This is a genomic window from Rahnella perminowiae (genome assembly GCF_019049755.1).
Taxonomy (GTDB): domain Bacteria; phylum Pseudomonadota; class Gammaproteobacteria; order Enterobacterales; family Enterobacteriaceae; genus Rahnella; species Rahnella perminowiae.
Map to the genome: position 1 here is coordinate 1 of NZ_JAFMOS010000643.1, position 57671 is coordinate 57671.

The following is a 57671-nucleotide window of genomic DNA, read 5'->3' on the forward strand; positions in this document are numbered from 1 at the left end:
ATTTATAAGTGATATTGAAGTCTATATCCCCCAGGAGGACGTTTAAATGTTAAATGCCGCAATAATGACAATTAAGAACACCGGGATTTCGATTCAGAATCAGTTTTTTTATTTGCAGAATTTTATTACTTCACCACGCACCATGGGAACCCTTATGCCCTCGTCACCGTGGTTGTGCCATGCGATGCTCAGTCAGATTGACTGGACGACATCGCTGGATATTGCCGAACTTGGCGCGGCGGACGGCGTTCTGACCCGCCGCATCCTGAGCCGTATGCGGGCAGACGCCCGGCTTGAGGCTTTTGAAATCCAGCCTGCGTTTATCCGTAAGCTTAATCAGATGAAAGATCGCCGTTTACAGGTGATGGCACATTCAGCCGAGCATATGAGCACGTCGTATGATGCTGTGTTTTCCTGCCTGCCATTGCTCTCGATGCCTCTGCGTACCCGTATCAGAATTTTGCAGACCACGCGGCAACAGCTGAAAGAAAAGGACGGCGTGCTGGTTTTATTCCAGTACAGCCCTCTGTCAGAGAAATTGTTATCACGCTACTTCACCTGGAAAAAAATCCGGGTAGTGAAGAATTTTCCGCCCGCCCTGGTCTATATCTGTAAACCCCGCTGATACAGCAACTTAGAGGATAGGGCTCGCAAAGCTTATTGCAGGCCGTTGCGCAGCAAGGATTTTTCAGTATGATGCCCTTAACGGCGTAAATAAAACGCTACAGAAGCTTCACCGGCAGGTGACAAAAATCTGCCAGTGAGGCTTTTTTGTTGTACTATCTGACGAGTACGCATGCAGGGCAGTACAATGACCATTTTTGACACATACTTCATATTGATGATGGATTTTCATCAGGCGGGCTAACGGCTCCCAGGGAATAAAGGATAGCGGTAATGACACAAACCATTTTCATGGTCGGCGCACGTGGTGCGGGTAAAACAACCGTTGGCAATGCCCTGGCTAAAGCGCTGGGCTACAAATTTGTCGATACCGATCTGGCGTTGCTGTGTACTTCTGGCCTCAGCGTGGCAGATATTGTTGAGCGTGAAGGCTGGGAGGGCTTCCGCCGTCGTGAAACTGAGACATTAAAAGCTATTTGCTCGCCCTTCACCGTGGTTGCCACAGGGGGAGGCGTGGTGCTGTCCCGGGAAAATCGCGACTTTATGGGCCAGAATGGTACTGTCATTTATCTGCGTTCCCCTGCATCTACCCTGGCAAATCGTCTGGAAGATGCACCGCTGGAAGATCAGCGTCCGACATTAACAGGCAAGCCGATCACGGAAGAAATGACGGAAGTATTAAATGAGCGGGAAGCGCTTTATCAGGAGGCGGCCCATCATGTCGTTGACGGAACTCAGGAGCCGCAGAGGGTGGTGAATCTGATTATGGATGCACTGGCGCTGTCGATGGCGCGCTGAATTTCCCTGATATCTGACAAAACGAGCCCGGTGGCTCGTTTTTTTATGTCTGCGCGTTCTGAGCCGTGGCTCCGGGAAAAGCCGGTGTAAACAAAACGGGCCATGTGACGTGACGGAGATCACGTACGCTTAAGTATTGTACTGATGTATAGGTGGGCGTAAAATAATAACCCATGTGATTACTTAACAGCGGAACTCATGATGAAATCCATAATGTCGTTCTTCAGCCAGCATGCCAAAGTGATGCCCGCCATCTGGTCGGTTACCATTATTCTCATTGAAGCTTCTATCGCTCTTTATATTTTGCGTAATATTTAATCACGATAATCTGCTGGTTTTTACATCAGTCACCTCATTAATACTCGGCATTTATTTCTCCTTCCTCTCAATCTAATGGCTTTAGGAATTTCTTTAAGCATATTCCTTTGTGTATTTCATCCTGCGTGAAAAATAAACGACTTGACGCTGACACGTATCAGCTTTAATTTTTATTTAACTAAACAGGAACCTTGTTCCATATAGCGGAACTCGCGCCTTTATGACTACATTGGAAAATGCGGCGGCAGTACTGAAGCTATTTTCAAAACAAGGGATCCGTCAGGGGCATCCCGGTTTGTCGTTCAGTGATGTCGTTGAAAATTTAAAATTACCGAAAAGTACGGTTTCCCGGTTACTGATGACGATGGAAACAGAAGGACTGCTGGAACGTGATCCTGACAGCCGCCTGTACCGGATCGGACGATTATTACTGGCTGTTTCCAGTCATTATTTATCGGCTCCGCTGGTCGATTTAGCGTCACCGTATATGGCGCAACTCAGCCAGCTGACGCAATGCACGGGTTATATTTCCATGCTAGAAGGGCGCGACATCATGGTTATGCGCATGTTTCCCGGCAGAACGTATCTGCAAGTGGTCACGCCAGCCGGAAGCCTCTTGCCTGCGCATGAAACGGCCATCGGGCGTGCGATTCTTGCGCGGTATACCGATGATGATGTTCTGGCACGTTATAGCGGTCACTATCAGGTGCATTCTGCTAATTCACCGGCCAGCAGGGAAGTTCTGTTATCCCGGTTGGCGGAAGTCCGGCTGAACGGTGTGTCATTTGCCAACAATGAAACGTTGCTGGGAATAAGTACCTTAGCCACCAGTATTTTTAATAAGCACCGTAATGAGACCGTTGGATTATGTTTGTCTTTCCCTTCACCTGCACAGGGGAAAGACATTCCGGAAGGAATAAAAGAAGGGCTGATTGCTGTAACCCGGCAAATCGCCGAAAAATTGGGTGATGAGTATTGGCATTTATCTAAAACGGCAACAGAGCCGCCAGGATAATGACTTGTAACGGACCCGGATTATTTGCTATGTGAAATACTTGCTCAACACCAGGGGCCTTATGTCAGATCAATCTGCAAAGAATAATAAGGAGAATCCGCTAAAGGATATTGGCACGCTCATCGTAATGATTCTGTTGTCTGTTTTAGGCGCAATCATCGGTGTTCAACTGATTACCACGTTGGGTGTGACGCCAAATACGTCGATTATCGGCGCACTGTTTGCCATGTTACTGGCGCGCATTCCGATGCAGGCTTTTCACCGTTACCGTTCGGTTCACACACAGAACCTGGCGCAAACCGTGATCTCCTCTGCAACCTTTGGTGCGGCAAACAGTTTGCTGATGCCGATCGCTATCCCTTATGTCATGGGGCAGCCGCAACTGATCATGCCGATGTTTACCGGTGTGGCCGCAGCGATGTTACTTGATGCCTACCTGCTTTATCGGCTGTTTGACACCAAAGTGTTCCCGGCCAGCAATGCCTGGCCACCCGGTGTTGCCGCAGCTGAAGCGATCAAAGCCGGTGATAACGGCGGACGTCAGGCCTGGCTGCTGGTTGCAGGCGTAATTGTCGGGCTGGGCGGCGCGATGCTGAAAATCCCGATGGCGGCTTTTGGTACGGCATTTATCGGCAACATCTGGGCGCTCAGCATGTTTGGTATCGGCCTGCTGATCCGCGCGTATGCGCAGCCGGTTGCCGCACTGGATCTCAACGCCTTGTATATTCCGCACGGTATGATGGTCGGCGCGGGGCTGGTGTCTCTGCTGCAGGTGATTCAGGTTGTGCGTGCTAAAAACGCTGATGCCAAAGCCACGTTTACTCAACCGGCGAAAGAGGTGCGTAAAGCGCTCGGCCTGGGCGCATTCGGTTATATCGCCATCGCCGCACTGCTGGCGCTGGCAGGCGGGTTGTACAGTGAAATGTCGGTCGGCATGCTGATTGCGTTCGTGATTTACGCTGCGTTTGCCGCCTTCTTCCATGAGCTGATCGTAGGTATTGCCGCGATGCACTCCGGCTGGTTCCCTGCCTTTGCTGTGGCGCTGATTACCTTAATTATCGGCATTCTGATTGGCTTCCCGCCGCTGGCGTTGTGCGTGCTGACCGGTTTTACCGCCGCAACGGGTCCGGCATTTGCGGATATGGGCTTTGACCTGAAAGCCGGATTCATTTTGCGCGGTTATGGCAAAGATTTGCAGGCTGAACTTTATGGCCGCCGGATCCAGTTATTCGCCGCACTGCTGGCATTTATCATCGCCATTCCGGTGGTGTGGTACGCCCATTACGGTTATTTCGCCCAGGATTTAGTGCCGCCGGTTGCGCGGGTTTATGCCAAAACTATTCAGGCCGGAGCCCAGCCGGGCATTGCGCACAGTCTGCTGATCTGGGCAATTCCGGGCGCATTGATTCAGCTGATTGGCGGCCCGAAACGTCAGCTTGGCGTGCTGCTGGCGACCGGTTTGTTGATCAACAGCGTCATGGCCGGATGGGCCGTGGTCTGCGGCATCGTATTGCGCATTATCATTATCCGCATCTGGGGTGAAAAAGGGCGTACGCCAATGGAAGTGCTGGCGGCGGGTTTTATTGCCGGTGACGCACTCTACAGCTTCTTCACCTCAATTTTCAGTGCCAAAAAGTAGTGAGTACCGCACCAACACCAGGGCTGATGTTCAGCCAGTATTAAACACCTGACTGTTCCCCGATGAACAGCGCCCGCGACCGTTTGGCTACTGCGTGATATACGCCGGTCGCGATGTTTTAAGAGGGCTTTGTGATGAGTTTGCAGCAGACACTAACGGTATTCGAACTGATTGACAGTGCGCATGTCAGTGGTCAGGACATTGTGGACTTATTTGCCCGCTATCCTGAGATCACCGCCAGCACACACCGCGCTGACGGCCCGAAAGGTGGCACTGATTTTGTGCGTATCACCATACCAGGCAGCCAGGGAAAAAGCCGTGGCGGTACAGCGCCAACGCTGGGGATTATCGGCCGCCTGGGCGGGATTGGTGCACGTCCGACGCGTATCGGTCTGGTTTCTGATGGTGATGGTGCGATTGCCGCTGTCACCAGCGCGCTCAAGCTTGCTGACATGCAGCGCAAGGGGGACGTACTCGAAGGCGATGTGATTGTTACCACCCATATTTGCCCGAATGCACCGACCCGCCCGCATGATCCGGTCGATTTCATGGATTCACCGATTGATGACGTGACCATGAATGATAATGAAGTGGTTGACGGCGTTGACGCCATCCTGTCCATCGACACCACCAAAGGCAACCGCATTATCAGTCACAAGGGATACGCGATTTCGCCGACGGTGAAAGAGGGGTACATCCTGCGTGTTTCCGAAGATTTGCTGCGCATCATGGAAATGACCAGTGGCAAACCGGCGGTCACTTTCCCGATTACCACGCAGGACATTACGCCTTACGGCAACGGTGTGCACCATCTGAACAGCATTCTGCAACCGTCAACGGCGACTACCGTACCGGTGGTCGGTGTGGCTATTACGGCGGAATCGGTTGTACCGGGTTGTGGCACCGGGGCAAGTCATGAAGTGGATATCGCGCTGGCGGCAAAGTTTGCCGTTGAAGTTGCGAAAGAGTTCGGCCGCGGCACCTGTCAGTTCTTTGATGCCGATGAATATCAACTCTTGTTGTCGCTGTACGGAAGCTTGCGTCACCTGCAAAACCGGAAGTAATACGATGATGACACCTTTTGCGACGTTAACAATCGGACAGGCGCCACGTAGCGACATTATGCCGCTGTTGATGGCACATCTGCCGGCCGGGTCAGTCACCCATGTGGGTTTACTCGACGGGTTAAGCACGGAGCAAATAGAACAGCGTTATGCCGCTGTTGAGGGTGAGGCGGTACTGGTCACCCGCCTGCTGGATGGTTCGCAGGTCACGTTGGCTGCACATCGTGTAGAGCGCGGATTACAGGAAAAGATCGACGTCATGGAAGCCCTGGGTTGCATGACCATTCTGCTGCTTTGTACCGGCCAGTTTCATCATCTGCAGGCTAACAATGCGCTGCTGCTGGAGCCTGACCGCATTATTCCCCCTCTGATCGGTTCAATGGTCGGGCAGCACCGTGCGGGCATTGTTGTGCCGGTTGAATCACAGGTGGTTGAACAGGCGGACAAATGGCGCAAATTAGCCAAATCCCCCTGTTTTGCGGTTGCCAGTCCGTATCTTTCTGACGACCAGGAACTGAAGGAAGCCGCGATGTGCCTGGCTGAACAGGGAGCGGAAGTCGTGGTGCTCGATTGCATCGGCTTTAATCGCCATCACGTTGATGTGCTGAAAAAGCATCTGAATATTCCGGTGTTGTTATCGAATGTACTGATGGCAAAACTGGCTGCGGAACTGGTGGTTTGAGGGGATGACTGACGGGCAAACAGCTACCCACAATGGCACTGTGCGACGGTAAAATCAAATCAGCGCTACCGCTTTGCGTGCGGTGTCGTTTCGTGCGGATAAAGCCGTAATAATCAGTGACAGAAGAGGCTTTCTGCCCCTAATATGAAGGCTCTGAAATTTATCGCAAAGGGCCAATCTATGTTGAAAAATAATGAGTATTTTGACGGGAAAGTGAAGTCGATTGGTTTTGACAGCGAAAGTACGGGTTCAGCCAGTGTTGGCGTGATGGCCGTCGGTGAATATACTTTCGGCACCGCAAAGCCGGAAGAAATGACCGTAATCAGCGGCTCTCTGAAAGTGCTGATCCCAGGTTCTCCGGACTGGCAGGTCTTTAAGCCAGGCGAAACCTTCTACATTCCGGGTAAAAGTGAATTCAACTTACAGGTCGGCGAAACCACATCGTATCTCTGTAAGTATTTAACGAAATAGTTATTCAGACACAGTCGAAACAAGAAAGGCGCCAATGAGCGCCTTTTCTTATTTTTGCGGACTGATTTTTGCAGACTGAGAAAATTATCGCTGAGCTTCGCCGCCTAACGCTTCGATCAGGTTCTGGATCAGCGCTGCCAGTTCACCGGTCATCAGCACGAAATCGGCATCGAAACGGCCGGCGAAATCTTCGCGGTCAATATCTTCGTTTTGATCACGAATGACATCGCTGAATTTCAGGCGTTTAATACTGCCGTCGTCCGCCAGCATCAGCGCAATGCGTTCCTGCCAGTCAACGGCCAGTTTGGTCACCAGTTTGCCATTCTCAATATGTGTGGCAATTTCATCGCTGACCAGCGCCTGCTTCTTACAGCGGATCACACCGCCGTCTTCCAGAATTGCTTTGAGTTCGGCTTCATCCTGCAATGCGAAACCGGCCGGGGTATCCCCTGAACGCACCCATTCGGTCAGCGTCAGTTCGATCGGACTCTCCATGGTCAGCGGTACCACCGGCAGCGAACCGAGGCTTTTACGCAGCAACGCCAGCATGTCTTCCGCTTTTTTGGCACTGGCGGCATCAACCATGATCAGGCCGTTAACGGTGTCGATCCACATGAATGTCTGGCTGAAACGGCTGAAGGCGCGCGGCATCAGACTGTGCAGTACTTCATCTTTCAGAGAATCTTTTTCAGTCTTCTTCAGCTTACGGTGTTGTTCACCTTCGAGCTGTTCAATCTTGGCCTGGAGTTCCTGTTTGATCACCGGAGAAGGCAGGATTTTCTCTTCTTTACGGGCGCAGATCAGGATCTGACCGCCGTTGACATGCGTCAGCGCATCGCCACCGTGAGAACCCATCGGTGAGACCCAGCCGGTTTTCGCCATGTCCTGGCTACCGCACGGAGTAAAGGTGAAAGCGCTGAGCTGTTTTTCCATTTCATCAGCAGATAACGAAACTTCACGGCTCAAACGGTAAACTAATAAATTCTTAAACCATAACATGGCGTTATCCCTGTCGCAGCGCACTCGTAGTACGCTGAATAAATGAATGCAGGGCGGCATGATAACCAATTGAGCGTCAGTCGTCGTTAAGAAATCGCCGCACCCTGTAACATTGCATAACAGCTTATTCTGGTGACAGTCGCGTCTGGCTTCTAAACTGAATAAACTCAAAAAAACTGACCCTGGCAAAGTGTAAAAGGAGAACACCACGTGCGAATTGGCATTGATTTAGGCGGCACAAAAATAGAAGTCATTGCGTTATCTGATGAAGGTAAAGAGCTGTTCCGTAAACGGGTCGATACCCCGAGAAATGACTACGAGCGCACGCTCAAAGCGATCGAAGGACTGGTGCTGGACGCTGAAAAAGCCACAGGCCAGCGCGGCAGCGTAGGGCTGGGGATCCCCGGCACTCTGTCGCCTTTTACCGGTAAGGTGAAAAATTCCAATTCGGTCTGGCTGAACGGACAACAGCTGGATGAGGATCTGGCCCTGCTGTTAAAACGCGAAGTGCATATTGCCAATGATGCGAATTGCCTTGCGGTGTCAGAAGCCACTGACGGCGCAGGTGCGGGCCGTCAGACCGTATTTGCGGTGATTATCGGCACCGGCTGTGGTTCCGGTGTGGCGCTTCACGGCGCGGCGCATGCGGGCGGTAATGGCAATGCCGGGGAATGGGGACATAACCCGCTGCCGTGGCAGGATGATGAAGAAATTCAGTTTGCCCGTGAGGTACCGTGCTATTGCGGGAAATCAGGCTGCGTCGAAACCTTTGTTTCCGGCACCGGTTTTGCAGAAGACTACTTCCGTTTGTCCGGTCAGCGGCTGAAAGGCGCAGAGATTATTGCGCGGGTGGAACAGGGGGATGAAACCGCAGAACTGGCGCTCGGACGCTATGAACGCCGTCTGGCTAAGGCGCTGGCGAACGTAGTAAATATCCTCGATCCGGACGTGATTGTCTTCGGGGGAGGCATGAGTAATGTGGATCGTTTGTATCAGACGGTGCCGCTGTTGATTAAACAATGGGTGTTTGGCGGAGAATGTGAAACGCCGATCCTCAAAGCCGTTCATGGTGATTCGAGCGGTGTGCGCGGTGCGGCCTGGCTATGGCCGCAATCGCGCTTTGCGTTGTAAGCATCAGAAATAATCATGAGTAAGTCACAGGAAAAAAAATCGCGCCCCTGTGACTTACCGCCGTTGCCCTTCAGAGCGCCATTTCGCGCTTAAAGACTTCCAGAGTATGTGCCTTGACGCGGATAAATTCCGGATGGCTCATGATTTCCGATCCACGCGGGCGCGGCAGGTCGAACGGTACGATTTCCGCAATCTGCGTCGGTCGCCGCGTCAGCAGTAAAATCTCATCCGCCAGGAACACCGCATCTTCCAGATCATGTGACACAATCAGCATCGTGACGCCAGTCGCCAGTTGCACTTCCTGCAATTTATCGCGGATAAACAGCGTCATCTCGAAATCCAGCGCCGAGAAAGGTTCGTCGAGGAACATCACTTCCGGACGCGTCGCCAGCGCCCGCATGATACATACCGTTTGCTGCTGGCCGCCGGAAAGCTCATACGGATAGCGTTTCAGGTCAAAGCGGATATCAAACATCTGCGTCAGCTCCTCAACCCGTGCATTCACATCGGCTTTGCTCATGCCATGGCGGACCAGTGGATAGGCGATGTTGGCGCGCGCGCTCATCCACGGAAACAGCGCATCGCGGTAGTTCTGAAATACGTAGCCGATGGTGGTTTGTGCCAGCGTTTTGCCGTCAAATAAAATATCGCCCTTATCGACCGGGATCAGCCCGGCGATCATATTCATTAAGGTCGATTTTCCACAGCCATTCGGGCCGAAGATCGACACAATTTTGCTGCGCGGCAGATCCAGATTGAGATCGGTGTAAAGCGGTTGCCCGGCAAAGGCTTTGTTCAGCCCGCGGATTGTCACATGCGTGTCGGGGCGCGTGGCGTATTGAGGCAGCTTCGGGCCTTGGTAGTCAGGGTTCAGCGAGAGAGGTTGCGTCATGCTTTGCTACTCCAGTGCACAGTTTTTTTCTCGATCAGTAAAAAAGCCAGATTCAGCAGATAGCCCAGCGCACCAGTGATCAGGATCGAGGCGTACATATCTTTGATATTGAAAACCTGCTGGGCATCAATGATCCGATGGCCGAGGCCGGTTTCTGAACCGATAAACATTTCGGCGACAATCACGATCACCAGCGCAATCGACACGCCGGTGCGCAGTCCGACAAAGGTTTGTGCCAGGCTTTCCATCAGCATGATGTCTTTGAAAATATGCCAGCGGGAAATACCCATCACTTTGGCGGCCATCAGGCGGGTTTTCTTGGCATTCATCACGCCGTATGCACTGTTGAACAGGATGACCAGCACGGCAGCAAAGGCGGCGATGGCGATTTTGTTGGCATCCGTAATGCCGAAAATCAACATAAACAGCGGGATAAGCGCTGAGGATGGCGTTGAACGGAAGAAGTCGATCAGAAATTCCAGGCTGCGGTAAACTTTTTCATTGCTGCCCAGCATGACCCCCAGCGGCACACCAATGACCGCGGCAAAGGCAAAGGAAACCAGCGTCCGGTAGAGTGTGGCGCCGATATCGGTGCGCATGGACGCATCGGAAAATGACCGGAACATATAGCCAAGTGTCTCGACGGGTGAGGGCAGAAGCACCGGATTGAGCCATTTCGCACTGACGGCCAGTTGCCAGAATAAAAACAGCAGTACCGGGCCGACCAGCGGCAGTAATCTTGAAGACCAGCGTGAAGTCATTCTGTTTCCCCTCATCCCTGATAAATCAGTGAAGCGACATCCACCGGCTTGCTGAAGATTTTCCTTTCTGTAAAGACGTCATAAAACTTCTGGAACCATTGCAGGTTGTCGCCTTTTAAACCGGAATACATCACAAAGCCCGGCAGCGGCACTTCCTTCACCAGCGCCGGTTCAATGCTGGTGTAACCGGCGACATTTTCGCGCGCTTTGTCAGGGTGAGCCGCAATGAATTCCACCGCTTTCTGATAAGCGGCAATAAACTTTTGGGTTTCTTCAGGCTTGCTGGCAATAAAGCTGGCGTTGAGTGCTGCGGCACCGCCAAACCACGGTGCGTCGGCGTTGCCGAGCACATATTTAGAAATCACGCCGGTTTCCAGGGTGCGGGAAAGATTTTTCATCCGCCCCACGGTGCCGGTCGGTTCGAGCGTGTATACACCGTCAATTTGCCCGGCGGCCAGGGCAGGTGCGTGTTGCCCCACCGGCAGTTCGATCACCGACGGGTTAGTGAAGCCATTTTTCTCCAGAATAATTTTCGCCATAGTGACGTTCTGGATCCCCGGGCCGCAGGCAATTTTCTTGCCTTTCAGATCACTGATAGCCTTGGCCGGGCTGTTCAGTGGTACCAGAAACTCATCTAACACCAGCGTGTGGTTTGACGGATTAGAACAGATAATTTTAAACAGACCCGGTGAGGTAATGGCCCCCAGTCCCAGCGCGCCGGTTGCGGTACCATTCGCGCAGCCGTGGATCCTGCCGGTGATCATCCCTTCAACAATTTGTTGTGCGCTGGCGAATTTCACCCCTTTCACATTCAGCCCGGCCTCTTTAAAAAAGCCCTGTTCAAGTGCCACGTACAAGGGTAAACCGCCGACAATCGGCCAGTAGCCAATACGGATTTCATCGTCGCCGGCTGCAAAAACCGACGTCGGGATCATGCCACCCAGGGTTGAAACGCCACCGGTAATGGCAAGCCATTGCATCAGCTGGCGGCGTTTTTTATCGACCGGACGGCATTCTGGTTTGATGTTTTTCATGGGCGGTTCCCTTAGCGGTTATGGATACATTGCAACTTGTACTGCAACTTGTATACATAACGTTAAGCACAGGGCATGCCAGTTTGTTAACGGGCGGGAAGCGGCGTAAATTCAGCAGGTTGACAAAGGCATACGCACTGCGCTGGTGCGATTTTTGGGCGCCTGCTCACAATCAGGATCCACGGCGGGGCATATCGCTAGCAATATTTTTAGCGACATGCCCCGCAAAAGATCGCGGTCAGACTTTAAATTCACTGCTTAAACGGCTGATACCCAGACCATTCACTTTGGTGACTTTGATTTGTACCGGAATGCGATCTTTCATTGCTTCGACATGGCTGATCACGCCGATGGTTTTACCCGAGGCGTTAAGGCTGTCGAGGGCATCCAGTGCCGTATCCAGCGTGTCGGCGTCAAGCGTGCCGAAACCTTCATCAAGGAACAGAGAGTCGATGCGGGTTTTGTCGCTGACCAGATCAGACAATGCCAGCGCCAGCGCCAGGCTGACCAGGAAGCTTTCGCCGCCGGATAATGTGCGGGTGTCACGTAGCGCATCGGCCTGCCAGGTATCGACCACCTGCAACTCCAGCGCATCGCTGGTTTTGCGCTGTAACAGATAGCGCCCGTGCAGTTTTTCCAGCTGGCGGTTCGCCAGATAAACCAGATGATCGAGGGTCAGTCCCTGTGCGAATTTACGGAATTTCGCCCCGTCACTGGACCCAATCATCTGATTGAGATAACCCCAGTCATCGCAGGTCAGCTGTGCCTGCGCTATCTGAGCAATCAGCGCCTGTTGTCCGCTGTGGCGCTGCTTGTCGCTTTCCAGTTGGTTCTTCACTTCGCCCAGACGTTGTTGTAACGCTTTCAGTTGTTGAGCCAGTTCCGTCTGCTGCACGGTCAGGGCATTAAGATCACCGTCAGATTCACTCAGATGAGCAGGGCGGACAAGACGATGCTTTTCCAGCATATCTCTGGCGTCAGTCAGTAATGCCTGTGCCTGTGCCAGTTGTTGTTGCAGATGTTCTTTGCGTTGCTGAAGCTGTTGGCGCAGCACGTCGTCAAGCAGCGCTCCTTTCACCGCGGCTTCATCGGCAAACCCGCTGGTGCTCAGCGCCTGTTGCCACACCTGTTCCGTTTGTGTCAGTTGTGCGCTGGTCTGTAATTGTTGCTTCTGCGCACTGGCCAGCTGACCGGCAAGCTGGTCGCGTTGTTCCTGCGCCTTATGCAGCGCGGTCTGGGCATCACTGAACGCTTTTTCTGCCGCCTGCTGTTGCTGATGTAAGTGTTCGCGAACCTGAGCCACCTGGCGCTCGCCGAACAGTTCGAGGCGCCGGGCATGAAGCTCAGAAAGCGCTTTTTCACCTTCGGCCTGTTGTTTTTGCAACCGGACAAGGTCTTGCTGAGATTTCGCCTCTATTTCTACCAGCCGCGTAATGCGTTCGGTCAGCAATGCACTTTGCTGTTGTACTTTCTGTTGGAGGTTCAGGGCGTCAGTCATGGCATCTTTCGCCTGTTGAAGTGCCCGTGCCAGCTGTTCGTGCTGGCCGGTCAGCGCCTGAGACTGCTGCTCTTCTTCGTCGCGGGCGGTCAGCCATTGCGAGATGTCAGTGGTGTCATGCAGGGTAAACGTCAGATTCAGCGGCATGCTGAGCTGTTGCCAGTTTGCCGTCTGCGCATTCAGTTGCTGCTGATCCTGCTCCATCTGGATCTGCAGACGTCTTTGCTGTTCTTTCAGGCTTTTGATCTTCGCCGCCAGTTCGATACCGCTGGCTTTTACCGCATCGAATTCAAGCTGCATTTTCTCGACGCGCTGTGCGGTTTCAGAAGGTTTGATCTCCTGATAGTGTTCAACCGCCGGATGCGAGGTCGAGCCGCACAACGGGCAGGCTTTACCGCTTTGCAAATTCGCGCGTTCAGCTTCGAGGCTGACGATCAGCATTTCCTGTTTATGCAGCGTTTTTACGTCGTTGAGATGTTCAAGTTGTGTCTGACATTGCAGGCGGATCTTATCCAGGCGCTGCTCTTCCTCAGCCAGTTGTACCTGATACTGCGCAAAATCTTGGTTTTGTTGCTGCACGCGCTGGTTAAGCTGCGGGAAAAGTTGCGCGAGCGAAAAAAGCTGTTGTCGCACCGGCCGGAGTTGCATCAGTTCTGTTTGCCGTTTCTGTAAGGCCGCCAGCGGATGCTGTTTTTCCAGAGCTGCCTGACGCTGCTGTGCGGCGTTAAGGGCTTCGGTCAGTGCGGTCTGCCGGGTTTGATGCTGGCGGTTTTCTTCATCCAGTTTTTGTCGTTCTGCCGTTATTTGCCGCAGTGTTGTGTTCTGGTCAGCGGCCTGTTTCTGCGATTCACTGACCGCCCGCTGTGTTTCTGCCAGTGATTTGTGCCACTGAGCGATTTCACCGTCCAGCGGCAGGATTTTTTCTTCGATCAGCGTTTGCATCCGGCGCTGTTCTTCGGCCTGCTTCTGACGTGCAGTTTGCGCCTGTTCTGCTGCCTGGTTCAGCGGCGCCATCTGCGCGATCTGCTGTTCCTGTTGCTGTATCAGTTGCGTCAGATGCTGCTGAAGGCGTTGTGACTCTTCCTGACAACGCTGACGGTCATTGAGTAACGGACGCAGTTTTTCCGCCGGTTCACTGCGTGCCAGCTGTTGTAACTGCGGCGCGGCGGCCAGATTTTCCTGCTCAGCGGCAGCCAGCTGCAACTGAGATTGCTGAAGTTTTTGCTGCACCTGTTGCCATTGTTGCAGCCAGTTCAGATCCCGCTGGCGTTGCTGCGCCTGTTGGCTGAGGCTGTTTTCCTGTGCGTTCAGTTCAGCATGCTGTGCCTCCAGCGTCTGGCGTTGTTCTTCGCTGAGCAGTTCGATGCCGGACATGCGCTGATGCAGACCGTCGAGTACGATGCGCGCTTCTTTATGTTGCTCAAAGACGCGCTGAGACAGCAGTCCGTAAATTTCGGTGCCGGTCAGTTCTTCCAGCAATTCGGCGCGGTCGTTGGCATCAGCATTCAGAAACGCGGCGAACTGCCCCTGAGACAGCATCATGGATTTGGTGAAACGGCCGAAATCCAGCCCGGTCAGTGTGGCGATGGCGTCGAGTTTGTCGCGCACTTTATCGGCCAGAATTTTGCCGCCGGCCAGTAACGCCAGCTCGACTTTCGGTGCCTGCAAGTTGCCATCCGGCGAATTTTTAGCTCGACGCTGGCTCCAGAATGCGCGGTAAGCTACGCCTTTAACTTCAAACTCCACCTCAGCCAGCGATTCGGCGGTGTGGCGGGTCATCAGTTCGTTCTGGCTTGGTGTGATGTTCAGACGTGGCGTCTGATGATAAAGCGCCAGACAAATGGCATCAAGCAGGGTGGTTTTCCCTGCCCCGGTCGGGCCGGTGATCGCGAATAATCCGTTGCTGGCGAACGGCTCGGCAGTGAAATCAATTTTCCATTCGCCTTCCAGTGAGTTCAGGTTTTTTAAACGCAGGCTGAGAATTTTCATTGTGCGCTGTCCTCTGCATTCTGACCGTGCGTGACCTGCTCAACAACCTGAGCAAAAAGAGTGCGCATCCGCGCCTGACGGGGGGCATCAGGGTCCGGCTCCAGCGCCAGCCGCCGTTCAAAGACGTCGCTGACGCTCAGTTCACTGAGGGTCTCTTTTTCCTGCTGCTCAATGCTGCTGATGCGCTGTTCTTTGCTGCGGCGCAACAGGACAACTTCCACCGGCAAATCCGCAGTCAGCGCCTGAATACGCCGCTGAATATCGCTGAGATAATCCTGCGTGGCGACTTCGATATCAAGCCAGACGGGTTTTTGTGCATCGCCGCCTTCGAACTGCGCCAGTTGCTTTTCAATTTCTGCCAGCGAGCCTTTGAGTATCTGCATGGGCTGGAAAACAGGAATTTCCAGCGTATCGATGGCACTGAGCGTTGCCCCGTCGAAATCGAGCAGATACACACTTTTGGCCTTGCTCAGTTCGTCAAAGCTCAGGGCAATTGGCGAACCGCTGTAACGGATGTGGTGAGTTTTTGCGACGCACTGTGCGCGGTGAATATGGCCAAGCGCCACATAATCAACCGGCGGGAACGCCTGCGCGGGGAAGGCGTCAAGTGTGCCTATATAGATGTCACGCACGGAATCAGAAGTACTGACGCCAACGGTGGTCAGATGGCCGGTTGCAATAACGGGCAGCGGTATGCCGAGTTCATCACGCCTGGCCTGCGCGGCCTGCCAGAGCGCGTCATAATGTGCGGCGATGGCTTCCTGCAATGCCAGTTGTTTGTCGCTGCCGGACTGACCGGCCTGACTGGCCAGCAGGTCACGCGGGCGTAAAAACGGGATGGCACACAGTACCGCGCCCGGTTTTCCGTCACGCTGACTGAGCACCAAAATCTGTTCAGACAGATTTTCGCCGACAGTGGCAATCACCCGCGTATTCAGGCAGGAAAGTAGCTCGCGTGATTCATTAAGTGTTGCGACGGAATCGTGGTTGCCAGCCAGTACCACCAGCTGACAGCCGGTTTGTTGTAATTCCACCACGAAGCGGTTATACAATTCGCGGGCATAACTGGGCGGTGATCCGGTATCGAAAATATCACCCGCGACAATCACGGCGTCGACCTGATGTTGCTGCACCTGACCGGTCAGCCAGCGCAGAAATGCCTGATGTTCGGCTGCACGGCTTTTGGTGAAAAAGTACTGGCCAAGATGCCAGTCTGACGTGTGGATCAGGCGCATGAGACTCCTGTATGAACCCTGGATGACGACAATGGGGCAAAGTATAAACGTCGGCGGGGGGAGATGTCCCCGATAAATCAGTCCAATTTCAGCGAGATGGCCGCTAATTATCTGTCATATTTGACTGTAATGAACCATTCTTTTCATTCATAAATCTGTCACAAAACTGACGCATAATGGCGCCCGCAATCAAATAAAAGATCGCTAACCTATTGGCAGGACCTACGATGGCTAGACGTATATTGGTGGTTGAAGACGAAGCTCCAATCCGTGAAATGGTGTGTTTTGTACTGGAACAAAATGGCTATCAGGCCGTAGAAGCTGAGGATTTTGATTCAGCGATTGGGCAGCTTGTTGAACCTTATCCTGAACTTATCCTGCTCGACTGGATGTTACCTGGCGGTTCCGGTATTCAGTTTATTAAGCATCTTAAACGTGAGGCGCTGACCCGCGAAATTCCGGTAATGATGTTGACCGCACGCGGTGAAGAAGAAGATCGGGTGCGTGGCCTCGAAGTCGGTGCCGATGATTACATCACCAAACCGTTTTCCCCGAAAGAGCTGGTTGCCCGCATTAAAGCGGTGATGCGTCGCATCTCACCAATGGCGGTGGAAGAAGTGATCGACATGCAGGGTTTAAGCCTGGATCCCTCGTCTCACCGGGTGATGGCCAACGAACAGGCGCTTGATATGGGGCCGACAGAATTTAAGTTATTACACTTCTTTATGACGCATTCTGAACGTGTTTATAGCCGGGAACAGTTGCTCAATAACGTCTGGGGCACTAACGTTTATGTGGAAGATCGCACCGTAGACGTGCATATTCGTCGTTTGCGTAAGGCGTTGGAAACCAGCGGACATGACAGAATGATCCAGACTGTTCGTGGTACCGGATACCGTTTTTCAACGCGTTATTGAGTCCTCACAGCGGAGAATCTGTGTGCTAGAACGTTTGTCATGGAAACGATTGGCCGGCGAATTTTTTCTCTTTTGTCTGCCAGCGTTAATTCTCGGTATTTTCGTCGGTCATTTCGGCTGGCTCCTGTTTGTGTCGCTGGTTGCGGCACTGGGCTGGAATTATTACAACCAGCTCAAACTCTCTCACTGGCTGTGGCTTGACCGCAGTATTACGCCGCCGAACGGCCGCTGGAGCTGGGAGCCGCTGTTCTACGGGCTTAACCAGATGCAGATGCGCAACCGGCGTCGGCGTCGCGAATTAGGTCAGTTGATCAAACGTTTTCGCAGCGGTGCTGAATCGCTGCCCGATGCCGTGGTGCTGACCACGGAAGAAGGCAATATTTTCTGGTGTAACGGGCTGGCGCAGGATCTGCTCGGTTTCCGCTGGCCGGAAGATAACGGGCAACATATCTTCAACCTGCTGCGTTATCCGGAATTCCGGCTGTGGATCCAGACCCGCGATTTCAGCCGGGCGCTGAATCTGCAACTCAATAATGAGCATTACGTCGAGTTTCGCGTTATGCCTTATTCAGAAGGGCAACTGCTGATGGTGGCACGCGATGTCACACAGATGCGCCAGCTCGAAGGTGCACGGCGTAACTTCTTTGCTAACGTCAGTCATGAGCTGAGAACCCCGCTGACCGTATTGCAGGGATATCTGGAAATGATGGAAGACGCCAAACTGGAAGAACCTTTCCGCACCAAAGCACTGGATACCATGCAGGAACAGACGCGGCGAATGGACGGGCTGGTGAAGCAGTTGCTGACGCTGTCGAAAATCGAAGCTTCAGCGAATATTGATTTGCATGAGAAAGTCGATATTCCGGTGATGCTCGGTATGCTCGAACGTGAGGTGCAAACGTTAAGCAACGGCCGGCATGAGGTGGTGTTTCGCATTAATGACAAACTGAACGTCTTTGGTAATGAAGATCAGTTGCGCAGTGCGGTATCGAATCTGGTGTATAACGCCGTCAACCACACGCCTGCCGGGACGCGGATTGAAGTCAGCTGGCAGCAAACGCCGCATGGTGCGCAATTCCAGATCAGTGATAACGGGCCGGGCATTGCGCCGCAGCACCTCCCGCGCCTGACCGAACGTTTTTACCGGGTCGATAAGGCCCGCTCGCGGCAGACCGGCGGCAGCGGACTCGGGCTGGCGATCGTCAAACATGCGCTCAGCCATCACCACACCAAACTTGAAGTCATGAGTGAAGTGGGGGTCGGTACGCGCTTTATGTTTACGCTGGCACCGAAGTTGATTGTTCCTCCGGAACAGGCCAGCCAAAGCGATGTAAAGGGATAAAAATCAAGCCACAGCAATAAGCTGTGGCTTCTTTTAGCAAATGATCTGTAACCCTTTTTCTTCGATTAATAGCAGTAAAAGCAGGGCGGCACCCGTTGGTTTCGTTTCGTTGCGTTCCCATTTTTGAATACTGTTAGCCGACATATTGATGAGTCTGGCCAGCACACCCTGACTGATTTTTTCTTTCTCACGCAACGCACGAATACGTTCAGCTGAACTTTCGGCAAAGGCTCTCAGCCGCTCTTCCTGAACGGCCTCATCGACAATTTTGTTAATATCGCGCATCGTGGTTTGTGAAACCACGCCAGATGAGTCATGGAAGCGTTGAGCCATCCGCTGCATTTTTAGCAAACGTTCATCAGCCATTAGACATCGCCTCTTTAATTAATCCAGTCCGAAGTTCTGTTTCGAGTTGCAGCTCTGTGAAGTTGAGCAAATCTTTAGCAATGGCCCGGCCAAACCCTGATTTCGATCTCCCTGTCGGCGCAATTCTCTTCTTGTAAACGTTGCCGGACAAATCCGCATCAAAAAGTCCGTTTGCCAGTTTATGTGCCGACGTGAGGATAACCTGTTCCGACAATTTGCTGGCGGTCATGAAGTCGTGAAAATCCTCTGTAACGAAAATACGTAAACAGTTCATGCTATCGTCCCTGGTAAAAACAACTGTAGTATTTATTACCATAGATCGTCATGGGGCAAATATTGTTCAGCATCATGAAACATCGCAAAGCGATCATGAATTTTATTCAAGCCTCATGAGGATTCCTCTGTTGCTCCGGAGCAATCTGCATGACAATATCGGTTTAAAGACGTTTAGACATCCAGATGTCTAAATATAACGCCGCGTAATTATTCACTATGTAAATCATTCGCATTCCGCCGCCAGAAGCGGGATGGCTAAAAGGAGTCATGCATGCAACGTACAACCCCTCCGTTCCGCGCTGATGTCGTCGGCAGTTTCCTGCGCCCTGCGGCAATTAAACAAGCCCGTAAGCAATTTCAGTCCGGGGAGATTGATGCCGCGCAACTGCGGGCAGTAGAAGACGCTGAAATCCGCCGCGTGGTGGATTTACAGCGCGAAGCCGGTCTGCAAGTGGTCACTGACGGTGAGTTCCGCCGGGCGTGGTGGCACTTTGATTTCTTCGAAGGTCTTGAAGGTGTGGAAGGTTACGACGCAGTGCAGGGGATCCAGTTCAACGGCGTCCAGACCAAAGCACGCAGTATTAAAGTGGTCAGCAAACTCGGTTTCGGCTCGCATCCGATGCTGGAAGATTTCCGTTTCCTGAAAAGCATCAGCGGAACGGCGGTGCCGAAAATGACCATTCCAAGCCCGAGCGTGATGCATTTCCGCGGCGGACGTAACGCCATTAGCAAAGAGGTTTATCCGGATCTGAAAGAGTATTTTGACGATCTTGCGCAGGTTTATCGTGATGCGATTAAAGCGTTTTACGATGCCGGTTGCCGTTATCTGCAACTTGACGACACGGTGTGGGCGTACCTGTGCTCTGAGGATCAAAAGAAGCAAATCCGCGAGCGGGGCGATTCTCCGGAAGCGTTAGCGCGTACTTACGCTGATGTGCTGAATAAAGCGATTGCCGGTAAACCGGATGATCTGGTGATTGGTCTGCATGTCTGTCGCGGCAACTTCCGTTCCACCTGGATTTCAGAAGGTGGCTATGAGCCGGTGGCGGAGATCCTGTTTGGTGGCGTGAACATCGATGCCTTCTTCCTGGAATATGACAACGAGCGTTCCGGTGGCTTCGAGCCGCTGCGTTTCATCAAAAAAGGCCATCAGCAGGCGGTCCTGGGGCTGATTACCACCAAATCCGGTGAACTGGAACTGGCAAAAACAGTAGAATCACGACTGGCAGAAGCCGCTGAATATCTGGATATTAACCAGATTTGCCTCAGCCCGCAGTGTGGTTTTGCGTCTACGGAAGAGGGTAACAGCCTGACCGAAGCGCAGCAGTGGGAAAAACTGAAGCTGGTGGTCGATATCGCTGCCCGCGTCTGGTAACCCCTGACGCGTTGGAAATTCAGCTTCAGGAATATGCTGAGTATTGTGCGTGAAATAACCTGCAGATGGTGATTTCACGCATTTTTTGTCTTATCTGGGCGTATCTTGTGCTTCGTTAGTTTAAAAATCATACATATCATATGGTGTGTTTTTGACGGTATTTAGTGAATATCCCTGCTTTGATATATTAATCTGGTCAAACACTCTGCTTTTTCGATCACGTCTTGCCTTTATACGCTATAAAAGTTTACCTTAGCCTTCGCTGTCGCTCGATACTCCCTGCATAACAACGTAATCATCTGCATATCATCAGGCGTTTTGCTCACTTCGATCCTTATATTGATGCTCTCTGACTTTTTCAGGACATTCATCCTTTTGACGACGTGGCGCGACGGCAGCATCGGACACTTTATTCATTTGAACAGGCAACACGACACCCATCATGAGTACTCGTTTAACAAATAAAGATATTCTGGCGCTGGGTTTCATGACCTTCGCCTTATTCGTCGGGGCCGGAAATATCATTTTCCCGCCAATGGTTGGCCTGCAGGCAGGCCATGACGTCTGGTGGGCTGCTGCCGGGTTTATGATTACCGCCGTCGGGCTACCCGTGATGACGGTCATTGCACTTGCGCGCGTTGGTGGCGGTGTGGATGCCCTGAGTACGCCAATTGGTCGTGGTGCCGGTATTCTTCTGGCGACCGTGTGTTATCTGGCCGTTGGTCCGCTGTTTGCTACGCCACGCACGGCAACCGTATCTTTTGAAGTGGGGATCGCACCGATGACCGGTGACGGCCCGCTGCCTTTACTGATTTACAGCGTGATCTATTTCGCTCTGGTCATTGGCATCTCTCTGTATCCGGGCCGTTTGCTCGATACCGTCGGACATTTCCTCGCGCCACTGAAAATGGTCGCGCTGGCGGCACTGGGTATCGCTGCTGTACTTTGGCCAGCGGGTTCTCCGATGCCAGCGGTGGATGCTTACCAGACGGTGCCGTTCTCCAGCGGTTTCGTTAACGGTTATCTGACCATGGATACACTGGGGGCGCTGGTGTTTGGTATCGTTATCGTCAATGCCGCGCGTTCCCGTGGTGTTACGGATGCCAAACTGCTGACCCGTTATACGGTTCTGGCGGGTCTGATTGCCGGTCTGGGTCTGATGCTGGTTTATCTCAGCCTGTTCAAACTCGGCGAAAACAGTGCTTCACTGGTGCCTGACGCGACTAACGGCGCGATTATTCTGCATGCGTATGTGGCGCACACCTTTGGTGGCATTGGCAGTTTCTTCCTCGGTGCGCTGATTTTTATTGCCTGCATGGTGACGGCGGTTGGCCTGACGTGTGCCTGTGCGGAGTTCTTTGCCCAGTATTTACCGCTGTCTTATAAGACACTGGTCTTCATTCTGGGTCTGTTCTCCATGCTGGTGTCCAACCTGGGGCTGAGCCATCTGATTCAGATTTCAGTGCCGGTACTGACGGCGATTTATCCGCCATGTATCGCGCTGGTTGTGCTGAGTTTCACCCTGCGCTGGTGGAACAGCACCACGCGTATCGTGGCTCCGGTCATGGTGGTAAGTCTGGTGTTCGGCATTGTTGATGGGATCAAAGCCTCTGCTTTTGCTGACCTGATGCCCGCCTGGACCGCTAACCTGCCACTGGCTGCGCAAGGTCTTGCCTGGTTACCGCCTTCATTATTAATGCTGGTGCTGGTGGGAATATATGACAAAATCAGCGGCCCGCGCAGCGTAACCGCGCATCAGTGATCATCGGGTGAATGTTCGAAGAGCTAAAAGCATGAATGTCTGACGAATGTTTCGCCAATCAGGCCACGGAGAACCCTTCCGTGGCTTTTTCATTGGCGGGCTAAAAGTCATTTTTTTAGAATACGATTTTTGATATCAAAAAAAACAACACGGGTTAACGCACATGCAGCAAGAAGCTGAACAACCAATCGCGCAACAAGAAGCGCCGGGCACGAAGTTAAAACGTGGCCTGACAACGCGCCATATCCGCTTTATGGCACTGGGCTCAGCCATCGGAACCGGTTTGTTTTATGGCTCGGCAGACGCCATTAAAATGGCCGGGCCGAGTGTATTGCTGGCGTATCTGGTCGGCGGAATTATCGCGTTTATCATCATGCGTGCCCTCGGCGAAATGTCGGTTAACAACCCGCAGAGTGGTTCATTTTCGCGTTATGCGCAGGATTACCTCGGGCCGATGGCAGGTTACATCACCGGCTGGACATACTGTTTCGAAATCCTGATCGTCGCTATCGCTGATGTCACGGCGTTCGGTATTTATATGGGCGTCTGGTTCCCGGATGTGCCGCAATGGACCTGGGTTCTCAGCGTGGTGCTGATTATCGGCGCGATTAATCTGGTCAGCGTAAAAGTGTTTGGCGAGCTGGAGTTCTGGTTCTCGTTCTTCAAGGTTCTGACCATCATTATCATGATCGTGGCAGGCTTTGGCATTATCTTCTGGGGCATCGGTAATGGCGGGCAGGCGACCGGCATCCACAATCTGTGGAGTCACGGCGGCTTCTTCAGTCAGGGGATCATGGGGACAATTTTGTCATTGCAACTGGTAATGTTTGCTTATGGTGGCATTGAAATCATCGGGATCACGGCCGGTGAAGCAGAAAATCCAAAACAATCTATCCCTAAAGCCATCAACTCCGTGCCGCTGCGTATTCTGGTATTTTACGTGGGTACACTGTTTGTGATCATGTCTATTTTCCCCTGGAATCAGGTGGGGACACAGGGCAGCCCGTTCGTGCTGACTTTCCAGCACATGGGTATTACCGCGGCGGCGGCAATCCTGAACTTCGTGGTGATCACCGCCTCGCTGTCGGCGATTAACAGTGATGTATTCGGCGTGGGCCGTATGCTGCATGGTATGGCAGAGCAGGGGCAGGCACCGAAAATGTTCAGCAAGGTATCGCGTCTGGGCACGCCGTGGGTCACCGTGCTGGTGATGATGGCGGCACTGCTGGTAGCGGTTTATCTGAACTACATCATGCCGTCGGCTGTGTTTCTGGTGATTGCGTCTCTGGCGACTTTCGCGACGGTCTGGGTGTGGATTATGATCCTGTTCTCCCAGATTGGTTTTCGTCGCAAACTGAGCAAACAACAGGTGAAAGAACTTGAATTCCCGCTGCGAGGAGGTGTTTACACCTCCGTGTTCGGGATCATTTTCCTGGTGTTCATCATTGGCCTGATTGGTTACTTCCCGGATACCCGTATTTCGCTGTATGTCGGGATGGTGTGGGTAGTGGCATTACTGGTGGGTTATGCCTTCAAACGCCGTAACGATCGCAAGAAAGAAGCGCTGGCGCTGAGCAACAAAGCGTAAGCAAGCACTTACCTTCCGGTAAATTTTAAAGCCCTTGATATCAGATGATTTCGGGGGCTTTTTACTGTTTATAAATTGTTATTAACCAAATCATTCGGGCTGTATCAAGGCAGTCAACGCAGAGACAGCCCGAAGGATGAAGGTTAATAGCCGATGGCGGCACCTGCAGGTCGCCGCACATCATTTGCACCGTAGAGATAACCTTCGCGAACCTTGCCTGACACCGCCGAGTCATTACCTGAGTTCGCCGATGTCACGCCAGCAGCCCCCGGTAACCCCACCATAATCAGCTCTGTCGCGCCCCATGGCGTCTGCTCCACCATCTTGTAACCCATCTTCTGCAGGATGTTCAGGCTGTCCTGAGAAACGCCACGCTGCTCATAATAGACCTCATCCGGCAGCCACTGATGATGAATACGGGGGGCATCCACCGCTTCCTGTGGTGCCATGCCGTAGTCGATAACATTCAGCGCCGACTGCAAAGTAATGGTGATAATACGTGATCCGCCCGGCGACCCCAGAACCATGAAGATTTTACCGTCTTTGGTCACCAGACTCGGGCTCATAGACGATAGTGGGCGCTTACCGGGGGCGATGGCATTTTTGGTTCCCTGTACCAGTCCGTACAAATTCTTCTCGCCGACTTTGGTCGTGAAGTCATCCATCTCATCATTCAGGAAAAAGCCCGTACCCGGTGCAATCACCACTGAACCAAAGCGGCCATTGACCGTATAGGTGGTTGAAACGGCATTCCCCATTTTATCGACAATAGAGTAATGAGTCGTTTCCGGCTTCTCGTGGGGTTCCATGCCAGGCTGAACCGCCGTCGAAGGCGTGGCTTTATCCGCTTCTATTTTCTTACGGATTTCTTCGGCATAGCTTTTGCTGACCAGACGGTCGACGGGATTTTTCACAAACTCCGGATCGCCGAGATAGGTATTTCTGTCCATATACGCATGGCGCATGGCCTCGGTAAGGGTGTGTATAGAGGCTGCAGAGTTGAACCCCATACTTTTCAGATCATAGCCTTCAACAATGTTGAGGATTTCACACATCGTGACGCCGCCGGAACTCGGCGGCGGAGCCGATACGAATTTATATCCGCGGTAACTGCAGGTGATAGGGGCGTCTTCAGTGACCTTATAGTTCGCGAAATCGGCCGCTGTCAGGATGCCGCCACCTTTTTTCGCAGCGGCCTCAACCGCCGCCGGGATTTTGCCTTTATAGAATGCATCCGGACCGTGCCGGGAGATGGACTCCAGCGTGTTGGCTAAATCGGTTTGCACCAGTTTGTCGCCGGGTTGCAGCGGGCTGCCGTCTTTGCGCAGGAAAATACGAGCCGCTTCAGGATCTTCTTTGAAGCGTTTCACGGTGGTGTCGAGAATATCGGTATCGGCGCGGGTCAGCACAAAGCCCTGGCGGGCCAGTTTAATTGCCGGTGCCATAACTTGCTGGCGCGTCAGTTTGCCATATTCTTTCTGCACCGTATCCATGCCCAATACTGTGCCGGGTACGCCTGCAGCGAGATACCCGTACAGGCTGGCACCTTTCTTCACGTTGCCGTCAGCATCCAGATACATATTGGCGCTGGCAGCAGCAGGCGCAGTTTCACGGAAGTTGATAAAGGTATCTTTACCGTTGGCAAGATGCACCGTCATGAAGCCTCCGCCGCCAATATTGCCACAGCATGGGTTAACGACAGCCTGCGCGTAGCCGACAGCCACGGCAGCATCGATAGCGTTGCCACCCATTTTCAGAATATCGACGCCGACCTGAGAGGCCAGATATTGCGAAGTGACGACCATCCCGTTTTTGGCTTCCACCGCAGGATTAGATGCGGCGCAGAGCGGGAAGCTGGTCAGCAAGGCCAGCGCGATGAGTGATTTCCGTAACATATAGGCTCCTGTTTATTACCCTGTCTTTTGAGTCATAACCTTCAGGTTATTGTGTGATAACGCTTTTTTGTTATTTTAGTCCGACCATTATTATGCAAACGTCGCGCCATGATGACGTAGCCTGACCGTTTTCAGCGTAGACCTAAATAACAGAGAGTGAGGAAGCGGGGAGGGAAAAATGTGATCGTGCAGGATAAGAGGCAAAAAAAAACGGCCAGCGAGGCTGACCGTTATGCATCATAAAACCGTGAAGGAATTACAGATTTGATGCGTTTTCAGACAAATATTTGGCCACGCCATCCGGGGATGCGCCCATGCCTTTTTTGCCTTTTTCCCACTGAGCCGGGCACACTTCGCCGTGCTCTTCGTGGAATTGCAGCGCGTCAACCATACGCAGCATTTCGTCGATGTTACGACCCAGTGGCAGATCATTCACTACCTGGTGACGGACAACACCTTCTTTGTCGATCAGGAAAGAGCCACGCAGTGCAACGCCGGCGTCCGGATGTTCAATACCGTAGGCTTTCTGGATTTCGCGTTTGATGTCAGCAACCATCGCGTACTTAACAGGACCGATGCCGCCTTTCTCAACTGGGGTGTTACGCCATGCGTTGTGAACGAACTCGGAGTCGAAGGACACGCCTACCACTTCTACGCCACGATTCTGGAATTCTTCATAACGGTGATCGAAAGCGATCAGTTCTGAAGGACAGACGAAAGTGAAGTCCATTGGCCAGAAGAAGATAACAGTTGGTTTGCCTGCAGTGTGTTTTTTGAAGTTGAAGTTTTCAACTACTTCGCCGCTGCCCAGTACGGCTGCTGCGGTGAAGTCAGGGGCTGGGCGAGTTACCAGAACCATAATATTACTCCTTATGAAACCCAAGAGGGCGTCGTAGGTGAAAGGAAAGGATGAACAAAACGACTGTCAGTATAGGGGCAAGCTGCGGGTGAATAAACCCCATCGCACCAATCAATCAGATAGTATCCGGCTATCAGTCTTTGACGTAAGTCTCAGAGTTCTTTAACAACAACCTCTTGTGTTGCAGGGAATTGCGGGACGGTTCACAGAACTGATGAGATTGATCAGAGTTGTCGGTCTTTCGCCTGTTGCATCATGACCGGATAAAACTGCCAAAAAAGCTGCTCAAGGGCATCGTAATTCAATTCGATATCGTGGAAAGAGCCGGTCAGCGCACTAAGTTTCGGCCTCCGGTTGGCCATACCGCGTAATACGTCCCCAATAAAAGGCAGTGCGGCATAACGTTCCATCCAGCGTTCAGGCCATAAATACGCATTCAGATTCCGGAAACGTTCAGGCATTTCAGGCAGCAGCGGTTCAATTTCCTGCTGACAGGCGTCGAGAAAATCTTCGAGCGATTGCTGTGGATGAAGTGTCGCCCAGTGGCGGGAGAGAAAGTGATCCCAGACGACATCCAGCGTGATGGGCGCGACGCGGCGAAAATCTTCACGAAAATAGCGGCGGGCAATTTTCACTTCCGGCAGCGAATCGGTCATGGTATCTACGCGGCGATGCATGCGGATCCCGCTGACAATTTCAGCTGAATATTGTCCGTCAGGATTGCCGCGAACGAAATCAGCCAGCAGGTTGCCGGTCAGGGAACTTTCGGCCAGAGAGGCTAAGTGGAGATGCGCTAAAAAATTCATCGGGCGAGTATAACGCAGGAAAGTTGATCTCTGACAGGGCTGTGATGCCTTTATTAGCGCAGAAGCTTGCAGGGGATGTCCCGTCCCTCTAGACTAAGCCGCCTGTTTTTGTCGTTAAGTGAAGTGAAAAGCCATGCGTGTTGCCGATTTTTCTTTTGAACTCCCTGAATCCCTGATTGCCCGCTATCCGCAGACCCAGCGCAGCGGCTGTCGTTTGTTGTCTCTGGACGGGCCGAGCGGTGAGTTAACGCACGGCGTGTTCACCGATATTCTGGATAAAATTCATCCCGGTGATTTGCTGGTTTTTAACAATACCCGCGTGATCCCGGCCCGCGTATTCGGCCGTAAGGTCAGCGGCGGTAAAATTGAAGTACTGGTTGAGCGTGTGCTCGATTCTCACCGCGTTCTGGCGCACGTACGTGCGTCTAAATCGCCAAAGCCGGGCGCTGAACTGCTGCTTGGTGACAACGAAGATATTAAAGCGACTATGGTGGCGCGCCACGATACCTTGTTTGAGCTGGAATTTAATGAAGATCGTGATGTCTTTACTCTGCTCAACGAAATCGGCCATATGCCGCTGCCGCCATATATCGATCGCCCCGATGAAGATGCTGATCGGGAATTGTATCAGACAGTCTACAGCGAACGTCCCGGCGCAGTGGCAGCCCCTACCGCCGGTTTACACTTCGACCAGCCGCTGATGGATGCGCTGAAAGAAAAAGGTGTGGAATTTGCTTTTGTGACGCTGCACGTGGGCGCCGGAACTTTCCAGCCGGTTCGCGTGGACACCATCGAAGACCACATCATGCATGCTGAGTATGCCGAAGTGCCTCAGGAAGTTGTGGATGCGGTGCTGGCCTGTAAAGCGCGGGGTAATAAAGTCGTGGCGGTGGGCACAACCTCGGTACGTTCGCTGGAAAGCGCGGCGAAGGCCAGCGAAGATGCGCTGATTGCGCCCTTCTTCGGTGATACCAAGATTTTCATCTACCCGGGTTATCACTATCAGGTTATTGACTCCCTGATCACCAATTTCCACCTGCCTGAATCGACACTGATCATGCTGGTGTCGGCGTTTGCCGGCTATAAAAATACCCTGAATGCCTATCATCAGGCCGTCGCAGAGCAATACCGTTTCTTCAGTTATGGTGATGCGATGTTTATCAACCGTAACCCGCTGGCGCCACAGGAAGTGGTGGGGCAGCAGTAAACCGCGCCGGACGCACTCGGTGCATCCGGGCTTTCTTTTCCGGGCGTGATGCCACGGACTTAACCTCATCAGACTGTTTCTCTGATGCTGGAGGCAATGTGAAGTACGAATTAAGCACTACCGATGGCCGCGCACGCCGCGGACGTCTGGTCTTTGAACGTGGCGTAGTCGAAACCCCGGCATTTATGCCTGTGGGCACTTACGGCACAGTAAAAGGTATGACCCCGGAAGAAGTGAAAGAAACCGGCGCACAAATTCTGTTGGGTAACACTTTCCACCTGTGGCTGCGTCCGGGGCAGGAAATCATGAAGCTGCACGGCGACTTACATGATTTCATGAACTGGCATGGCCCGATCCTCACCGATTCCGGCGGCTTCCAGGTATTTAGCCTGGGTGCGATGCGCAAAATCAAAGAAGAGGGCGTGCATTTTCGCAACCCGATCAACGGGGATCCGGTGTTCCTGAGTCCGGAAAAATCCATGGAGATCCAAAACGATCTGGGCTCCGACATCGTCATGATCTTCGACGAATGTACGCCATATCCTGCCGACTGGGATTATGCAAAACGCTCGATGGAAATGTCTTTACGCTGGGCAAAACGCAGCCGCGATCGCTTCAACGAGTTGAATAATAAGAATGCTTTGTTTGGGATTATTCAGGGGAGCGTTTACGAAGATTTACGAGATGTATCATTAAAAGGGCTGGTAGATATCGGCTTTGATGGTTACGCTGTGGGCGGACTGGCAGTCGGCGAGCCGAAGGAAGACATGCACCGTATTCTGGAGCACGTTTGTCCGCAAATTCCGGCAGACAAACCTCGCTATCTTATGGGTGTCGGTAAACCGGAAGATCTGGTTGAAGGCGTGCGTCGTGGTATCGATATGTTTGACTGCGTGATGCCAACGCGTAATGCACGAAACGGCCATCTTTTTGTGACCGACGGTATCGTTAAAATCCGTAATGCGAAGCATAAAGATGACACGTCAACGCTTGACGAACACTGTGATTGCTACACATGTCGCAATTATAGCCGCGCTTACTTGCATCATCTCGACCGTTGCAACGAAATTCTGGGTGCGCGCCTGAATACGATCCATAACCTGCGCTATTACCAGCGTCTGATGGCCGGTTTACGCCAGGCTATTGAAGAGGGTAAATTGGAAGCGTTTGTGACAGACTTCTACGAGCGTAAAGGCAAACCGGTTCCGCCTTTAAACTTCTGATTTCTTTCTCGCGTCGGCATCTTCGAAAGGAGGTGCCGATTTTATAATTTCTTGGACCGGCATTATGGGGTATTGTGCGAGACGTTTTATCGCCAGTCTCCGGGTCGGATTCTCGGTTTGTTTTACATCAATTTGCTTCACAACAACAATGAGGGAATTTAAATGAGCCTTTTCATTTCTGATGCAGTCGCAGCGACCGGCGCACCGTCACAGGGAAGTCCTTACTCTCTGGTTATTATGCTGGTGGTTTTTGGTCTGATTTTCTATTTCATGATCCTGCGCCCGCAGCAGAAACGTTCTAAAGAACACAAAAAACTGATGGATTCTATCGGTAAAGGTGACGAAGTCATGACCACAGGTGGCCTGATCGGTCGCGTAACCAAAGTAGCCGAAACCGGTTATGTGGTTATCGCACTGAACGACACCAACGAAGTGATGATCAAACGTGACTTCGTGGCAGCAGTTCTGCCAAAAGGCACGATGAAGTCTATCTAATTTTCGATTTTCCCGAAGGGAACTGCCGTGTTAAACCGTTATCCTGCGTGGAAGTATCTGATGCTGATCGTTGTGGTCATCGTCGGGCTGCTTTATGCACTTCCCAACCTTTATGGTGAGGATCCGGCTGTTCAAATCACTGGTGTTCGGGGTTCCGACGCCAGTGCAGCAACACTGGATCAAGTCCGTAATGTATTAGACCAAAACAAAATCCAGAGCAAATCGATTGCCCTGGAAAATGGCGCTATTCTTGCCCGTTTTAAAGACACAGACGTACAGCTTCGTGCACGTGAAGCGCTGACTGAAGCGTTGGGCGACAAGTTTGTTATTGCACTGAACCTCGCGCCGGCAACGCCGCGCTGGTTGAGTATGCTGGGCGCTGAGCCGATGAAGCTGGGCCTCGACTTACGTGGTGGTGTGCACTTCCTGATGGAAGTGGATATGGATACCGCGTTGAGTAAGCTGCAAGAGCAGACCATGGACAGCATGCGCAGTGACCTGCGCGACAAGAATATTCCTTATGCCACGGTGCGTAAGCTCGACAACTATGGCGTTGAAGTGCGTTTCCGCGATGCTGCGACCCGTGATTCTGCAGCCAGCTATCTGAGCCCACGTCATCGCGATTTAGTGATCACTAACAGCGGTGACAATGCTTTGAGTGTGGTGATGACTGATGCCCGCCTGAGTGAAGCCCGTGAGTACGCCGTTCAGCAAAACATCAATATCCTGCGTAACCGCGTAAACCAACTGGGTGTTGCTGAGCCACTGGTACAGCGTCAGGGTTCCGACCGTATTGTGGTTGAACTGCCGGGGATTCAGGATACTGCACGTGCCAAAGAAATCTTAGGCGCGACCGCGACCCTGGAATTCCGTCTGGTTAACACCAACGTGGATGCTTCTGCTGCTTCAACCGGTCGTGTACCGGGCGACAGCGAAGTGAAAGACATGCGTGATGGTCGCCCGGTTGTATTGTACAAGCGGGTGATTCTGACCGGTGACCATATCACTGATTCCACATCCAGCATGGATGAATACAATCAGCCACAGGTCAACATCTCACTCGACAGCGCTGGCGGTAACGCCATGTCTAACTTCACCAAGGATAATATCGGCAAACCGATGGCAACCTTGTTCGTGGAGTACAAAGACAGCGGTAAGAAAGATGCCAACGGCCGTGCGATTCTGGCGAAACAGGAAGAAGTTATCAACGTGGCGACTATTCAGTCACGTCTGGGCAACAGCTTCCGTATCACTGGCGTCAACGATCCGAATGAAGCCCGTCAGTTGTCCCTTCTGCTGCGTGCCGGTGCGTTAATCGCGCCAATTCAGATTGTTGAAGAACGGACCATTGGCCCGACCTTAGGGATGCAAAACATCACTCAGGGTCTGGAAGCGTGCTTGTGGGGCCTGGTGGCATCCATTCTGTTTATGGTGGTCTTCTACCGTAAATTTGGTGTGATCGCGACGACCGCGCTGATTGCGAACCTGGTGCTGATTGTCGGGATCATGTCTCTGCTGCCTGGTGCGACGCTGACCATGCCGGGTATTGCCGGTATCGTACTGACGCTGGCGGTGGCCGTCGACGCCAACGTACTGATAAACGAACGTATCAAAGAAGAGTTGAAGAACGGGCGTTCCGTTCAGCAGGCGATTCATGAAGGCTATAAAGGCGCGTTCTCCAGTATCGTTGATGCCAACATTACGACCCTGATCACGGCAATTATTCTTTATGCAGTGGGTACCGGTTCGATTAAAGGCTTTGCTATCACCACCGCTATCGGTGTGGCAACCTCGATGTTTACGTCGATCGTGGGAACCCGTGCCATCGTGAACCTGGTTTACGGCGGCAAACGCATTAAAAAGCTGTCTATCTGAGGAGTGCGTTGTGGCACAGCAACAACCATATACTGTTGAACAACTGAACTACGGCCGTAAAGTTATCGACTTTATGCGCTGGGACAACGTGGCCTTCTGTATTTCAGGCCTGTTGTTTATCGCATCCGTTGCGATTATGGGCGTTCGCGGGTTCAACTGGGGTCTGGATTTCACTGGCGGTACCGTCATTGAAATCAGCCTTAGCCAGCCCGCTAACCTGGACGTAATGCGTGCCGATCTGGAAAAAGCAGGATTCAAGGATCCTGTCGTTCAGAACTTCGGTAGCAGTCGTGATGTGATGGTTCGCCTTCCACCTGTATCGGGTAATGCCGGTCAGGAACTGGGGAATAAAGTCCTGAGTCTGGTGAATGCGGATATCGACAAAGACGCGACCGTGAAACGTGTTGAGTTTGTCGGCCCGAGCGTGGGGAGTGATCTGGCGCAGGCTGGCGGCATGGCGCTGCTGATGGCGCTGATTTGCATCCTGATCTATGTCGGTTTCCGTTTTGAATGGCGACTGGCGCTGGGGGCGGTAATCGCACTGGCGCATGACGTGATCATCACCATGGGCGTATTGTCACTGTTCAGGATCGAAATTGACCTGACCATCGTCGCGTCCCTGATGTCCGTTATCGGCTACTCGCTGAATGACTCCATCGTGGTATCGGACCGTATTCGTGAAAACTTCCGCAAAATTCGTCGCGGTAATTCTTACGAAATCATGAACGTGTCCCTGACCCAGACGTTAAGTCGTACCATTATGACCTCAGCGACCACGCTGATGGTGGTTCTGATGCTCTATATCTTTGGGGGTGCGTTGCTGGAAGGCTTCTCACTGACCATGTTGATTGGCGTGTCGATCGGTACGGTTTCGTCAATCTACGTGGCGTCCGCGCTGGCCCTGAAACTGGGTATGAAGCGTGAGCACATGTTGCAGCAGAAAGTGGAAAAAGAAGGCGCAGATCAACCTTCGATTCTGCCGTAAGTTGCCGATGGTTCCGTTATCGGAATAGAAAACCTAAACCCCGCGACGCGGGGTTTTTTTTATCTGCTGTTTGCGGTTTTTATCGGGTTACGACAGGCAGGGACTGTGGCGTTGCCACAATATTATGCAGATGTACAAATCCCAGCGTTTCGACAGTCACCTGGTCAAACTTCACATCGACTGTTTTCACCGGACCCGGCAGAAGGTCTGGCTCGACGGTAATGGTCTGGGTCTGCATATCGACAGTCAGCGGCTTGCCTGTAACCGGATCGAGCTGTCCCCAGCTCAGAGATGCCGTAAACGCTGGCAATGGCTGACCGGCATTATTTTTGATTTCCAGTACGGCCTGTACGCCGCTGGCGTCCGGAGCGATACGGGTTAGCTGAAGACTTAATTCACCAATGTTACTTTTGAGCAATGCGGCACTTTTGGCTGCCGGTAATAAATAGACACCATTATCCGACTGGCGGTTGAGGGTGGTTTGCTGTTCCAGTGCGAGGGCCAGATCGGTCAGGTGTTGCAGCTTTTGATTAAGCTGCCCGACTTCCGTTTTCAGGGCCGGTATTTGTGAATTTTGCGTCGCGCAGCCCGTCAGGCTGAACAATGCGGCGCAGACCAACAAAAGGTGTGGATGTTTTGTCATATCAGAGACTTCCTTTCATCTGCCCGTTGAAACATTCCATCCGGGCACCCATATCGATAGCTAAGTTTAACCCGATGTCGATGAAAGTAGCGACAGCCTTTGTTGTCGGCACACTTCGGGTTAAACTACTGTTCAATTGAGTTCGCGATCAGGAAGTGCTATGCATTGCCCATTTTGTGCCGCTGTTGATACTAAAGTCATCGATTCCCGTCTGGTAGGCGATGGATCGCAGGTTCGCCGTCGCCGTCAGTGCCTGGTGTGCCATGAACGTTTCACCACGTTTGAAGTGGCGGAACTGGTGATGCCGCGCGTCATTAAAAGCAATGAAGTTCGTGAACCGTTCAATGAAGACAAACTTCGCGGTGGCTTTCTGAAAGCGCTGGAAAAACGCCCGGTAAGTTCCGATGACGTCGAAACTGCCATCAGCCACATTAAGTCGCAGCTGCGTGCGACCGGCGAACGTGAAATCCCGGCTAAAATGATCGGTAATTTGGTGATGGACGCCCTGAAAGGGCTGGATAAAGTCGCCTATATCCGCTTTGCGTCGGTGTATCGCAGCTTCGAAGATATCCGTGAATTTGGTGAAGAAATCGCCCGCCTTCAGGACTAAGGAAAGCTGATGTCGTCTGAACAATCTGCAAAGCCATTCTCCGCCGAAAACCATACCGATGAGCGCTATATGGCGCGGGCTTTCGAGCTGGCGCGCCGCGGGCGTTTTACCACCACACCTAACCCTAATGTCGGTTGTGTCATTGTATTGAATGGCGAAATTGTGGGTGAAGGCTATCATTTGCGTGCCGGTGAACCCCATGCAGAAGTTTACGCATTACGCATGGCCGGTGAGAAAGCCAGAGGGGCGACCGCTTATGTGACCCTCGAACCGTGCAGTCATCATGGGCGTACACCACCGTGTGCCGATGCATTGCTGGCGGCAGGCGTCGCCCGCGTGGTAGCGGCGATGCAGGATCCTAATCCGGAAGTGGCAGGGCGGGGTTTGTACCGGCTCAAACAAAACGGCGTGGATGTTAGCCATGGGCTGATGCACCCGCAGGCTGAAGCGGTGAATCTGGGTTTCCTCAAACGGATGCGCACCGGTTTTCCCTATGTTCAGCTTAAAATGGGTGCCTCTTTAGATGGCCGAACGGCGATGGCTTCTGGCGAAAGTCAGTGGATCACCTCGGCGGCGGCCCGTGCTGATGTTCAGCGCTTTCGCGCAGAAAGCTCGGCGATCCTGAGCACCAGTGCCACGGTTCTGGCTGACAATCCTTCGCTTAATGTACGCTGGAGCGAACTGGGCAGTGAAGTGCAGGCAATTTATCCCGAGGAAAATCTGCGTCAGCCATTACGGATTATTCTCGACAGTCAAAACCGCGTGACACCACAGCATCAGCTGATGAATTTACCGGGGGAAGTATTACTCGCACGGCTGGAAACTGACTCGCAAGCCTGGCCGGAGTCTGTTGAACAATGGCGCGTGGCCGGACGCGACAATCGTATTGATCTGGTTCTGCTGATGATGCAACTGGCGAAACGTCAGGTTAATTCCATCTGGGTGGAAGCCGGCGCACAACTGGCCGGTGCCTTATTACAAGCCGGTCTGGTTGATGAATTAATCGTTTATATGGCGCCTAAGTTATTGGGCAATAATGGTCGGGCACTGTGTGAACTGCCAGGATTGCAGCATCTGGCGGATGCGCCGGAATTTATTTTCAGCGATATCCGCCAGGTCGGCCCTGACTTACGTTTGCGTCTGAAACCGGTGTATTGAGAATTTTACTCCTCCCTGCGGAATGGCTTTAAAAGCGCATGTCCAGACAGGGTTATTTTATGATAGAATCCGCCCCCCTGCGGCTGGGGTTGAGAAACTCCTGAACCCACTTTAAGGAAAACTATGAACGTTATCGAAGGTGTTGTAGCCACGCCTAACGCGCGCGTAGCGATCGCGATTGCTCGTTTTAACAATTTTATCAACGACAGCCTGCTTTCAGGTGCTGTTGATGCATTAAAACGTATCGGTCAGGTCAGCGATGACAACATCACCGTAGTCTGGGTCCCGGGCGCGTACGAATTGCCTCTGGCAACCCGCGCACTGGCTGAAAGCGGCAAATACGATGCGGTTGTTGCACTTGGCACCGTGATCCGCGGGGGCACTGCCCACTTTGAATTTGTGGCGGGCGAATGTAGCTCTGGCCTGTCCAGCGTTGCCATGAACAGCGAAATCCCGGTTGCCTTTGGTGTGCTGACCACAGAAAGCATTGAACAAGCCATCGAACGCGCAGGGACAAAAGCCGGTAACAAGGGTGCAGAAGCTGCACTGACCGCGCTTGAAATGATTAATGTTATCAAGGCTATTAAAGCCTGAATCTAGTTAAGGGGAAATCCGTGAAACCTGCTGCTCGTCGCCGCGCCCGTGAATGTGCCGTTCAGGCGCTTTACTCCTGGCAGTTGTCGAAAAATGACATCGCCGATGTTGAATTAGAATTCCTGACCGAGCAGGATGTCAAAGACGTAGACATTGCCTATTTCCGCGAACTGCTGGCTGGTGTAGCAAACAGTGCTGAGAAACTCGATGCACTGATGGCGCCGTACCTGTCCCGCCAGCTGGATGAACTGGGCCAGGTGGAAAGAGCAATTTTGCGTCTGGCTCTGTTTGAGCTAAGCAAACGCCAGGACGTCCCTTACAAAGTGGCGATCAATGAAGCCATTGAACTGGCGAAAACTTTTGGTGCTGAAGATAGCCATAAGTTCGTCAATGGTGTGCTGGATAAAGCAGGCCCGCATATTCGTAAAAAATGATCATCAAAAAAGTTTCGGCTTCAGTCACAAATGGCGACAGTCATTTTGGCCTGATAACCGTCTCTGTTGATAATCTGGTGATGTCACCTGGTTTATCTTTTGTGTGACACCCTTCTTAAGGCCGGATTTCCGGCCTTAAGTCATTCTAACGATTTGGAAATGTACTATGTCATGCGGCGAATTTGATGTAATCACTCGCTACTTTAACCGGTTCAGAACCGCCCGACAGGATGTTCATTTAGGCATTGGTGATGATTGTGCCCTGCTGACGGTAGGCGAGAAGCAACTATTAGCAGTCAGCACCGACACGCTGGTCGAAGGCATCCATTTTCTCAAAACGATTTCACCGGCAGACCTGGGCTATAAAGCGCTGGCGGTTAACCTGAGCGATCTGGCTGCTATGGGTGCCGATCCTGCGTGGGTTTCTCTGGCGCTGACACTGCCGGAAGTGAACACTGACTGGTTGCAGGCATTCAGCGACAGTCTGTTTGAACAGCTTAATTATTACGGCATGCAGTTGATTGGCGGGGATACGACACGCGGACCGCTGAGCATGACGTTAACCATTCAGGGTCTGGTGCCTGCGGGGCGTGCGTTAACCCGCGCCGGTGCGGGCATAGGCGACTGGATCTTTGTTACCGGTACGCTGGGTGATAGCGCAGCTGGCCTGGCGATTTTGCTGGAACAGCTGAATGTTGATGATGCGACAACTCGCGAATTTCTGCTTAAACGCCATCTGCGTCCGTCGCCACGTGTTTTACAGGGGCAGGCGCTGCGCGATTTAGCCACCTCAGCCATCGACCTGTCCGACGGACTGGTTTCCGATCTTAAACATATACTGAATGCCAGCGAGTGTGGTGCACGCCTCGATCTTGATGCGATCCCTTTCTCGCCAGCCATGAATCAGGTGGCGGATCCGGAACAGGCACTGAAATGGGCACTGACCGGCGGTGAAGATTATGAACTTTGCTTCACTGTGCCGGAAATTAACCGGGGTGCGCTGGATGTTGCGCTGAGCCATCTGGGTGTCAACTTTACCTGTGTGGGTCAGATTGCGCCGCTTTCAGAAGGTATTAAGTTTATGCGTTCAGGCGTACCGGTCGAACTTGAATGGCAAGGTTTTGACCACTTTGCCGGAGAGGATTTGTTGTGAATATAGGCCGTAAAAAACGCCCGGCGGGGTACAAAGGAAAAACCGGAGATCCGGTTCAGGACATGGCTGCGGCCAAAAAGCGTCTGGATCTGCGTAATCCGTGGCATTTGCTGGCGACAGGTTTTGGCAGCGGTTTATTCCCTGTTGGCCCTGGCACGGCGGGCTCCGTCGCCGCGATCCCGTTCTGGATTGTCATGACCTACCTGCCATGGCAGGTGTATTCGATGATCGTTATGTTCAGCATTTGTATCGGGGTTTATCTTTGCCGCCAGACCGCGCGCGACATGCGGGTTCATGACCATGGCAGTATCGTATGGGATGAATTTGTCGGTATGTGGATCACACTGATGGCGATCCCGGTCAATGACTGGCGCTGGGTGTTGATCGGATTTATCGTTTTCCGTGTGCTGGATATCTGGAAGCCGTGGCCCATCCGCTGGTTTGACCGCAACGTACAGGGCGGAATGGGTATTATGATCGATGATGTGGTCGCCGGTGTGCTTGGCGCGGCTATCATCTATCTGGTCGGGCATCACTGGCCGCTGGGCCTGTTCTGATCTTCGTGACCATGCAGTGAAAAGGCGTTACAGGATTGGCCTGGTAACGCCTTTTTTGTCATCTCAGATTACTGGAAACCGGTCGCCTGATGCGGCACATACGCCATTTCCAGCTCGGCGATTTCCTCAATGGAAAGTTTCACCTCCAGTGCGGCGATGGCATCTTCCAGATGAGCGGGGCGCGAAGCACCGATTATAGGCGCGGTAACGATATGTTTACTTAAGATCCACGCCAGGGCGATCTGCGCTCGTGGTACGCCATGATCTTCCGCTATTTTCCCGACACGCTCAGCGATTTTACCGTCGGCCTCATCGGTCGCGTCATACAGCGTTTTGGCAAAATTATCGGAAACTGAACGGGCGGTGGTTTCTCCCCACGGACGCGTGAGTTTACCGCGTGCCAGCGGACTCCAGGGCAACACTGCAATATTTCTTTCCAGGCACAGCGGGTACATTTCGTTTTCTTCTTCACGCTGGATAAGATTGTACTGATCCTGCATTGAGACAAAACCCGCCCAGCCATTTTGCTCAGAGACATCTAATGCGTGTTTGAACTGATGTGCATGCATGGAAGACGCGCCAATAAAACGCGCTTTGCCGGCTTTTACTACGTCATTCAACGCCTCCAGCGTTTCCTCTATCGGCGTTTCGTAATCCCAGCGGTGGATTTGCAACAGGTCGACATAATCCATGTCCAGACGGCGCAGGCTGTCATCGATGGATTGCATAATCGAGGCCCGTGAAAGCCCGGGTTTTAAGCCGGTGACCGCGTGATACACTTTAGTCGCCACGACAATTTCATCGCGCCTGGCAAAATCCTTCAGGGCACGGCCGACGATTTCCTCGCTGCTGCCGTCAGAATAACTGTTAGCGGTGTCAAAAAAATTAATCCCCGCATCCAGCGCTTGCCGGATGATAGGACGGCTGCTCTCTTCCGGCAGTGTCCACGCGTGGGTGCCGCGATCCGGTTCGCCAAAAGTCATACAGCCGAGACACAGGCGGGAAACTTTCATACCGGTTTTTCCGAGCGTAATGTATTGCATGATGTCTCCTGGTAAGCATGAAGTGATAACAGAAAATCGTGAAAATGATTAGCACGCTATAACTGTAGCTTAAAGCAGGGCAGGCTCGTGTGACTGAAAAGGGAATCGGAGGGGAAAACCCCTCTTTCAGGAAGAAAGAGGGGGAATAATCAGGCCAGCCAGTCAGTTATCTGACGGTCAATGCCTTCGGCATCCAGCCCTAAATCATGACGGATTTCGTCCTGTGTACCTTGCGCAACAAAGCTGTCCGCCAGACCGATATTCAGTACAGGCACCAGGATTCGCCTGGACATCAACAGTTCATTTACGCCGCTGCCCGCGCCGCCCATGATGGCGTTTTCTTCCAGCGTGACCAGCACTTCATGGCTGGCGGCCAGTTCCTGAATCAGCGCTTCATCCAGCGGTTTTACAAAGCGCATGTCAACGACGGTGGCGTTGCGTTTTTCTGCTGCGGCCAGCGCTTCCGGCAGCAATGTACCGAAGTTCAGGATCGCTATCTTTTCGCCTTCACGACGCACGACGCCTTTCCCGATGGGCAGAGAAGCCAGCGGTTCACAGGAAGCACCGGTACCATTACCACGCGGATAGCGTACGGCAACCGGCCCGTTGTTATGGTGATAACCGGTATGCAACATTTGGCGACATTCGTTTTCATCGCTCGGCGTCATAATGGTCATGTTCGGGATGCAGCGCAGGAAGGAGAGATCGAACGCGCCCTGATGCGTCTGACCATCAGCGCCGACGATGCCACCGCGGTCGATAGCAAACAGTACCGGCAGATTCTGGATCGCTACATCATGGATAACCTGATCATAAGCGCGTTGCAGAAACGTTGAATAGATCGCCACAACCGGCTTGTATCCGCCAATCGCCAGGCCTGCCGCAAAGGTGACGGCGTGCTGTTCGGCGATGGCCACATCGAAATATTGTTGCGGATATTCGCGTGAAAAACGCACCATACCGGAGCCTTCGCGCATCGCCGGCGTAACGGCCATCAGCTGGCTATCTTTGGCGGCGGTTTCGCACAACCAGTCACCGAAAATTTTCGAATAGGTCGGCAGACCTTCTTTGCTTTTCGGCAACGTGCCGGAAGCCGGATCGAATTTAGGCACCGCATGGAAACTGATGGGATCTTTTTCGGCTGGCGCATAGCCTTTGCCTTTTTTAGTCATAATGTGCAGTAACTGCGGGCCTTTCAGGTCCCGCATGTTTTTCAGCGTCTGCGTCAGCGCCAGCACGTCATGACCATCTACCGGCCCGATATAGTTAAAGCCCAACTCTTCAAACAACGTGCCTGGCACCATCATGCCTTTCAGATGTTCCTCGGTTCGGCGCACCAGTTCTTTAATCGGTGGCAGGCCAGACAGGACCTTCTTGCCGCCTTCACGCAGACGCGAATACAGTTTGCCGGAGAGCAGTTGTGCCAGGTGGTTATTCAGCGCCCCGACGTTTTCGGAAATCGACATCTCGTTGTCGTTGAGGATCACCAGCATGTCGGGTTTAATGTCGCCCGCATGGTTCATCGCTTCAAACGCCATACCTGCTGTGATCGCACCATCGCCAATCACACACACGGTGCGACGGCCTTTACCTTCACGTTCAGCCGCGACAGCCATGCCGAGACCTGCACTGATTGAGGTCGATGAGTGACCGACGGATAGGGTGTCGTATTCGCTTTCACCACGCCACGGGAACGGGTGCAGACCGCCTTTCTGACGGATGGTGGAAATACGGTCACGGCGACCGGTCAGAATTTTGTGCGGATAGGCCTGATGGCCGACATCCCAGACAACGTGATCGAACGGTGTGTTATAGACATAATGCATCGCCACGGTCAGTTCAACCGTCCCCAGACCGGACGCAAAGTGTCCGCTGGACTGACTGACGCTGGCCAATAAATATTGGCGCAACTCATCGCAGAGCTTAGGTAAGCTCTCTTTAGGAAGTGAGCGGAGATCTTCAGGATTCTCCGCCAGCATCAGTGTCGGGTATTTCGCTAATTCAAGACTCATCAGTTGCTCATAGTAAGTTTAATTATCGCGTTCAATGATAAAGCGGGCTAACGCGAGAAGTGGCGCCGTGTTGTAGGAAAGTGCGGCCAACTGATCCAATGCGGAAACGGCTTCCTGATACAGGTCTGCGGCCTTGGTTTTCGCGCCATCCAGCCCCAGCAGGGCAGGATAGGTACTTTTCCCGAGTTGCTGGTCAGCACCCTGACGTTTACCGAGCGTAGCGGTATCGCCAACCACGTCCAGAATATCATCCTGAACCTGAAATGCTAAACCAATGGCCTGCGCGTAGTTATCCAGTATCGGTAAAACGGCACGTCCGGTTTCACCGGCTGCCAGCGCGCCCATGCGCACGGCGGCGCGGATCAGCGCACCGGTTTTATGACGATGAATTTTTTCCAGCGCCTCCAGGCCAACCTGCTGGCCTTCCGCAGCTAAATCCAGAGCCTGACCACCACACATACCGCTGACTCCGCTGGCGCGGGCCAGTTCGGAAATCATCGCCAGACGATCTTTTATGGCAACATCCGGCATTTCGCTGTCAGCCAGAATAGAAAACGCCAGCGTTTGCAGGGCATCGCCCGCCAGAATCGCATTAGCTTCGCCAAATTTAATGTGGCAGGTTGGCTGACCACGGCGCAAATCGTCGTCGTCCATGGCCGGTAAATCATCATGTATCAGTGAATAGGCATGAATACATTCCACGGCAGCCGCAGGCGCATCGAGATTTTTCAGATCGAGGCTGAACAACTGGCCGCTGGCGTAAACAAGATATGGACGCAGACGTTTACCCCCCAGCAGCGCGCCGTAACGCATGGCTTCAACCAGCGGTAAATCTGCCAGCGGCTGTGCGCTGACATAGGCTGTTAGTGCCTCATCGACACGCTTTTGCATTGCGCGCAGTTCACGGGTAAATCCGCCAGCGCTGGAGAGAGAGATCGCTTCAGACATGACCCGTTACTCGGCTTCTGGGGTGAACGGCGTCAGCGGAGCATCGTTGTCGCTGTCGAGCAGGATCTGAACGCGTTGTTCTGCCTGTTGCAGCTTTTGTTGCCCCTGACGTGCCAGCTGGACGCCTTGCTCAAATTCGTTGAGTGCGTCTTCTAACGGCAGCTCGCCCGACTCAAGGCGGGAAACAATCTGTTCCAGTTCGGCCAGAGCCGTTTCAAAATTGGCAGGTGATGCAGATTTTTTTGACATAATTCTCTTTTAATATCGTTGATCAGAACGGATGATCGAAGTACTGAGGCGACAGACTCAGCGCTCAGCCTCAAGAGACATTCCTGTTCAGTATGAGATCGGCTACAGGGTTTTGTGCACAGAGTACCCATTTTAAGTGATATACTCTGCGCCGCAGATATTATTGCTAAGCCCAATGTGACACATAATGAACATTTGGCTTAGCAATAATAGGATCCTAGATCCTTATTCAGCGACTTACTACCCCGTTTTTTCACCCGCTAACAAAAGACTGCCATGAAGTTTATCATTAAATTGTTCCCTGAAATCACCATCAAGAGCCAATCTGTGCGTTTGCGCTTTATTAAGATCCTCTCAAGCAGCATTCGCAATATTGTGCGACCGCATGATGAGACGCTGGCGGTGGTTCGCCACTGGGATCATATCGAAGTTCGCAGTAAAGACGAAAGTAAACACGACCTGATTCAGGAATTGCTCTGCCGCATTCCGGGTATCCGTTATGTGGAAGAAGTTGAAGACCGTCCTTATACCGACGTTCACAATATCTTTGAGCAGGCGCTGGAGGCTTATCGTACTGAAGTAGAAGGCAAAACTTTCTGCGTGCGTGTTAAACGTCGTGGCAAACATGACTTCACGTCTACTGAAGTTGAGCGCTATGTCGGCGGCGGTCTGAATCAGCACATCGAATCGGCCCGTGTGAGCCTGACCGCTCCGCAGGTCACGGTGAAACTGGAAATTAACGACGATAAACTGGTGCTGGTAAAAAGCCGCCTCGAAGGCCAGGGCGGTTACCCGATTGGCACACAGGAAGATGTGCTGTCACTGATTTCCGGTGGCTTTGACTCCGGCGTATCCAGTTATATGCTGATGCGTCGTGGCTGTCGTGTGCATTATTGTTTCTTTAATCTTGGCGGTGCTGCGCATGAAATCGGCGTAAAACAGGTGGCTCATTATCTGTGGAACCGTTTTGGCAGCTCGCATCGTGTGCGTTTTATCGCGGTTGATTTCGAACCGGTAGTGGGTGAAATACTCGAAAAAGTCGAAGACGGCCAGATGGGTGTGGTGCTGAAACGCATGATGGTGCGAGCGGCGTCTGCTATCGCTGAGCGCTACGGCGTCCAGGCACTGGTGACAGGTGAGGCGTTGGGGCAGGTGTCCAGCCAGACACTGACCAATCTGCGTTTGATTGACAATGTTTCGGACACGCTCATCCTGCGCCCGCTGATTTCTCACGATAAAGAGCACATCATCAGGATTGCCCGTGAAATCGGTACCGAAGATTTTGCCAAGACCATGCCTGAATACTGTGGAGTGATTTCGAAAAGCCCGACGGTGAAGGCGGTGAAAGCCAAGATCGAAGCTGAAGAAGCAATGTTCGATTTTGACGTGCTGGATAAAGTGGTCAGTGAGGCGCGCAATGTCGATATTCGCGAAATCGCTACGCAGGCAGCCGAAGTCGTACCGGAAGTGGAAACGGTGGCGGAGTTTATCTCAACAGACATCGTTCTGGATGTCCGCGCACCGGATGAAGTGGAAGCACAACCGCTGGCACTGGAAAATGTTGAAGTGAAACCGCTGGCGTTTTACAAACTGGCCACTCAGTTTGGCTCTCTCGATCAGAGCAAAACCTATCTGTTATATTGTGACCGCGGCGTCATGAGCCGTTTGCAGGCGCTGTATCTGAAAGAACAGGGTTTCGATAACGTTAAGGTGTATCGCCCTTAGTTTTTACCCTTCAGGCTGCAGATGCGCTGGCTTTCCTCTTCCCGTCGGGGCCAGCGCAGGCGCAGTTTAAAAGGTTGCCCTACAGCCCGAATTATTTCGGGTATCTGATGGTTCAGGATTCCCGGGCACCTTCATCGGTATAATTATAAATCCCCGGCGCAAGAACCAGTTGCGCGGCAATCTCTGCCGCTTTGGTTTTACCCAGCAACAGATCGATAATCTTCAGGGCAAACTCCATGGATGTGCCCGGTCCCTGACTGGTCAGAAGATTAACGCGTGGATCGAAAATTACGCGACGATCGGACCATTTGTTCGGGTCGATCTTATCCCTCAGGCCCGGGAAGCCAGTCATGTTGCCTACCGGGAATAAATCGTGATATTCCAGCACCAGCGCAGGAGCGGCGCAGATGGCGGCAACGATTTTACCGCTGACGTGCATCTGTCGGACTTTCTCCACCAGCAACGGGCTTTCACTGAAGCAGGTTGCACCAGCGAGGCCGCCTGGCAGTACGATCACGTCATGCTCATCATCTGCGACATCCACCAGTGCGACGTCGGCCAGAATCCGCACGCCGCGTGAGCAGCGGATCTCCAGATTGCCATCGCCGGCGACGCTGGCCGTGATGACGTTAATGCCCGCCCGCACCAGCAAATCAATTACGGTAACGGCTTCTATTTCTTCGCTACCAGGTGCCAGGCAGACCAGAACTGATGCGCTCATAATCGTTTTCCTTTCTCTTAATCTGTTCAAATAAGCGGGTATTCACCGGTAAATTCAGCCCATATTTCCGTCCGCGCCGCAGGACATAGCCGGTAATGTAATCAATTTCAGTATGACGCTGGCTGCGGATATCCTGCAACATCGATGAATGATTTGCTGACGTCGAGTCGATCACCTGATAGACAAAACTGAGTAAAGATTCGCTATGAATTTCAACGCCTTCAATGGCCATCACCTGTGCGACTTCCTGACAGATTTCTTCAATCTGCGCGGTATGGGCCAGTAAATCGCCGTTAGTGCAATTGTATATCGCCGTCAGCGGATTGATGACGCAATTCACCGCCAGTTTATTCCATAACGATGATTTGATGTTGTCATGCCACGCGACATCCGGTAACGCATTATGCAGCGTATCTGCCAGTGAACTCAGTGCAGCACCGCGCGGTGTTACCGGCCCGATGTGTGTGACACCCGCTGCGACATGGACAATTGCGTTGCTTTCATGACGTGCCGCATGGGTCGTCGCGCCTTGCAAAATGGCCAGACGATGGGGCGGTAATTCATCAACAGTACCCATGCCATTATGCAGCAGTAATATTGCGCAATTATCATCAAGCTTTGGCATCAGCGCGCTGACCGCGCCGGAAACCTGCCATGCTTTGAGCGTAACCAGCAGTAATTCGCTTTGTGCCAGATGTTCCGGGTCGTTAGTAGGCATATTGCGATTAAAAGCAATGCCTTCCGGCGAGATAACGTTGACGGCACAAAATGGCTGCGGAATGCGGATCCAGCCCTGTACGTCGTGGCCTTGCTGATAAAGAGCCGAAAGCCAGAGTTGTCCCAGCGCACCGCAACCCAATACTGTTATTTTCATTGTGCCTCCCGGGAATCGTGGCGAAATAGAACCATGAAGAAGATAGTTGAAAGAATATTCTGCTGTCCGGTTATCTTATTAGTATAGACTTTTGTGCTACAGATCACATTTTCACCTGCACTTTATGAGCACCGGAGCATTTAATGTTTGGTGCTTTGCTGTCGTTTGGCATCGGCGGTTGAAGGCGGTATTATGCACGCCATATAACGCAACACAAAAACTACAGGGAGAAGCGATTATGCCGTCTTTTGACATTGTTTCCGAAATCGACATGCAGGAAGTGCGTAATGCCGTGGAAAATGCCAGTCGTGAACTGCAAACCCGTTGGGATTTCCGCAATATTCCTGCCAGCTTCGATCTCAATGAAAAAAATGAGAGTATTAAAGTGGCCAGCGAATCAGATTTTCAGGTGAACCAGCTGGTGGATATTCTGCGTGAGAAGTTAGCCAAACGTGGCATTGAAGGCGGGGCGTTGGAAATTCCGGAGCAGATGGAGCACAGCGGTAAAACTTACAGTGTTGAAGCAAAATTGCATTCCGGCATTGAATCCACGCTGGCGAAGAAAATCGTCAAGCTGATCAAAGACAGTAAGATTAAAGTGCAGGCGCAGGTTCAGGGTGACGAAGTTCGTGTCACTGGCAAAGCGCGTGATGATTTACAGGCTGTGATGGCACTCATCCGTAACGGCGATTTAGGCCAGCCGTTCCAGTTCAAAAACTTCCGCGACTGATAGCCGTCGTTCTTTGAGCGGCAGATGTGTTGACCGTATTCAGTAACCCGAATCACTTACTCCGGTAAGCGCATCGGGTTCCTTCATTTGCCGCCTTCCTGCCGCTCAAATTACCTGGCTCTCTGGCAATTAACATGGGAACGCATTGCGTCCCTTTTTTGTGGGTTACTTGCGCTGGCGTAGTCTTTTCACCAGCTCGAAATCTTTAAAGTAAACAGGTTTGTCATACTGCATCGACAGGTTCCCGGCGATCCCGGTCAGGATCGACATGGCACCGGCGCGATGATCGGCTGCACGTTTTAACGGATCCTCTTTGCGCTCGCCGAACAAGTCTTCCAGCATCGCATTATCACCGCCGCCGTGACCACCTTCTCCCAGCTGGAATTGTGCCTTCCAGGGTTCGGCAAATAACGGATAAACCGTGATTTCCGCTTTTTCAATGCTGCCTTCTTTTTCGCGTTTCCCACCAGCGTTAACGTAAGACATCTCGACAATTTTCATTTCAATGCGTCCCCGGGTGCCGTTAAACACCACGTTCAGCCCTTCCCATGGCAGATATGCATTCAGTGAATAGGTCAGTTGCACCTTGTTCTGATATTTCACCAGCACGGATAACGTATCTTCAATATTGATGCCCTCGCTGAATACACTCTGATCACGGAAGTAGTTATCTTCGTGTTCCGCATCCAGATACAGCGCTTTAAGCTGGGCATTATTTGCCATATGCAGTGCAAACGGATCATTTTGTGCCTGTGTGTAGCCATGCGCACGCGGATAAAATTCTGTCATGCCGCGTTTCTCAGCATTCTCTTTCCCGTAAAACCGCAGGTCACCCTGGGCGTACACTTTTTCCGGCGTACTGTTCAGCCAGAAGTTCATCAGGTCAAAATGATGGGTGGATTTATGCACCAGCAGGCCGCCGGAATTGCGTTTTTCACGGTGCCAGCGACGGAAGTAATCTGCACCATGTTCGGTATTGAGCAGCCATTCAAAATGAACTGACAGCACTTCGCCGATAGTATCCTGCATCAGCAGTTCGCGTATTTTGCTGTGATGCGGCGCGTAGCGGTAATTGAACGCCACACGCACCTGATAACCGGTGGCATCGACCGCATCCAGAATACGCAGCGCCCGGTGTTCATCAATGGTCATCGGCTTTTCAGTAATGACGTCGCAACCGGCGTGCAGGGCGCGGACGATGTAATCATCATGCGTGCGGTCCATGCTGGTGACAATCACGATATCCGGTTTGGTTTCGTCGAGCATCGTATTGAAACCGGCCGCTTTCCAGGTCGGTACCCGGGCGACGCCACTTTGCTCAAGCTGGCGGTTCGCATAATCCATTCGCGTCTGGTTTGTATCACAGAAAGCCACAAATTTTGCATTGTGGCGGTATTTGCCGGTGATCGCTTCAATGTATAAACCCGAGCGACCGCCGGTGCCAACGAGAGCATATGTTTTCATGAGATCCTCAAAAGGCCCGAAAGCCGTCATCACTGACAAAATTTTTGTTAAGGAATTCCTGAGGATAATGATTACTGAGGTTTTTTAAGTGAGGGGAGTCACGCGGCAGAGATAAAAGTGAAACGCTGTGCCAGTTTGCCAGCACAGCGTGTTTTTGTCAGGAGGGCAATCAGGCCGCGCTGACCAGTTGTTCGAGCGCTTTACGGTTAGTCTGTTTGGTATCCACTTTCACATAGGCACTGAATTCTTCCGGTACGACAACGGCTTCAGCCACACCTGGCTGTGCAAGGATCCGCGCCTGCAAGGCGGAATCTTTCACTGCCAGTTCAGATAAGGTGATACGCAGGCTACTGACATACGGCGGTTCAGTCATAGTAGAGCTAACCAGCAACCAGACGACGGCAATTGCTGCACATACCAGGAATACTGTACCGGCACCGGCGTGTCCGTAAACATAACCGCCTAAGCTGCCACCAATTGCTACCCCGATGAACTGGCTGGTGGAGTAAAGTCCCATTGCCGTGCCTTTATAGCCTGCGGGAGATTCTTTACTGATTAGCGAGGGTAAAATCGCCTCCATCACGTTGAAGGCCAGGAAGAACAACTGGATACCGGCGATGACTGCCCATAAATGCAGGCCAGCAGCCCACAGCACGATTTCAGCCAGCAGCAACACCATCACGCAACCCATGAATACCTGTTTCATGTGGCGCTTTTTCTCGGCGTAAACGATCACCGGAATGACGGCAACGAAAGATGTCAGCATGGTGATCAGATACACCCGCCAGTGTTCACTCGGCGGGAAACCTGCATGTTCCATCACTTGCGGCAACACCACGAAACTCGACATCAGTAACACGTGAAGACACAGGATGCCGAAGTTCAGCTTCAGCAATTTAGCGTTACTCAGCACTTTACCGAAGCTGCCTTTCACCATGCTCGATTCACGGTTCAGGATGTGCGTGGCAGGGGAGGGCACCACGGCCACGGTGATGATGATACCGAGAATGGTCAGCGCCGCGATCGCCCAGAACAAGGCGTGTAAGCCCCAGGCGTGGGTGATGATCGGGCCGAGAACCATTGCAATCGCAAAGGTAATACCGAAACTGATGCCGATAAACGCCATCGCTTTGGTACGGTTTTGCTCGCGGGTCAGGTCAGAAAGCAGGGCCATCACGGCAGCTGCAATTGCGCCAGAGCCTTGCAAGGCACGACCTATGATCACGCCCCAGATAGATTCGGTGGAAGCAGCCACAATGCTGCCGATACAGAAGATGACCAGACCAAAGACGATCAGTGGTTTGCGGCCAACACGGTCAGAAAGCAGGCCAAACGGGATTTGGAAAACAGCTTGTGCCAGTCCGTAAATACCGATGGCGATGCCGATCAGTGTTTCGCTGGCGCCGGACAGTTTCATGCCATAAGTGGTCAGCACCGGCAGCACCATGAACATGCCGAGCATGCGCAAAGAAAATACTGTCCCTAGTCCCCATGTAGCCCGACTTTCCTGCGGGGTCATCTGGTTATCGTTCACATTACTACCTCAAAATAACAATCCGACATTTTAATGATTAAGCCGGCTTGGGTAAAACGATGGATCTTTAGCAGATATTACGAAATTTGCCCGTCAGAGTGAGCAAAAGAAAAGGCCAGTATTGCTACTGGCCTTTAGCTGTGATTTCAGCGGGTTACACTGAACGTGTGCGTTACCAAACGTACGTCAGCAATGATGTCGGGGCAGAATTAAAATCCACGGACATCATGAAGCTCAGCGACATGATAGTGATGATGGAGAAACCAAACAGCTTCCTCGCCCACAGCACATCGTTTTCCGTTTTGTAACCCTTCAGTGCCATACCCAGCCACCAGATACTCACAGCGGCGGCGACGATCAGGTATTTATAACCTGCATAACCGCTCAGGGTCAGCATCAGTGTCGCAATCATAAAGGCCAAAATATAGACGATAATATGATGCTTGGCGACAGAAATGCCTTTCACCACTGGCAGCACCGGGATGCCCGCAGCCTGATAATCCTTGAAGCGGAAGATGGCAATCGCGTACGAATGCGGCATCTGCCACAGGCTGAAAATCAGAAGCAGGATCAGGGCACCGGTATCGAACTGGCCTGAAACGGCACAATAACCGATAACCGGTGGCGCTGCGCCAGATAAGCTGCCGATCAACGTGCCGTATACCGAGTTGCGTTTCATGTACAGGCTGTAAATGCCGACATAAACCACAAAGCCCATCACTGCCAGCCACATCGCCAGCGGATTTGCTCCGATATACAACAACGCAAAGCCCGCAATACCCAGAATGGTCGCGTAAACCAGGCTTGTTTTCGGCGGAATAAGCCCTTTCACCAGGACCCGGTTCTTCGTTCTTTCCATGATCCGGTCGATGTCGCGGTCAATAAAGTTGTTAAATACACAACCCGATGCGACCACCAGCGAAACACCGACCAGTGTGGCGAGAAAGAGTGGGAAGTCGATGCTGCCTTTGGCAGCAAGGAGAAATCCCCCGATGACAGAAATTAAGTTGCCGAAAATAATTCCTGGTTTCGTTACTTGCAGGTATTGCTTAATCATCACGTGCAGCTCGGCTCTTTAACTGACCATCATATTGAGGTTGAGGTTATACATAATCCACAATGAGCCCACAACAACGATAAAGATAATCACAGCGGTGAACAGAAGCGCCACCAGGTTCCAGCGCTCTTCCGACGACGTATTCATGTGCAGGAAGAACACTAAATGGACAACGATCTGGATGATGGCGGAAGCAACCACGGTACCCAGAATCAGTGAATGTGATGCCGTGTCGGTCATGACCATGGCAAACGGGATCACCGTCAGGATAACCGACAAGATGAAGCCAATAGCGTATGACTTCAGGCTGCCGTGGCTTGCGCCACCATGGGAAGTAGCAGAATGACTCATTACATCGCTCCCATCAGATAAACAACGGTAAACACGCAGATCCACACCACGTCAAGGAAGTGCCAGAACAGGCTCAGACACATCAGACGGGTTTTGTTAACTTCCGTCAGACCGCGACGTGAAACCTGAACCATCATCGTCAGGATCCAAATCAGACCACAGGTCACGTGCAGACCGTGGGTGGCGACCAGTGCAAAGAAGCCAGACAGGAAACCACTGCGTTGCGGGCCATAGCCTTCAGCAATCAGGTGATGGAATTCATAGAGTTCCATCCCGATGAAGCCTAAACCGAACAGGAATGTCAGGAACAACCAGCCGTTAACAGCGGCTTTGTTGCCTTTGTTCATGCCCAGCATGGCAAAGCCGTAAGTGATACTACTGAACAGCAGGCAGAAGGTTTCTACCAGCACGAACGGCAGTTCAAAAATGTCTTTACCAGAGGGACCGCCAGCGGTCCCGTTTACCAGCACTGCATATGTCGCGAACAGGCTCGCAAACAAAATGCAGTCACTCATCAGGTAGATCCAGAAGCCGAAGACTTTGGTTGCACCTGCATCGTGGTGCCCATGCTCAGCATGGGCCTCATCGTGGTGAGTCAGAGTATCAGTTGCCATGTTTCACACCTGCTTTACGGATTTGTTCATAATGTTGGTTTTCAATACGTTCCACTTCTTCAACTGGCACGTAGTAATCAACATCTTCGTCGAAGCTTTTCGCAATCCAGGTCGCAGCCAGGGCAATGAAGCTCACTGCAGCCAGCCACCAGATATCCCAGATTAAGGCGAAACCACAAACCAGACTCAGCATAGCGATGATGAAACCGGCGCCGCTGTTACGTGGCATATGAATCGGTTCATATTTAGCAGGCTGCTTGTAAGCGGTACCTTTCTCTTTCATGTCCCAGAACTCATCGCGGTCGTGAATTTGCGGCACGATGGCGAAGTTGTAGAACGGAGGAGGAGAAGATGTTGACCACTCCAGAGTACGTGCGCCCCACGGGTCGCCGGTCAGATCACGGTTCTGGTCGCGGTCGCGAACGGAAACGAAGATCATGATCAGCTGGCAGAGGATACCGCAGGCAATCAGTGCAGCACCGCATGCCGCAACAACCAGCAGCGGGTGGAACTCAGGGTCGATGTTCTGGCTGACACGACGGGTCATGCCCATGAAGCCCAGTACGTACAATGGCATGAATGCAACGAAGAAGCCGATGATCCAGAACCAGAATGAACGCACACCCCATTTTTCGTTCAGCGTGAAGCCGAAGGATTTAGGGAACCAGTAAGTCAGACCTGCGAAGCAACCGAAGACCACACCACCGATAATAACGTTATGGAAGTGGGCAATCAGGAACAGGCTGTTGTGCAGCACGAAGTCAGCACCCGGAACCGCCAGCAGAACGCCGGTCATACCACCTACAGAGAAGGTGATGATGAAGCCAACAGTCCACAACATCGCCGCGTTAAGCGTGATACGGCCCTGATACATGGTGAACAGCCAGTTGAAGATTTTTACCCCGGTCGGGATAGAAATGATCATCGTCATGATGCCGAAGAAGGCATTGACGTTAGCGCCTGAACCCATGGTGAAGAAGTGGTGCAGCCAAACGATGAACGACAACACGGTGATGGCGATGGTTGCCCATACCAGCGAGGTGTAACCGAACAGACGTTTTTTGGAGAAGGTCGCGGTCACTTCCGAGAACACACCGAATACTGGCAGAACCAAAATGTACACTTCCGGATGGCCCCAGGCCCAAATCAGGTTGATGTACATCATCATGTTGCCGCCCATATCATTCGTGAAGAAATGGGTGCCCAGATAACGGTCTAAAGTCAGCAGTGCAACAGTCACGGTCAGAATCGGGAAGGACACGATAATCAACACGTTGGTGCACAGTGCGGCCCAGGTAAATACCGGCATTTTCATCAGCGGCATACCCGGTGCGCGCATCTTCAGGATGGTCGCAAAGAAGTTAACACCGGTCAGCAAGGTACCGACACCGGATATCTGGAGGCTCCAGATCCAGTAATCTACCCCGACCCCCGGACTGTATTCCTTACCTGACAGTGGCGGATAAGCTAACCAGCCGGTCTGTGCGAACTCACCCACACCCAGAGAGATGTTGATCAGCACAACAGCCGCGGCGGTAAACCAGAAGCTCACGTTGTTCAGGAACGGGAACGCAACGTCGCGCGCACCGATTTGCAAAGGAACAACCACGTTCATCAGACCGATTACGAAAGGCATCGCCATGAAGAAAATCATGATCACGCCGTGCGCGGTAAAGATTTGGTCGTAGTGATGAGGGGGGAGGAAGCCCGGCTCGCCCGCAGAGGCAAGGACCTGCTGGCTACGCATCATGATGGCATCGGCAAAACCACGCAAAAGCATGACGAAGGCCAGAATGATATACATGATACCTAATTTTTTGTGGTCGACGGAGGTCAGCCACTCGGTCCACAGATACTTCCACTTACCGAAATAGGTGATGCCGGCAACGACTGCCAGACCACCGATAATAATTGCGGCAACTGTGACCATGATAATCGGTTCATGATACGGAACCGAATCAAGCGTTAATTTTCCGAACATCTTTTATTCCTCGGCTCCGGCTGCGTGAGACTGTCCACCCATATCCATGCCTTTCATGTCAGCGCCTGCAGGTATTGGCATGGTATGACCTTCCGGCGCTGCCTTCATGTCATGCATGGAGTATTTGCCAATGATTTCTTTAAACAAACCAGGTTTTGCAACAGAGAAGTATTCGACCGGGTTGTCGATGCTCTGTACAGCCAGTTTGTTGAAGTCATCAGTTGTCGCCAGCTGATTCGGTGCACTTTTCACTTTCGCTACCCAGGTGTCGAAATCGGCACGGGTTGGAGTCGCAATTGTGTTGAACTTCATACCTGAGAAGCCGCGGCCGCTGAAGCTTGCTGAAATGCCTTTATACGTACCCGCTTCATTTGCAATCAAATGCAGCTGAGTTTGCATACCGGCCATCGCATAAATCTGCCCGCCTAACTGAGGAATGAAGAACGAGTTCATCACAGAGTCTGAAGTGACTTTGAACTGAACAGGCACATCTTTAGGAATAACCAGTTCGTTAACGGTCGCGATGCCCTGTTCTGGATAAATGAACAACCATTTCCAGTCCAGAGAAACGACTTCAACCGTCATCGGTTTTTGGTCAGTCACAATTGGCTTGAACGGATCAAGCGAGTGGGTGGTTTTCCAGGTAATCGTTGCCAGGATGGCAATGATAATAATTGGAACTGTCCAGACGACGGCTTCAATTTTGTTGGAGTGGGACCAATCAGGACTGTATTTTGCTTTTGTATTGGAAGCGCGATACTTCCAGGCAAAGGCTAACGCCATGATAATAACTGGTATAACAACGATCAGCATTAAACCGATAGCGGTTAAAATCAGCGTTCTCTGCTCAAGTCCAATTGCTCCCTTGGGATCCATCAATGCCGTATTGCAACCGCTCAACATTACTGCGGAGGCAAATAAGGACAACATCCCAATACTTTTATTGTATTTCTTAAGTCTCATCTAACGACCTCAATAACTAGGGCTCTATTGTCGCTTCAGGTGTGCGGGCATTTTACGGGAAGGTTGCAGGACTGTAAACACGCTTAAACAAGTGTCAAAGCGCTGTTGACACTTTATGTTAACGCAGTCACACATGTCACGGAACGTGACAATTTACAGTCGGCAACAATATGTTGCGTATGGATTTTTTTCTATAGTGATGAAAAACAAGGAGTGACAGATTTTGACATTATAATTGCCGTGCGATATCGCATCGGTAGGTTTAATTAATGTTAAATTAATGTAGACAGCAGGTGAAATAAAAGCACAAAAAGCACGAAAGAAAATTATCCCTGAAAATATTATTTTTTCTGGATTTAATTTATTGCCTCATATGTAGAGATAATTTGTTAAATGAAATACGCCATTCATTTCGAATGAATGGCGGTAAATCAGGCACGTGCAGTACGGCGCAGAGATAAAAAATCGAGCAGGCTGCCTAAAATAACGCCAGTCAGGCAAATGATGGCACCCGCTTGTAACAGGATTGTCGCCAGACTGTGCCAGGATGCCCATCCGGCACTGTCGATTATCAGCGTGAGCAGCCAGAGTACCAATAACACGCTGCCCGTCAGCATGCAACGTAACGCCCAGCGGTACGGGGCGGCGAAGTGAATGCGTGGCAGGAAAGCCTCTGTTTTTTGAGTGTATTCAAGAGTCTGCCGGCAAACTGCAAGCAGTAACAAGCCGGGTATAGCGGCCACAATCGAGAAAAGATAAAACCAAGGCCAGCCGTAAGCTTCAACGAACCATCCGGCAATCGGCCCGACATATACGCGTCCCACGGCAGACAATGCTGAAAGCAGCGCAAACTGGGTGGCAGAGAATGACCGATTACACAGTGTCATGAGCAACGCCACGAACGCAGCTGTCCCCATACCGCCACACAGGTTCTCAAAGAAAATCGCCGCGCCCATGGTGGTTAAATCTTTATCGGTAATGGCCAGGATCCAGTAACCGGCGTTGGAAACAGCCTGTAAAATCCCGAACAACATGAGTGCGCGGAACACGCTCAGACGCTGCATTAACATTCCGCCAAATAAGGCGCCGATAATCGTTGCCATCAGCCCGAGCGTTTTATTTACCAGCCCGACCTCCCCGGCATCAAAGCCAACGCCACGGATTAAAAATGTTGTACTCAGGCTACCTGCAAAGGCATCGCCCATTTTGTACATGACGATGAGCAGCAAAATCAGCCAGGCATTGTTGCGGCCGAAAAAATCTTTAAGCGGGGAGATAACAGCCATCTCAATACTGCGAGGCGCGGGTTGGGCGTTTTGAGGTTCCGGTGCTAACAGGGTAGCGAGAACGCCTATCAGCATCAGACCCGCCATCAGCCAGTACATATGCTGCCAGCCGAGATACCGGTCAGCCAGCCATAACGCCAGTCCCCCTGAGACCAGCATCGCCAGACGGTAACCCAGGACCGACACGGCGGCACCATTTCCGCGTTCTTCCGGTGGCAGTACATCGGTTTTATACGCGTCGAAAACGATGTCCTGCGACGCCGAGGCGAAGGCGATCAGTACGGCCAGCGCAGCCAGCCAGAATAAGTCTTTTGAGGGATCCATAAATCCCATCGCGAAAATCGCCACGACCAACAGCAACTGCGTCAGGATCAGCCATCCTCGTCTGCGCCCGAGAAAAGAGGGGGTATAGCGATCCATCATCGGCGACCATAAGAATTTAAACACGTAGGCCTGACCTACCAGCGAAAAAATACCGATGGTTTTCAGGTCGACATTTTCGACCGTCATCCACGCTTGCAATGTGCCGGACGTCAGCGCCAGGGGTAAACCGGAAGCGAAGCCCAGAAGCAATAAAATGACCGTATTGCGTTGCGTGAAAATTTTAAAGTACTGACTGATCATGAAAATTGTGTTCCTGCGAACCGTTGAGAGAGTGGCGCACATGCATAATAAAGGAAGGGATACATTTCAGGAAAGATAATCGCTGGCTGTAAAAAGCATTCTGCCCGGACGAGCCGGGCAGAATTCATCATGTAAACTTCAGCTGAACTTAACGGGCGTTTGCTTTGATGAAGTCGCTGATGCTGGTATCTGACGCCATGTCACTGATGACATCGCCTAGTGTGGTGTTAACGGCATTGGTGATTTTTGCGTTAGTCGCAGACAGTGCACCCTGAACGTTATACGTCGAGCGGTAGTTTTTTACCTGCTTGCTGCCGTTTTTCGCTGTCGCGATGATAGAAATATCGGCTTTGGTGGTGATGTTATAACGCAGGTTCCCTTCCTGAACGTCAGCATACAGTTTGTTCACCACAATTTGCAGATCAACGGCACCGTCAGCACCGACCATGTAGCCCCGGGCAGTCATTTGCTTCTCCAGAGATTCCTGCAGCAGGAAGCGAAGATCACGTGACGGGGTCAGGGAAATCAGCTGACCATCGCGGTTCACTTTCGCCAGTGCCTGATCCTGACGCTGGTCAGCACCATTAATGCTGATAGTAATCCCCTGCAGGGTAGGATCCTGGGAAGGCAGAACAATTTTCGGGGAAACATCCAGCGTGTTAGTGCTGGTAGCGCAACCCGCCAGCATAAAGAGCGCCAGAACAGGGAAAATAATTTTCTTTAGCATGTGTATTTTCTCAATATTAATAAGGGAATAGTGCTCAAAAATTTGCCGACATCATAACATTGCCATTTGCCGGGGGAAGTCCCAACAATCCGGAAAAATGTGTTTTTCGCGTTTTTTTTCAGCAAAGTCACAGTAAAGCGGCGAACGGCTGACGTCATCCGTGGCTAAGCGGCACTTTATTTGACAGACTGAGCGGCATTTTTATCAATCCGCAGCAGAAATTTATTCTTCTGGTGTGCATAGAATCTGGAAAGCCGCCTATCATTATAAAAGGATAGGGGTACCAGACAGGCGCAGTTCTCTGCTGATGCGGTTTAAGGAGATTGCTATGATTCGTGAGCAAATAGAAGCAAAATTAGTTGAAGCATTCGAACCTGCGTTTCTGGAAGTGACTGACGAAAGCTATCGTCATAATGTCCCGGCAGGCTCTGAGAGCCATTTTAAAGTGGTCATGGTGTCCGATAAGTTTATCGGGGAGCGTTTCCTGGCGCGCCATCG

At 52.1% G+C, this 57671-nt stretch carries 54 protein-coding genes (1 of these 54 running past the window's edge); 27 read left to right on the forward strand and 27 right to left on the reverse strand.

All coding sequences use genetic code 11. The features are described 5' to 3' along the window. Positions 1-46: 46 nt before the first annotated feature. The 7 genes from J1785_RS25515 (at position 47) to ppnP (ending at position 6611) form a co-directional block, all read left to right on the forward strand. Positions 47-625 carry a class I SAM-dependent methyltransferase gene (locus tag J1785_RS25515; RefSeq protein WP_129952879.1) on the forward strand — a complete coding sequence of 193 codons (579 nt, stop codon included), beginning with the start codon at positions 47-49 and terminating at the stop codon, positions 623-625. Between the two features lie 272 nt (positions 626-897). After that, a complete protein-coding gene (gene aroL, locus J1785_RS25520) occupies positions 898-1422 on the forward strand; it encodes a shikimate kinase AroL (RefSeq protein WP_129952878.1) in 525 nt (174 codons plus the stop codon). Between the two features lie 538 nt (positions 1423-1960). After that, positions 1961-2755 (forward strand): IclR family transcriptional regulator, encoded by a 795-nt coding sequence (locus J1785_RS25525; RefSeq protein WP_217220999.1) that lies wholly within the window; start codon positions 1961-1963, stop codon positions 2753-2755. A gap of 61 nt (positions 2756-2816) precedes the next feature. Further along, on the forward strand, positions 2817-4394 hold the full coding sequence (locus J1785_RS25530) for an OPT/YSL family transporter (RefSeq protein WP_217221000.1): 1578 nt from the start codon (positions 2817-2819) through the stop codon (positions 4392-4394). Between the two features lie 134 nt (positions 4395-4528). Beyond that, entirely contained in the window at positions 4529-5458 is a 930-nt protein-coding gene (locus J1785_RS25535) for a DUF1177 domain-containing protein (RefSeq protein WP_129952875.1), read from the forward strand. A 4-nt stretch (positions 5459-5462) separates the two neighbouring features. Then, a complete protein-coding gene (locus tag J1785_RS25540; protein ID WP_217139384.1) occupies positions 5463-6140 on the forward strand; it encodes an AroM family protein in 678 nt (225 codons plus the stop codon). A 180-nt stretch (positions 6141-6320) separates the two neighbouring features. Beyond that, positions 6321-6611: a pyrimidine/purine nucleoside phosphorylase gene (ppnP, locus tag J1785_RS25545; protein WP_013576688.1), complete on the forward strand. Its 291-nt coding sequence runs from the start codon at positions 6321-6323 to the stop codon at positions 6609-6611. Positions 6612-6695: 84 nt separating this feature from the next. On the opposite strand, the gene rdgC is transcribed toward ppnP, so the two are convergent. After that, on the reverse strand, positions 6696-7610 hold the full coding sequence (gene rdgC / locus J1785_RS25550; RefSeq protein ID WP_129992102.1) for a recombination-associated protein RdgC: 915 nt from the start codon (positions 7608-7610) through the stop codon (positions 6696-6698). A gap of 210 nt (positions 7611-7820) precedes the next feature. Between rdgC and mak the strand changes: the two genes are divergently transcribed. Next, a complete protein-coding gene (gene mak / locus J1785_RS25555) occupies positions 7821-8741 on the forward strand; it encodes a fructokinase (protein WP_217158665.1) in 921 nt (306 codons plus the stop codon). 70 nt (positions 8742-8811) lie between these two features. Here the strand turns inward: mak and J1785_RS25560 are convergent, their stop codons facing one another. From J1785_RS25560 to sbcD, 5 genes are all read right to left on the reverse strand, one after another. Then, positions 8812-9633 (reverse strand): ABC transporter ATP-binding protein, encoded by an 822-nt coding sequence (locus J1785_RS25560; protein WP_238483384.1) that lies wholly within the window; start codon positions 9631-9633, stop codon positions 8812-8814. Then, positions 9630-10394 carry an ABC transporter permease gene (locus J1785_RS25565; protein ID WP_217221001.1) on the reverse strand — a complete coding sequence of 255 codons (765 nt, stop codon included), beginning with the start codon at positions 10392-10394 and terminating at the stop codon, positions 9630-9632. The genes J1785_RS25560 and J1785_RS25565 overlap by 4 nt, the downstream gene beginning before the upstream one ends. A gap of 11 nt (positions 10395-10405) precedes the next feature. Next, positions 10406-11428 carry an ABC transporter substrate-binding protein gene (locus J1785_RS25570; protein WP_129952870.1) on the reverse strand — a complete coding sequence of 341 codons (1023 nt, stop codon included), beginning with the start codon at positions 11426-11428 and terminating at the stop codon, positions 10406-10408. A 238-nt stretch (positions 11429-11666) separates the two neighbouring features. Beyond that, a complete protein-coding gene (sbcC, locus tag J1785_RS25575) occupies positions 11667-14915 on the reverse strand; it encodes an exonuclease subunit SbcC (protein WP_217221002.1) in 3249 nt (1082 codons plus the stop codon). Continuing rightward, positions 14912-16150, reverse strand: a complete 1239-nt coding sequence (gene sbcD / locus J1785_RS25580) for an exonuclease subunit SbcD (protein ID WP_129952868.1) — start codon at positions 16148-16150, stop codon at positions 14912-14914. Before sbcD ends, sbcC begins: the two co-directional genes overlap by 4 nt. Before the next feature lie 227 nt (positions 16151-16377). On the opposite strand from sbcD, the gene phoB reads away from it, so the two are divergent. Together phoB and phoR are read left to right on the forward strand one after the other, a co-directional pair. After that, positions 16378-17067 carry a phosphate response regulator transcription factor PhoB gene (phoB, locus tag J1785_RS25585; RefSeq protein ID WP_013576682.1) on the forward strand — a complete coding sequence of 230 codons (690 nt, stop codon included), beginning with the start codon at positions 16378-16380 and terminating at the stop codon, positions 17065-17067. Between the two features lie 22 nt (positions 17068-17089). After that, positions 17090-18409, forward strand: coding sequence for a phosphate regulon sensor histidine kinase PhoR (phoR, locus tag J1785_RS25590; protein WP_129952867.1), 1320 nt, complete (start codon positions 17090-17092; stop codon positions 18407-18409). 33 nt (positions 18410-18442) lie between these two features. Here the strand turns inward: phoR and J1785_RS25595 are convergent, their stop codons facing one another. Then, complete coding sequence (locus J1785_RS25595; RefSeq protein WP_217221003.1) at positions 18443-18775, reverse strand: helix-turn-helix domain-containing protein; 333 nt, start codon at positions 18773-18775, stop codon at positions 18443-18445. Further along, positions 18768-19049 (reverse strand): type II toxin-antitoxin system RelE/ParE family toxin, encoded by a 282-nt coding sequence (locus J1785_RS25600; protein WP_217221004.1) that lies wholly within the window; start codon positions 19047-19049, stop codon positions 18768-18770. The genes J1785_RS25595 and J1785_RS25600 overlap by 8 nt, the downstream gene beginning before the upstream one ends. 273 nt (positions 19050-19322) lie before the next feature. On the opposite strand from J1785_RS25600, the gene J1785_RS25605 reads away from it, so the two are divergent. From J1785_RS25605 to proY, 3 genes are all read left to right on the forward strand, one after another. Continuing rightward, positions 19323-20426 carry a cobalamin-independent methionine synthase II family protein gene (locus tag J1785_RS25605; protein WP_129952864.1) on the forward strand — a complete coding sequence of 368 codons (1104 nt, stop codon included), beginning with the start codon at positions 19323-19325 and terminating at the stop codon, positions 20424-20426. 442 nt (positions 20427-20868) lie between these two features. Continuing rightward, on the forward strand, positions 20869-22188 hold the full coding sequence (gene brnQ, locus J1785_RS25610; protein WP_129992097.1) for a branched-chain amino acid transport system II carrier protein: 1320 nt from the start codon (positions 20869-20871) through the stop codon (positions 22186-22188). 163 nt (positions 22189-22351) lie between these two features. Continuing rightward, a complete protein-coding gene (gene proY, locus J1785_RS25615; protein ID WP_217221005.1) occupies positions 22352-23776 on the forward strand; it encodes a proline-specific permease ProY in 1425 nt (474 codons plus the stop codon). Between the two features lie 143 nt (positions 23777-23919). Here the strand turns inward: proY and ggt are convergent, their stop codons facing one another. From ggt to J1785_RS25630, 3 genes are all read right to left on the reverse strand, one after another. Next, positions 23920-25671: a gamma-glutamyltransferase gene (gene ggt / locus J1785_RS25620; RefSeq protein WP_129952861.1), complete on the reverse strand. Its 1752-nt coding sequence runs from the start codon at positions 25669-25671 to the stop codon at positions 23920-23922. A gap of 256 nt (positions 25672-25927) precedes the next feature. Continuing rightward, positions 25928-26530, reverse strand: coding sequence for a peroxiredoxin C (locus J1785_RS25625; protein WP_013576674.1), 603 nt, complete (start codon positions 26528-26530; stop codon positions 25928-25930). Between the two features lie 224 nt (positions 26531-26754). Continuing rightward, positions 26755-27336, reverse strand: a complete 582-nt coding sequence (locus J1785_RS25630; RefSeq protein WP_217221006.1) for an ACP phosphodiesterase — start codon at positions 27334-27336, stop codon at positions 26755-26757. Between the two features lie 133 nt (positions 27337-27469). On the opposite strand from J1785_RS25630, the gene queA reads away from it, so the two are divergent. The 5 genes from queA (at position 27470) to secF (ending at position 33121) form a co-directional block, all read left to right on the forward strand. Next, positions 27470-28543, forward strand: coding sequence for a tRNA preQ1(34) S-adenosylmethionine ribosyltransferase-isomerase QueA (gene queA / locus J1785_RS25635; RefSeq protein WP_129992095.1), 1074 nt, complete (start codon positions 27470-27472; stop codon positions 28541-28543). A gap of 98 nt (positions 28544-28641) precedes the next feature. Continuing rightward, complete coding sequence (gene tgt / locus J1785_RS25640; protein ID WP_129952858.1) at positions 28642-29766, forward strand: tRNA guanosine(34) transglycosylase Tgt; 1125 nt, start codon at positions 28642-28644, stop codon at positions 29764-29766. 162 nt (positions 29767-29928) lie between these two features. Continuing rightward, positions 29929-30261, forward strand: a complete 333-nt coding sequence (gene yajC / locus J1785_RS25645; protein WP_013576670.1) for a preprotein translocase subunit YajC — start codon at positions 29929-29931, stop codon at positions 30259-30261. Positions 30262-30288: 27 nt separating this feature from the next. Further along, positions 30289-32136, forward strand: coding sequence for a protein translocase subunit SecD (gene secD, locus J1785_RS25650; protein WP_129952857.1), 1848 nt, complete (start codon positions 30289-30291; stop codon positions 32134-32136). 73 nt (positions 32137-32209) lie between these two features. Next, positions 32210-33121, forward strand: coding sequence for a protein translocase subunit SecF (gene secF, locus J1785_RS25655; RefSeq protein WP_217139566.1), 912 nt, complete (start codon positions 32210-32212; stop codon positions 33119-33121). 79 nt (positions 33122-33200) lie between these two features. Here secF and J1785_RS25660 read toward each other — a convergent pair whose 3' ends face one another. Further along, a complete protein-coding gene (locus J1785_RS25660) occupies positions 33201-33764 on the reverse strand; it encodes a DUF3251 domain-containing protein (RefSeq protein WP_129952855.1) in 564 nt (187 codons plus the stop codon). Positions 33765-33924: 160 nt separating this feature from the next. Here J1785_RS25660 and nrdR point away from each other — a divergent pair, with 160 nt between their 5' ends. From nrdR to pgpA, 6 genes are all read left to right on the forward strand, one after another. After that, a complete protein-coding gene (nrdR, locus tag J1785_RS25665) occupies positions 33925-34374 on the forward strand; it encodes a transcriptional regulator NrdR (RefSeq protein WP_015698341.1) in 450 nt (149 codons plus the stop codon). Between the two features lie 9 nt (positions 34375-34383). Then, positions 34384-35532 (forward strand): bifunctional diaminohydroxyphosphoribosylaminopyrimidine deaminase/5-amino-6-(5-phosphoribosylamino)uracil reductase RibD, encoded by a 1149-nt coding sequence (ribD, locus tag J1785_RS25670; RefSeq protein ID WP_217221007.1) that lies wholly within the window; start codon positions 34384-34386, stop codon positions 35530-35532. 123 nt (positions 35533-35655) lie between these two features. Beyond that, a complete protein-coding gene (gene ribH / locus J1785_RS25675) occupies positions 35656-36126 on the forward strand; it encodes a 6,7-dimethyl-8-ribityllumazine synthase (RefSeq protein ID WP_013576664.1) in 471 nt (156 codons plus the stop codon). 20 nt (positions 36127-36146) lie between these two features. Beyond that, entirely contained in the window at positions 36147-36560 is a 414-nt protein-coding gene (gene nusB, locus J1785_RS25680) for a transcription antitermination factor NusB (protein WP_013576663.1), read from the forward strand. Positions 36561-36726: 166 nt separating this feature from the next. Further along, positions 36727-37713 carry a thiamine-phosphate kinase gene (gene thiL, locus J1785_RS25685; RefSeq protein WP_217221008.1) on the forward strand — a complete coding sequence of 329 codons (987 nt, stop codon included), beginning with the start codon at positions 36727-36729 and terminating at the stop codon, positions 37711-37713. Between the two features lie 62 nt (positions 37714-37775). Next, a complete protein-coding gene (pgpA, locus tag J1785_RS25690; protein ID WP_129953312.1) occupies positions 37776-38270 on the forward strand; it encodes a phosphatidylglycerophosphatase A in 495 nt (164 codons plus the stop codon). A 68-nt stretch (positions 38271-38338) separates the two neighbouring features. On the opposite strand, the gene J1785_RS25695 is transcribed toward pgpA, so the two are convergent. The 4 genes from J1785_RS25695 to xseB form a co-directional block, all read right to left on the reverse strand. Then, positions 38339-39313, reverse strand: a complete 975-nt coding sequence (locus J1785_RS25695; RefSeq protein WP_129992092.1) for an aldo/keto reductase — start codon at positions 39311-39313, stop codon at positions 38339-38341. 149 nt (positions 39314-39462) lie between these two features. Next, positions 39463-41325 carry a 1-deoxy-D-xylulose-5-phosphate synthase gene (dxs, locus tag J1785_RS25700; protein WP_129992091.1) on the reverse strand — a complete coding sequence of 621 codons (1863 nt, stop codon included), beginning with the start codon at positions 41323-41325 and terminating at the stop codon, positions 39463-39465. Between the two features lie 18 nt (positions 41326-41343). Continuing rightward, on the reverse strand, positions 41344-42273 hold the full coding sequence (ispA, locus tag J1785_RS25705; protein ID WP_129992090.1) for a (2E,6E)-farnesyl diphosphate synthase: 930 nt from the start codon (positions 42271-42273) through the stop codon (positions 41344-41346). A 6-nt stretch (positions 42274-42279) separates the two neighbouring features. Then, a complete protein-coding gene (gene xseB / locus J1785_RS25710; RefSeq protein ID WP_129952849.1) occupies positions 42280-42522 on the reverse strand; it encodes an exodeoxyribonuclease VII small subunit in 243 nt (80 codons plus the stop codon). A 276-nt stretch (positions 42523-42798) separates the two neighbouring features. Here xseB and thiI point away from each other — a divergent pair, with 276 nt between their 5' ends. After that, positions 42799-44247: a tRNA uracil 4-sulfurtransferase ThiI gene (gene thiI, locus J1785_RS25715; protein ID WP_129952848.1), complete on the forward strand. Its 1449-nt coding sequence runs from the start codon at positions 42799-42801 to the stop codon at positions 44245-44247. A 112-nt stretch (positions 44248-44359) separates the two neighbouring features. Here thiI and yajL read toward each other — a convergent pair whose 3' ends face one another. Then, positions 44360-44968: a protein deglycase YajL gene (gene yajL, locus J1785_RS25720; RefSeq protein ID WP_129952847.1), complete on the reverse strand. Its 609-nt coding sequence runs from the start codon at positions 44966-44968 to the stop codon at positions 44360-44362. After that, entirely contained in the window at positions 44931-45842 is a 912-nt protein-coding gene (gene panE / locus J1785_RS25725) for a 2-dehydropantoate 2-reductase (protein WP_129992087.1), read from the reverse strand. The genes yajL and panE overlap by 38 nt, the downstream gene beginning before the upstream one ends. A gap of 238 nt (positions 45843-46080) precedes the next feature. Between panE and J1785_RS25730 the strand changes: the two genes are divergently transcribed. Next, positions 46081-46572: a YajQ family cyclic di-GMP-binding protein gene (locus J1785_RS25730; RefSeq protein ID WP_129952845.1), complete on the forward strand. Its 492-nt coding sequence runs from the start codon at positions 46081-46083 to the stop codon at positions 46570-46572. A gap of 165 nt (positions 46573-46737) precedes the next feature. Here J1785_RS25730 and J1785_RS25735 read toward each other — a convergent pair whose 3' ends face one another. From J1785_RS25735 to J1785_RS25775, 9 genes are all read right to left on the reverse strand, one after another. Then, positions 46738-48036 carry a Gfo/Idh/MocA family protein gene (locus J1785_RS25735; protein ID WP_129952844.1) on the reverse strand — a complete coding sequence of 433 codons (1299 nt, stop codon included), beginning with the start codon at positions 48034-48036 and terminating at the stop codon, positions 46738-46740. 169 nt (positions 48037-48205) lie between these two features. Continuing rightward, positions 48206-49570 (reverse strand): MFS transporter, encoded by a 1365-nt coding sequence (locus J1785_RS25740; RefSeq protein WP_129952843.1) that lies wholly within the window; start codon positions 49568-49570, stop codon positions 48206-48208. A 172-nt stretch (positions 49571-49742) separates the two neighbouring features. After that, positions 49743-50627 (reverse strand): heme o synthase, encoded by an 885-nt coding sequence (gene cyoE / locus J1785_RS25745; RefSeq protein ID WP_129952842.1) that lies wholly within the window; start codon positions 50625-50627, stop codon positions 49743-49745. A gap of 18 nt (positions 50628-50645) precedes the next feature. Further along, positions 50646-50978, reverse strand: a complete 333-nt coding sequence (locus tag J1785_RS25750; protein WP_013576648.1) for a cytochrome o ubiquinol oxidase subunit IV — start codon at positions 50976-50978, stop codon at positions 50646-50648. Continuing rightward, positions 50978-51592, reverse strand: coding sequence for a cytochrome o ubiquinol oxidase subunit III (locus J1785_RS25755; protein ID WP_013576647.1), 615 nt, complete (start codon positions 51590-51592; stop codon positions 50978-50980). The genes J1785_RS25750 and J1785_RS25755 overlap by 1 nt, the downstream gene beginning before the upstream one ends. Beyond that, positions 51582-53573, reverse strand: a complete 1992-nt coding sequence (gene cyoB / locus J1785_RS25760; RefSeq protein ID WP_013576646.1) for a cytochrome o ubiquinol oxidase subunit I — start codon at positions 53571-53573, stop codon at positions 51582-51584. The genes J1785_RS25755 and cyoB overlap by 11 nt, the downstream gene beginning before the upstream one ends. A 3-nt stretch (positions 53574-53576) precedes the next feature. After that, the gene (gene cyoA, locus J1785_RS25765) at positions 53577-54536 is read right to left on the reverse strand and encodes a cytochrome o ubiquinol oxidase subunit II (protein WP_217221009.1); all 960 of its coding nucleotides are present in this window, start codon (positions 54534-54536) and stop codon (positions 53577-53579) included. 431 nt (positions 54537-54967) lie between these two features. Then, positions 54968-56446 (reverse strand): muropeptide MFS transporter AmpG, encoded by a 1479-nt coding sequence (ampG, locus tag J1785_RS25770; RefSeq protein ID WP_217221010.1) that lies wholly within the window; start codon positions 56444-56446, stop codon positions 54968-54970. Between the two features lie 148 nt (positions 56447-56594). After that, positions 56595-57173 carry a lipoprotein gene (locus J1785_RS25775; RefSeq protein WP_129952839.1) on the reverse strand — a complete coding sequence of 193 codons (579 nt, stop codon included), beginning with the start codon at positions 57171-57173 and terminating at the stop codon, positions 56595-56597. A gap of 328 nt (positions 57174-57501) precedes the next feature. Here J1785_RS25775 and bolA point away from each other — a divergent pair, with 328 nt between their 5' ends. Next, positions 57502-57671, forward strand: the 5' portion of a protein-coding gene (bolA, locus tag J1785_RS25780) for a transcriptional regulator BolA (RefSeq protein ID WP_112151718.1). It continues 145 nt past the right edge of the window; 170 of the gene's 315 nt are visible here — the first part of the coding sequence; it begins with the start codon at positions 57502-57504; the stop codon falls past the right edge of the window.

Coding starts and splice junctions, on each gene's coding strand:
- J1785_RS25625 (WP_013576674.1), bottom strand. CDS start 26,530: ATGGTTCTGGTAACTCGCCCAGCCCCTGACTTCACCGCAGCAGCCGTA.
- cyoB (WP_013576646.1), bottom strand. CDS start 53,573: ATGTTCGGAAAATTAACGCTTGATTCGGTTCCGTATCATGAACCGATT.
- J1785_RS25540 (WP_217139384.1), top strand. CDS start 5,463: ATGATGACACCTTTTGCGACGTTAACAATCGGACAGGCGCCACGTAGC.
- ribD (WP_217221007.1), top strand. CDS start 34,384: ATGTCGTCTGAACAATCTGCAAAGCCATTCTCCGCCGAAAACCATACC.
- yajC (WP_013576670.1), top strand. CDS start 29,929: ATGAGCCTTTTCATTTCTGATGCAGTCGCAGCGACCGGCGCACCGTCA.
- yajL (WP_129952847.1), bottom strand. CDS start 44,968: ATGAGCGCATCAGTTCTGGTCTGCCTGGCACCTGGTAGCGAAGAAATA.
- J1785_RS25515 (WP_129952879.1), top strand. CDS start 47: ATGTTAAATGCCGCAATAATGACAATTAAGAACACCGGGATTTCGATT.
- J1785_RS25535 (WP_129952875.1), top strand. CDS start 4,529: ATGAGTTTGCAGCAGACACTAACGGTATTCGAACTGATTGACAGTGCG.
- cyoE (WP_129952842.1), bottom strand. CDS start 50,627: ATGATTAAGCAATACCTGCAAGTAACGAAACCAGGAATTATTTTCGGC.
- J1785_RS25570 (WP_129952870.1), bottom strand. CDS start 11,428: ATGAAAAACATCAAACCAGAATGCCGTCCGGTCGATAAAAAACGCCGC.
- thiI (WP_129952848.1), top strand. CDS start 42,799: ATGAAGTTTATCATTAAATTGTTCCCTGAAATCACCATCAAGAGCCAA.
- J1785_RS25730 (WP_129952845.1), top strand. CDS start 46,081: ATGCCGTCTTTTGACATTGTTTCCGAAATCGACATGCAGGAAGTGCGT.
- queA (WP_129992095.1), top strand. CDS start 27,470: ATGCGTGTTGCCGATTTTTCTTTTGAACTCCCTGAATCCCTGATTGCC.
- nrdR (WP_015698341.1), top strand. CDS start 33,925: ATGCATTGCCCATTTTGTGCCGCTGTTGATACTAAAGTCATCGATTCC.
- brnQ (WP_129992097.1), top strand. CDS start 20,869: ATGAGTACTCGTTTAACAAATAAAGATATTCTGGCGCTGGGTTTCATG.
- cyoA (WP_217221009.1), bottom strand. CDS start 54,536: ATGAGACTTAAGAAATACAATAAAAGTATTGGGATGTTGTCCTTATTT.
- sbcD (WP_129952868.1), bottom strand. CDS start 16,150: ATGCGCCTGATCCACACGTCAGACTGGCATCTTGGCCAGTACTTTTTC.
- pgpA (WP_129953312.1), top strand. CDS start 37,776: ATGGCTGCGGCCAAAAAGCGTCTGGATCTGCGTAATCCGTGGCATTTG.
- phoB (WP_013576682.1), top strand. CDS start 16,378: ATGGCTAGACGTATATTGGTGGTTGAAGACGAAGCTCCAATCCGTGAA.
- J1785_RS25630 (WP_217221006.1), bottom strand. CDS start 27,336: ATGAATTTTTTAGCGCATCTCCACTTAGCCTCTCTGGCCGAAAGTTCC.
- J1785_RS25660 (WP_129952855.1), bottom strand. CDS start 33,764: ATGACAAAACATCCACACCTTTTGTTGGTCTGCGCCGCATTGTTCAGC.
- dxs (WP_129992091.1), bottom strand. CDS start 41,325: ATGAGTCTTGAATTAGCGAAATACCCGACACTGATGCTGGCGGAGAAT.
- ppnP (WP_013576688.1), top strand. CDS start 6,321: ATGTTGAAAAATAATGAGTATTTTGACGGGAAAGTGAAGTCGATTGGT.
- J1785_RS25735 (WP_129952844.1), bottom strand. CDS start 48,036: ATGAAAACATATGCTCTCGTTGGCACCGGCGGTCGCTCGGGTTTATAC.
- aroL (WP_129952878.1), top strand. CDS start 898: ATGACACAAACCATTTTCATGGTCGGCGCACGTGGTGCGGGTAAAACA.
- J1785_RS25600 (WP_217221004.1), bottom strand. CDS start 19,049: ATGAACTGTTTACGTATTTTCGTTACAGAGGATTTTCACGACTTCATG.
- ggt (WP_129952861.1), bottom strand. CDS start 25,671: ATGTTACGGAAATCACTCATCGCGCTGGCCTTGCTGACCAGCTTCCCG.
- J1785_RS25695 (WP_129992092.1), bottom strand. CDS start 39,313: ATGCAATACATTACGCTCGGAAAAACCGGTATGAAAGTTTCCCGCCTG.
- rdgC (WP_129992102.1), bottom strand. CDS start 7,610: ATGTTATGGTTTAAGAATTTATTAGTTTACCGTTTGAGCCGTGAAGTT.
- sbcC (WP_217221002.1), bottom strand. CDS start 14,915: ATGAAAATTCTCAGCCTGCGTTTAAAAAACCTGAACTCACTGGAAGGC.
- proY (WP_217221005.1), top strand. CDS start 22,352: ATGCAGCAAGAAGCTGAACAACCAATCGCGCAACAAGAAGCGCCGGGC.
- J1785_RS25775 (WP_129952839.1), bottom strand. CDS start 57,173: ATGCTAAAGAAAATTATTTTCCCTGTTCTGGCGCTCTTTATGCTGGCG.
- J1785_RS25530 (WP_217221000.1), top strand. CDS start 2,817: ATGTCAGATCAATCTGCAAAGAATAATAAGGAGAATCCGCTAAAGGAT.
- secF (WP_217139566.1), top strand. CDS start 32,210: ATGCGCTGGGACAACGTGGCCTTCTGTATTTCAGGCCTGTTGTTTATC.
- xseB (WP_129952849.1), bottom strand. CDS start 42,522: ATGTCAAAAAAATCTGCATCACCTGCCAATTTTGAAACGGCTCTGGCC.
- J1785_RS25750 (WP_013576648.1), bottom strand. CDS start 50,978: ATGAGTCATTCTGCTACTTCCCATGGTGGCGCAAGCCACGGCAGCCTG.
- ampG (WP_217221010.1), bottom strand. CDS start 56,446: ATGATCAGTCAGTACTTTAAAATTTTCACGCAACGCAATACGGTCATT.
- J1785_RS25605 (WP_129952864.1), top strand. CDS start 19,323: ATGCAACGTACAACCCCTCCGTTCCGCGCTGATGTCGTCGGCAGTTTC.
- J1785_RS25755 (WP_013576647.1), bottom strand. CDS start 51,592: ATGGCAACTGATACTCTGACTCACCACGATGAGGCCCATGCTGAGCAT.
- J1785_RS25565 (WP_217221001.1), bottom strand. CDS start 10,394: ATGACTTCACGCTGGTCTTCAAGATTACTGCCGCTGGTCGGCCCGGTA.
- J1785_RS25525 (WP_217220999.1), top strand. CDS start 1,961: ATGACTACATTGGAAAATGCGGCGGCAGTACTGAAGCTATTTTCAAAA.
- ribH (WP_013576664.1), top strand. CDS start 35,656: ATGAACGTTATCGAAGGTGTTGTAGCCACGCCTAACGCGCGCGTAGCG.
- panE (WP_129992087.1), bottom strand. CDS start 45,842: ATGAAAATAACAGTATTGGGTTGCGGTGCGCTGGGACAACTCTGGCTT.
- thiL (WP_217221008.1), top strand. CDS start 36,727: ATGTCATGCGGCGAATTTGATGTAATCACTCGCTACTTTAACCGGTTC.
- J1785_RS25560 (WP_238483384.1), bottom strand. CDS start 9,633: ATGACGCAACCTCTCTCGCTGAACCCTGACTACCAAGGCCCGAAGCTG.
- ispA (WP_129992090.1), bottom strand. CDS start 42,273: ATGTCTGAAGCGATCTCTCTCTCCAGCGCTGGCGGATTTACCCGTGAA.
- J1785_RS25595 (WP_217221003.1), bottom strand. CDS start 18,775: ATGGCTGATGAACGTTTGCTAAAAATGCAGCGGATGGCTCAACGCTTC.